The organism is Streptomyces sp. Y20 (assembly GCF_043195475.1).
GTDB lineage: Bacteria > Actinomycetota > Actinomycetes > Streptomycetales > Streptomycetaceae > Streptomyces.
In genome coordinates this window covers 112,761-169,828 of record NZ_JBIDDP010000014.1, presented here as the reverse complement: position 1 = coordinate 169,828, position 57,068 = coordinate 112,761, and the positions used below count along the sequence as shown (strand labels likewise).

The following is a 57,068-nucleotide window of genomic DNA, read 5'->3' as shown; positions in this document are numbered from 1 at the left end:
TGCTCGTGCATCTGACGGCACAGCTCGGGCAGGGTCATCCCGGCGTAGCGGCGGGGGTGGGCGGCGACCGCCTCGGGCAGCACCCGGTCCAGGGGGGCGTCACCGTCGTAGAGGGCTTTGAAGTCCATCAGCGCGTCCAGCAGCGTGCCCCACTTGCCCTTGGTGATGCCCATGGAGAACAGCACCAGCGTGGTGTAGCTGTCGGTCTTCTCCACCACGATGTTCCGGGTGGCCAGGTACGCGGTCAGGACCCGGGCCGGGATGCCCTCCTCGGCCATCTCGCCGGTCGCGGAGATGCCGGGGCAGGTCAGCGTGACCTTCACCGGGTCCAGCATGCAGTGGCCCTCGGTCAGCCCCGGGAACCCGTGCCAGGCGGCGCCGGGCTCCAGGAGCCAGCAGGACTGCTCGGTGCGCAGCAGCTCCGGCGGGGCCGCGTCGAAGGCGAGCCGCTCACCCGTCACCGGGTCGGTGACCTCCTCCGGCTGCCAGACGCCGAAGAACCACGGCGGCCGGTCCCCGGCGGCCTCCACCCGCCGGCGCAGCCGGACCATCTCCTGCCGGAAGCGGATCGCCTCCGTCAACGCCTCGTCGATCAGCCACTCGCCCTGCGGCCCGTCCATCATGGCCGTCGCCACGTCCAGCGAGGCGATCATCGGGTACAGGGGGGAGGTGGTGCCGTGCATCATCAGGGCCTCGTTGAAGCGGTCGTGCTCCACCGGTGCCCGGGGTGCCGGCCGCACGTGCACCATCGCGGACTGCGACAGCGCGGCCAGCAGCTTGTGCGTGGACTGGGTCGCGAAGACCGTCGGCCGGTCGGGGCCGGGGAAGGTGTCCGGGGCCACCGACATGCCGTACCGGCCCGCGTACAGCGGGTGGAACCGGGCGTACGCGAACCAGGCCTCGTCGAAGTGCACCCGGGGCGTGCTGGCCGCGAGCGCCCGCGCCGTCGGGACGGCCGCGTAACTGAGGCCGTCGTACGTGGAGTTGGTGAACACCGCGTACTGAGCCTCCTGGGAGACGGCGCCCTCGGCGAGCGGGTGCGCGGCGATCCGGGCCGCGACGGACTCCGTCGCCAGCTCGGCCGGGGGCAGCGGGCCGGCGAGGCCGTAGCCGTTGCGGGTGGGGATGAGCCAGACGGGCCGGGCACCGGAGACGACCAGGCCCTGGAGGACGGACTTGTGGCAGTTGCGGTCCACCAGGGCCAGTTCGTCGCGGGTGACGCTGAAGTGGCCCACCAGGCGGTTGCAGGTGGAGTCGCCGTGCAGCACGAAGTAGGTCAGCTCGGAGCCGAAGACGCGGGCCGCGTTGCGTTCGGCGTCGCCGATGGGGCCGGTGTGCTCGAACAGCGAGCCGAGCTGCTCCACGGAGATCGACAGGTCGCTGCGCAGCAGCCGTTCGCCGAAGTAGTCGTGGAAGGCGCGCCCGGCGGGCGACTTGAGGAAGGCGACGCCGCCGGAGTGGGCGGGGGTGTGCCAGGAGTACTCGTGGGCGTCGTCGAAGCGGCGCAGCGCCCGGAAGAAGGGCGGCAGCACGTCCTCGCGGTAGGCGCGGGCGGCGGTGGTGATGCGGCCGGCGATGAATCCGGGGGTGTCCTCCAGGGGCCACACGTATCCGACGACCGTCTCCGACACCCACAGCGGCAGGTCCTGGAGGTCGTCGTCGGCCATGACCAGGAACACCGGCAGGTCCCGGAAGCGCCGCCCGATCCGGCGCAGTACGGCCGCCCCGCCCGTGGCCCCGTCGGCGCCTCCGGCCGTGGCCCCGTCCGTCCGGCCCCTCCCGTCGGTGCTCCCGCGGGCGGCGCCGTCCCGCAGGGCCGGCGGGGCGAGCGCGGCCCCGGGGCCGTCACCGCTGATCCGGTGACCGTCGCCGCCGGTCCGCGCCCGCGCCCCTGCCACGGGCAGGTCCCAGGCGACCAGGGCCGCCGCCACTCCCGCCTCGGTGCGCAGTACGGCGTCGGCGTCCTCGGCGGTGACCGCCCAGCGCACCCCGAAGCCGGCCGCCTCCACCGCGTCCCGGATCTTGCGCAGCTGCTCGGCCGCGGCCCCCTCGGCGCGGGGATGCTCGCCCACCGCGACCAGGATCTTGTTGTCGGACATCCGTGTCCTCGTCTCTCCCGGCAGCCGCCCGGCCGCCGCCCCGGGAAGTCTCCGGGGCGGCCCGCCGGGAGTGCGGGAGCCCGGGTCGGGAAGACACCGTGATGGCGGAAAGCCCGGCCGCGGTGTTGACCCGGGGTGCGGCTATCCGAGGTACGCCGGTGACACGGCGGCCGGGCTGATCCGACGCGGCCGTCCCGACCCGTCCGCCGGGACCTCGTACAGGTCGGCGCCGTAGTCCCCGGGCAGCGCGTACACGAGCGTGTGCGTGTCCCGCCACAGGGCCTGGTCGTCCACGCTGCGCGGTTCGCCGAGCGGCGTCTCCCGCATGGTGCGTAGGTCGAGGACGTACAGCCGCCAGGGCGCGTCCTGGGGCAGCCCTGCCACCCGCTTCTTGTACGCGATCCGGGTGCCGTCGGGCGACAGGGACGGGCACTCCACATTCGTGTGCAGGGTGGTGACGGTGCGTTCGCGCAGGTCGCCGCGGACCAGATAGGTCCGGCCCCCGGTGGCGAGGGTGGCGTAGAACGTGCGGTCGTCGGCCGCGAACGTCACGCCCCAGAAGTTGGCGTCCGCCGCCCGGTAGGGCCGCCCGTCCCGGACGATCCGGAAGGACTCCAGCGACGGGATCAGCTTCCCCGTGCGGGTGTCCACGATCGCGGCGCGCGTGGAGAAGTCCGTCCCGGCGTACGAGTCCCCGCCCACGAACGCCGTCCAGGCCGCGAAGTGCCCGGTGGGGGAGACCCGGGCCCGCGACGGGATGCCCGGCACGTCGTAGCGGTCCACGGTGTGCAGGCGGGAGTCCAGGATCAGCGCCCGGTAGGTGTCCGAGACCGGCCCGTGCACGGCCTGGAGGCACACGCCGGTGCCCGAGGCGGCGTGGAAGCGGAGGCACTTGAGGCCGGAGGCGGTGCGCGGCCCGCCCGGGTCCGCGGCCGGGACGGCGGTCAGCTCGTCCCGGTGCGGGCCCCACGCCATGTTGCGGAACACCAGGCGCCCGGACCCGCGCAGCGTCACCGCTCCTGGGGTGACGCGCGGACCGCCCGCCCGGGGGTGGTCACGGCGCTCGGCGCGCGCGGCGGCGTGCAGTACGGCGGCCAGCCCGACCGCCGCGAGTACGGCGGCGGCCGCGACGAGGACGAGGACGCGCGAGCGCAGGGTCATGCGGTCACCGTCCCGGCCGGGCGCAGTGTGAGGGAGAACGCGGCACACGCGGCCAGCGCCGCCGCCGCGCCCGCCAGCGCCGCCCGGTCGCCCCAGGCCGTCCAGGCCGCGCCGAACAGCAGGGAGCAGGCGAACCGGGTCAGGGCCTGCCCGGTCTGCACGACGGCGAGACCGGAGGAACGCAGCCGCTCCGGCACGCTGTCGGAGGCGGCGGCCATCAGCACCCCGTCGGTGGCCGCGTAGAAACCGCCGTGCAGGGCGAGGACGAGATACGGCAGCCCGGTGCCGTGCCAGGAGGTCAGCAGCAGGGCGTAGGCGAGGAGCAGGGCACCGTGCCCGGCGAGGAAGACCGCCCAGGCGCCCACCCGGTCCGCGAGCCGGCCGAGCGGCACCGCCAGCAGCAGGAACGCGGCGGCCGTACCCAGCGGCAGCAGCGCGAACCACCGGTCGGGCACCCCGAGGCGGCGCTGGAGCAGCAGGTAGACGAAGGAGTCGCTGACCGTGGCCAGGCCCAGCAGCAGCGCGCAGACGGCGATCCGGCGCAGGTCGCGGCGGCGCAGCAGCCCGACGGCGGCCCGCAGGCTCGGCCGCTCGCCGGCGGGCGCCGGCTTGCTCCCGCCCGGCACGAAGAGCACCAGCACCAGCAGGCCCAGCGCGGCCACGCAGGCGCTGACGGCGAACACCGCGTCGTAGCCGTCCACGGTGGCCCGCAGGACGAGGAACGCCGCCAGCGGACCGAGCAGGGCCCCGGCGGTGTCCATCGCGCGGTGCACCCCGAAGGCACGCCCGCGCGTCTCCGGTGTGCTCGACAGCGAGATCAGCGCGTCGCGCGGGGCCGTCCGCAGCCCCTTGCCGGTGCGGTCGGCGGCGAGTACGGCCCCGATCGGGGTCAGTGTGTGCGCCACCAGCAACAGGGGCTTGCAGAGGGCCGAGATGCCGTACCCCAGCCCGGCGACCCACTTGTGCCGCCCGCCGCCCCGGTCGGCGAGGTGCCCGCCGACAAGGCGCACGAGCGCCGAGAAGCCGTTGTAGATGCCGTCCAGCAGCCCGAACCCCAGGGGCGACAGGCCGAGCCCGGTGACCAGGTACAGCGGCAGGACCGCCGTCACCATCTCCGACGACACGTCGGTGACCAGGCTCACCGTCCCCAGCGCGAGCACCGTCGGCGCGACCGCGGCGCGGCGCCGCCCGGCGGAGGGCCGGGCGGCGCCGTGAGCGGACGTGGACGCGCGGCTGTCCGCTACGTACACGTCAGGACGCCCAGACGCCGGTGATGTCCGTGGCGCCGGCCGCGTTGCCCGCGTGCGTGCTCAGGCCCTGGGTGTCCTCCAGGGTGCGCAGCAGGTCGTAGTGGTTGTACGTGACCGAGGAGGCCGACCCGGCGGTCACGGGCTGCCCGTAGAGCACGGTCGGGATCCGGTTCCCGCTGAGCCGGTTGTCCTCGTCGAAGGTGACGACGAGCAGGCTGTTGTGGGTCTTGGCCCAGGTCGCGTACGCGCCCAGGTTGTTCTTCAGCCAGGTGTCACCGGTGGACACCGAGCAGTCGTGCATGTCGCTGCACAGGTTCGGCACGACGAAGGACACCTGGGGCAGCGTCGAGTAGTCCGCCGGGAACTGGGCGAACGTCTTCGCGGACGACACCGGCACGTTGCTGAAACCGAACCAGGGGTTGTGCTTGCGCGCGTACGTGCCGCTGCTGCACGTGGTGGAGCCCTGGCTCGGCAGGGTCTCGTTGTAGCTGGCCCAGCTGCGCCCGGCGGCGATCAGCTCGGACGCCAGGTTGGGTGCCGAGGAGAAGCCCGGCGTGTAGCAGCTGTCGTCGGTGACGCCCTGCGTGGAGCCGGAGAACAGCGCGAAGTAGTTCGGCTGGCTCGGGTGGGTCTCGGCGTAGGACTGCGTGAGGTTCGCGCCGCCGCTCTTGAGCGAGTTGATGTACGGCGCGCTGGAGGAACCGATGACCTGGCTGTAGGCGTGGTTCTCGAAGACCACGACGACGACGTGGTCCGGGCTGGGCACGGTGCCCGCGGCGTGCGCGGATCCGCTGCCGAGGCCGGTCCACAGCCCGAACGCGGCCGCGGCGAGGGCCGACGCGGACGCCACGACGGTACGGGCACGGCGGTACACGGAACTGCCGGACACATCAACCTCCGGGTATGGATGGACGGCTGGCGGTGCGGTCAGAGCATGCACACGCCAATATTCCCGTGGCCCACGCGGGCCGGCCCCGGGGGTGAAGAGCCGATGAACGGCGGGTACCCGCGCCCCATGGCGGACATCCTCATCGGTACCTGCGGCTGGACGGACCCTGCACTGCTCGCGAGCGGCTGGTACCCACGGGGCCACCGCGACGCCGAGAAACGGCTGCGCCACTACGCGACCCGCTTCCCCGTGGTCGAGGTCGACTCGCCGTACTACGCCCTGCCGGCCGCGCGCACCACGGCCCTGTGGGCGGAGCGCACACCCCCCGGCTTCCGCTTCGACGTCAAGGCGTTCTCCCTCCTCACCGGCCACCCCACCCGCCCGTCCGCGCTCCCCGCCGACCTGCGCGGCCACGCCCGCGGCGAGGACCTGCGCGCCGAGGTCTGGGCCCGCTACGCCGAAGCCCTCACCCCCCTGCGCGACGCCGGCCGCCTGGGCACCCTCCTCTTCCAGTTCCCGCCCTCCCTCACCCCGGGCCCCGAGGCCGAGGACTTCGTGCGCGCCGCCCGCGAACGCGCCCGCGACTGGCCGTTCGCCGCCGAGTTCCGCGACCCCGCCTGGTGGCGCACCGGCCGTACGGCCGCCCTCCTGAAGGACATCGACGCCACCGCCGTGGCCACGGACACCGTCGAGGGCATGACGCCGGCCGTCGTGACCACCCCCCGCCTGGCCGTGGTCCGCTTCCACGGCCGCAGCCCCCTGTGGGGCACGGGCACGAAGGAGGAGCGCTTCCGCCACACCTACACGGCGGCGGAACTGACCGAATGGCTGCCGCGCGTCCGGGAGCTGTCCCGGCACACCGGGGAACTGCACCTGCTGTTCAACAACTGCTGCGGTGACGCGGCGCCGAGCGCGGCCCAGGCCATGCACGACCTGCTGACGACGGCGTTCCCGCACCAGCAGGACCGCACGAGCCGGGTCACCACCTGACCGGAGACCGCTCGGCCCGCGGGACCCGTGCGTCCCCGCGGGCACGGGCACGCCCCCACCCGACCGCGGGCGGAGCTGCCCGGCCCGCTCCGGTTAGGCTCTGGAGCCAGGACGACCGAAGATCCGAGGGGAGACCACGGAGATGACGCCGGGGCGCAGGAGCAGCACCTTCACCCGTCTGCTGCGGCACGGCTTCACCGACCCCTCCGCCGCCGAGCGCCTCCTGGACGGCCCCGAACTCGCCCCCGTCCGCGACGACCCGGTCCTCCTCGAGGCCCTCGGCGCCACCGCCGACCCCGACCTCGCCCTGGACGGCCTGGTCCGCCTCCTGGAGGCGCAGGACGGCCCCACGGCCCACCGCTCGCTGCTGGACACCCTCATCGCGGCCAAGCCCCTGCGCGACCGCCTCCTCGGCGTTCTCGGCGCCTCCGCCGCCCTCGCCGACCACCTGGCCCGCCACCCCACCGACTGGCAGGTCCTGGTCACCTACGAGCCGCAGGACCTGCACCCGGGCCTCACGGAGTTCGAACGCGGCCTGGCCGAGGCCGACGACCCGGTCACCCTCCGCGTCGCCTACCGCCGCTGCCTGCTCTCCATCGCCGCCCGGGACGTCTGCGGCACCACCGACGTGGCCGAGGCCGCCGCGGAACTCGCCGACCTGGCCACCGCCACCCTCCGCGCGGCCCTGGCCATGGCCCGGCGCGCCGCACCCGAGGACGCCGCCGCCTGCCGCCTCGCGGTGATCGCCATGGGCAAGTGCGGCGGCCACGAACTGAACTACGTCTCCGACGTGGACGTCATCTTCGTGGCCGAGGCGACCGACGGCACACCCGAGACCAAGGCCATCGGCTCCGCCACCCGGCTGGCCTCCCACCTCATGCGGATCTGCTCCGAGACGACCGTCGAGGGATCCATCTGGCCGGTCGACGCCAACCTCCGCCCCGAGGGCCGCAACGGCCCCCTCGTCCGCACCCTCAGCAGCCACCTCGCCTACTACCAGCGCTGGGCGAAGACCTGGGAGTTCCAGGCCCTCCTCAAGGCCCGCCCGGTGGCCGGCGACGCCGACCTCGGCCAGGCCTACCTCGACGCGCTGCACCCCCTCGTGTGGCAGGCGGCGGACCGCGAGAACTTCGTGGCGGACGTGCAGAAGATGCGCCGACGCGTGGTGGAGAACATCCCCGCGGCCGAGATCGACCGGGAACTCAAACTCGGCCCGGGCGGCCTGCGCGACGTCGAGTTCGCCGTGCAGCTCCTCCAGCTGGTGCACGGGCGCACCGACCCGGCCCTGCGCAGCGGCACCACCCTGGACGCCCTCCACGCCCTCGCCGCCGGCGGCTACGTCGGCCGCGAGGACGCCGCCCGCCTGGACGAGGCGTACCGCTTCCTGCGCTCGATGGAGCACCGCATCCAGCTGTACCGCCTGCGCCGCACCCACCTCGTCCCCGAGGCGGAGGCGGACCAGCGCCGTCTCGGCCGCTCCCTGGGCCTGCGCACCGACCCGGTGACCGGCCTGAACCGCGAGTGGCGGCGGCACACCGGCGTCGTACGGCGGCTGCACGAGAAACTCTTCTACCGCCCGCTGCTCGACGCCGTGGCCCAGCTGGCGCCCGGCGAGACCCGGCTGAGCCCCGAGGCGGCCCGCGCTCGTCTGGTCGCCCTCGGCTACGCCGACCCGGCCGCCGCCCTGCGCCACCTGGAGGCCCTGGCCTCCGGGGTGACCCGCAAGGCGGCGATCCAGCGCACCCTGCTCCCGGTCCTGCTCGGCTGGTTCGCCGACTCGGCCGATCCCGACGCCGGCCTGCTCAACTTCCGCAAGGTCTCCGACGCGCTCGGCAAGACGCCCTGGTACCTGCGGCTGCTGCGCGACGAGGGCGCGGCGGCCGAGAACCTGGCCCGCGTCCTGTCGGCGGGCCGCCTCGCCCCCGATCTGCTGATGCGCGCCCCCGAGGCGGTGGCGCTGCTGGGCGACGGGGACGCCGGCGGTCTCGCGCCCCGCGACCGCGTCCCCCTGGAGCAGGAGATCATGGCCGCGGTGGGCCGCGCGGCCGGCGCCGGGCAGGGCGTCACCGCGGCCCGCGGGGTCCGCCGCCGCGAGCTGTTCCGCACCGCCGCCGCCGACATCGTCGGCTCCTACGGCACCGAGGCCAACGCCGCCGAGACCGACCAGGGTGCGCTCGTGGACCGGGTCGGCGCGGCCGTCTCCGACCTCACCGCGGCCACCCTCGCCGGCACCCTGAGCGCGGTCGTCCGCGACGGCTGGGGCGACGCCCTGCCCACCCGGTTCGCGATCATCGGCATGGGCCGCTTCGGCGGCCACGAGCTGGGCTACGGCTCCGACGCGGACGTGCTGTTCGTGCACGAACCCCGCGACGGCGCGGACGAACAGGAAGCGTCCGCCGCCGCGAACAGGATCGTCGCCGAGATGCGCCGCCTGCTCCAGCTGCCCAGCGCCGACCCGCCGCTGCTCATCGACGCGGACCTGCGCCCGGAGGGCAAGTCGGGCCCGCTGGTGCGCACCCTGAAGTCGTACGAGGCGTACTACCGCCGCTGGTCCCTGGTCTGGGAGTCCCAGGCGCTGCTGCGGGCCGAACCGGTCGCCGGCGACGAGGACCTGGGCCGTCGCTTCACCGCCCTGATCGACCCGCTGCGTTACCCGGCCGAGGGCCTCGGCGAGGACGCGGTCCGCGAGATCCGCCGGCTGAAGGCGCGGATGGAGTCCGAGCGGCTGCCCCGGGGCGCCGACCCCAAGCTGCACACCAAGCTCGGCCCCGGCGGTCTGTCCGACGTCGAGTGGACCGTCCAGCTGCTCCAGCTGCGCCACGGCCACCACGAGCCCGGCCTGCGCACCACCCGCACCCGCGGGGCCCTGGCCGCCGCCCGCGACGCCGGGCTGCTGTCCGCCGCGGACGCGGAGATCCTGGACGAGGCGTGGGTGCTGGCCACCCGGGTGCGCAACGCGGTCATGCTGGTCCGCGGCCGGGCCGGGGACACCTTCCCCACCGAGCCCCGCGAGCTGGCCGCCGTCGGCCGCTACCTGGGCTACGGCGCCGGGCACGCCGGGGACATGCTGGACGCCTACCGGCGCACCGCCCGCCGGGCGCGCACGGTCGTGGAGGAGCTGTTCTACGCGGACTGAACCGGCGCCGCGGGTCCGTGTGCGCCGTGCCGCCGTACCGCTACGCGGACGGAACGGCGGGCACGGGCTCACCCGCGGGCGGCGCCGTCACCCGCCGGGGCAGCGCGTACGGCAGGGTGCCGTACCAGAGCCTGGCCACCGCGAACCCGAAGCACAGACAGACCGCGCCGCCCACCGCGTCCAGCCAGAAGTGGTTGGCCGTGGCGACGATCACCAGGAGGGTGAGCGCCGGGTACACCAGCCCCAGCACCCGCGCCCACGGCACCGAGGCCAGCGCGAACACCGTCAGCCCGCACCACAGGGACCAGCCGATGTGCATCGACGGCATCGCCGCGTACTGGTTCGACATGTGCTTGAGGTCGCCGGACGCCATGGAGCCCCAGGTGTGGTGGATCAGCACGGTGTCGACGAAGTGCCCGCCGCGCATGAGCCGGGGCGGCGCGAGGGGGAACAGGTAGTAGCCCACCAGGGCCACGCCCGTGGTCGCGAACAGGGCCAGCCGGGTCGCCGCGTACCGGCCGGGATGCCACCGGTACAGCCACACCAGCACGCCGATCGTGATGACGAAGTGCAGTGTGGCGTAGTAGTAGTTCATGCCGATGATCAGCCAAGACACCGAGTTCGCGGCGTGGTTGACCGATTGCTCGACGGCGACGCCCAGGCCGTGCTCGACGCGCCAGATCCAGCGCGCGTTGCGCAGCGCCTCGGCCCGCTGCTCCGGGACGGCGTTGCGGATCAGCGAGTACGTCCAGTAACTCACCGCGACCAGAAGGATCTCGAACCACAGCCGGGGCCGTCGCGGACGCCGCAGCCGGCCCAGCGGGCCCCGTCCGGTCTCGCCCGGGACGACCCGCGGAACGGCCACCTGCTCGCGACCTTCCGGCTCTGTCACGGTCGAGTCACCCATAGACACAGAGTCTGCCAGAAAAGGCTTCCCCGCCCGATGATCCCCCGGACGGATCGGCGGCGCACCTTCTACGAGGCACGCAGGGCGCGCGGGGCCGAGGCAGTGGACCCCCGCACCACCAGCTCCGGCATGAACACGAACTCGCTGTGCGGCGCCGGGGTCCCGCCGATCTCCTCCAGCAGCGTGCGCACCGCCGCCTGCCCCATCGCCGGGACCGGCTTGCGGACGGTGGTCAGCGGCGGGTCGGTGAACGCGATCAGCGGGGAGTCGTCGAACCCGACCACCGACACGTCCCGGGGCACCTCCAGGCCCCGCTGCCGGGCCGCCCGTATCGCCCCCAGGGCCATCATGTCGCTGGCGCAGACCACCGCCGTACAGCCGCGCTCGATCAGCGCCGCCGCGGCGGCCTGACCGCCCTCCAGCGTGTACAGCGAGTGCTGGACGAGCTCCGTCTCGACGGTCTGCGCGGGGATCCCCAGCTGCTCCTGCACGGTCCGCACGAAGCCCTCGATCTTGCGCTGTACAGGCACGAACCGCTTCGGCCCGAGCGCCAGCCCGATCCGGGTGTGCCCCAGCGACACCAGATGTGTGACCGCCAGCGCCATCGCCGCCCGGTCGTCGGGGGAGATGAACGGCGCCTGCACCTTCGGCGAGAAGCCGTCCACCAGCACGAACGGCACGCCCTGCGCGCGCAGCCGCTCGTAGCGCTGCGTGTCGGCGGTGGTGTCGGCGTGCAGCCCGGAGACGTAGATGATCCCGGCCACCCCGCGGTCCACCAGCATCTCGGTCAGCTCGTCCTCCGTCGACCCGCCCGGGGTCTGCGTGGCGAGCACAGGCGTGTACCCCTGGCGGGTCAGCGCCTGGCCGATGACCTGGGCCAGGGCCGGGAATATCGGGTTCTCCAGCTCCGGCGTGATCAGGCCCACCAGGCCCTCACTGCGCTGGCGCAGCCGCACCGGACGCTCGTAGCCGAGCACGTCCAGCGCGGCCAGCACGGACTCGCGGGTGGTGGCGGCGACGCCCGGCTTCCCGTTGAGGACCCGGCTGACGGTCGCTTCGCTCACCCCCGCCTGCGCAGCGATATCGGCAAGCCGTGTGGTCACGCCACCGGACTGTACCGGTCGTATGTCCCCTTGCACACCGGCCGGACGCCGGGCGCGGGCGGCCGGGGGGCCTGCCGTGGGTTGCTGCTTCATCGCGCTCCCTCGGTGATGTGGCGGCAAGAGCTTGCAGAGTCTTGCACAGGAGCGGTCCTCGCCGCTCAGCCGCTCCCCCCTTGGGTCGCGCCGCGGTCGAGAGCCGGTCACGGGTGGGTAACCATCGTGCTCCCTTGCACTTTTTTTCTGCAAGGTCTTTCGCAACGCTTACATCGCTGTTACGTTCCCAGTCGCCCGGCCGTGGCAACGGCGCAGTCGGCAAGTCGCAGGGGCGGGCGGTACCGCCTCCTGTACCACTCGGGCTTAACCCTCAAGGAGAACTCATGCGGCGTGGCATAGCGGCCTCCGCGCTGGTGGCGTCCCTCGCCCTCACGGCGACGGCGTGCGGCGGGAGCGACAGCGACAGCGGAAAGTCGGACGGCCCGGTCACCATCACCTGGTGGGACACCTCCAACGCCACCAATGAGGCGCCGACGTACAAGACCCTGGTCCAGCAGTTCGAGACCGCCAACAAGAACATCAAGGTCAAGTACGTCAACGTCCCCTTCGACCAGGCGCAGAACAAGTTCGACACCGCCGCAGGCTCCCAGGGCGCCCCGGACGTGCTGCGCTCCGAGGTCGGCTGGACCCCCGCCTTCGCCAAGAAGGGCTTCTTCCTGCCGCTGGACGGCACCGAGGCCCTCGCCGACCGGGCGAAGTTCCAGCCGAGCCTGATCAAGCAGGCCCAGTACCAGGGCAAGACCTACGGCGTCCCGCTGGTCACCGACACCCTCGCCCTGGTCTACAACAAGGCGCTGTTCAAGAAGGCCGGCATCGGCCAGGCGCCCAGGACCTGGGACGAGCTGAAGTCCGACGCCGCCAGGATCCAGGCGAAGACCAAGGCCGACGGCTACTGGGGCTCCACCGCGGGCTACTACGCGCAGACCTTCCTCTACGGCGAGGGCACCGACACGGTCGACGCCGCCGCGAAGAAGATCACCGTCGGCTCCGCCGCCGCCAAGAAGGCCTACGGCACCTGGCTGAGCACGTTCTCCGGCAAGGGCCTGCACAAGGCCGACACCACCGCCGACGCCTACGCCCACATCCAGGACGCGTTCGTCAACGGCAAGGTCGCCGCGATCATCCAGGGCCCCTGGGAGATCACGAACTTCTACCAGGGCGCGGCCTTCAAGGACAAGGCCAACCTCGGCATCGCCACCGTCCCGGCCGGCTCCGCCGGCAAGGCGGGTGCCCCGACCGGCGGCCACAACCTCTCGGTCTACGCCGGCTCGGACAAGGCCCACCAGGCGGCGGCCCTGAAGTTCGTCAAGTTCATGACCTCCGCGAAGTCCCAGGAGGCCGTCGCCCTGAAGAACTCCACCCTGCCGACCCGCTCCGACGCCTACACCGCCCAGGTCAAGGCCGACCCCGGCATCGCCGGCTACCAGGGCGTCCTCGCCTCCGCCCAGCCGCGCCCGGCGCTGCCCGAGTACAGCTCCCTGTGGGGTCCGCTGGACACCGAACTGCCCAAGATCGCCTCGGGCCGGGAGTCCCTCGACAAGGGCCTGGGCAACGTCGAGCTGGCCATCGCCAAGCTGGTGCCCGACTTCAGCAAGTGAGCCGCAGTGGCCGCCGGATCCCCTCGCCAGGAGGGGAGGGATCCGGCGGCCACCGCCCTGTACCCAGCCCGCATCCTTGATCTTTGAAGGTGTCGAACCATGACAGTCGCCATCGACCGCGCGACCGGCAAGCGCCGCGGTGACCGCGCGCCTCGGCCCGGGCTGGGGCAGCGCATCAGGAACGGCTACCAGAAGCACTGGTACGCCTACGCGATGATCGCCCCGGTGGTCGCCGTGCTCGGCGGCATCGTCGCCTACCCGCTGTTCCGCGGCGTCTACCTCACCCTCACCGACGCCAACAGCCTCAACTCGGCTCGCACCATCGGCGTCAACCACATCGCGGCCACCTACCGGTTCATCGGCCTGGACAACTACAAGGACATCCTGTTCGGCCCGACGGCCTACGACCGGTTCTGGTCGCACTTCCTGTGGACCGTCTTCTGGACCGCCGCCTGCGTGGCCCTGCACTACACCATCGGTCTCGGCCTCGCGCTCATGCTCGACCAGAAACTGCGCGGCCGCACCGTCTACCGGCTGCTGCTCGTGCTGCCCTGGGCCGTGCCGACCTTCGTCACCGTCTTCTCCTGGCGGATCATGCTCGCCGACTCCGGCGTGCTCAACCAGATCCTCGGCGCCCTGCACCTGCCCCAGCCGCAATGGCTGGAGGACACGTTCTGGCAGCGGTTCGCCGCCATCATGGTCAACACCTGGTGCGGTGTGCCGTTCATGATGCTCTCCCTGCTCGGCGGCCTCCAGTCCATCGACTCCTCGCTCTACGAGGCCGCGGAGATGGACGGCGCCACCGCCTGGCAGCGCTTCCGCCACGTCACCCTGCCCGGCCTGCGCTCGGTCAGCTCCACCGTCGTCCTGCTCGGCATCATCTGGACGTTCAACCAGTTCGCCATCATCTTCCTGCTCTTCGGCCCGGCCGGCGCGCCCGACGCCCAGATCCTCGTGACCTGGGCCTACTACCTCGGCTTCGGCCAGCAGCCGCGCGACTTCGCCCAGTCCGCCGCGTACGGCGTGCTGCTGCTGTCGATCCTGACCGTCTTCACCTCCTTCTACTTCCGCTGGCTGAAGCGCAATGACCAGCTCGCCGTCTGACGCCGCAGGAGCCGCCGCCATGAGCACCCCGACCCTGGAAAAGACCCGGACCACGCCGGCCTCCGCCGCCGCGCCCCGGCGCCGCACCCGCCGGCGCGGTGAGAGCGGCCCGCTCGGCACCGCCCTGCTGCACGGCGGCCTCACCGCGGCGAGCCTCATCGCCCTGGCCCCGGTGGCCTGGCTGTTCTACCTGTCCCTCGGCCCGGGCAAGGACGACTACCTGCACCCGGGCAAGATCGCGGACAGGCTGACCTTCGGCAACTACCGTTTCGTGCTGGAGCACACCGCATTCTTCGACTGGTTCAGGTCGACGATGATCGTGGCCCTGGGCACCACCCTCATCGGTGTCTTCGTCGCCGCGACCACCGGCTACGCGGTCTCCCGCATGCGCTTCCCCGGCTACAAGCAGCTCATGTGGGTCCTGCTGCTCACCCAGGCCTTCCCGATCGCCATCCTGATCGTGCCGATGTACGAGATCTTCGGCGAACTCGGCCTCATCGACAGCTACTGGTCGCTGATCATCATCAACTGCACCACCGCCGTGCCGTACAGCGCGTGGCTGCTCAAGGGGTACTTCGACACCATCCCCTTCGAGATCGACGAGGCCGGACGCGTGGACGGGCTCACCCCGTTCGGGACCTTCTTCCGGCTGATCCTGCCGCTGGCCCGTCCGGGCCTTGCCGTCGCCGCGTTCTACAACTTCATCACCGCCGTCGGGGAGGTCGCCTTCGCGACCACCTTCATGCTGGACGACTCCAAGTACACCTTCGCCGTCGGCCTGCAGACCTTCGTCAGCCAGCACGACGCCCAGTGGAACTACATGGCCGCCACCGCGGTGCTGATCGCGATACCCGTGACCGTGTTCTTCTACCTCGTGCAGAAGAACCTCGTCACCGGTCTCACCGCCGGCGGCACCAAGGGCTGACGCCCGCCGGAGACCCCCGCGCGGCCCGGCCGCGCGGGTGGGCGGGCCGCGCGGGCCTTCCCCCCGCCGCTCCGGGGGGGGGACGACCGGACCCCGCCGGCCCCGCGGCCCGCCTCGCAACCCTCCGACCGCCGCCGTATCCACGCCCACCATGCCCCTGTCACGTATCAAGGACGCCATGAGCCAGCAGCACTCCGCCGCACCGGCCCGCCACCTCGCCGCCACCGTCGCCGACCGCCGCGACTGGTGGCGGGACGCGGTCATCTACCAGGTCTATCCGCGCAGCTTCGCCGACAGCAACGGCGACGGCATGGGCGACCTGGAAGGCGTACGCTCCCGCCTCCCGTACCTGCGCGACCTCGGCGTCGACGCCGTGTGGCTGAGCCCCTTCTACGCCTCCCCGCAGGCCGACGCCGGCTACGACGTCGCCGACTACCGCGCCGTCGACCCCATGTTCGGCAGCCTCCTCGACGCCGACGCGCTCATCCGCGACGCGCACGGACTGGGTCTGCGGATCATCGTCGACCTGGTCCCCAACCACTCCTCGGACCAGCACGAGTGGTTCAAGCGGGCCCTCGCCGAGGGCCCCGGCTCACCGCTGCGGGAGCGCTACCACTTCCGTCCCGGCAAGGGGAAGAACGGCGAACTGCCGCCCAACGACTGGGAATCCATCTTCGGCGGCCCGGCCTGGACCCGGGTGACCGAGCCGGACGGCACCCCCGGCGAGTGGTACCTGCACCTCTTCGCCCCCGAGCAGCCCGACTTCAACTGGAACCACCCGGCGGTCGGCGACGAGTTCCGCTCCATCCTGCGGTTCTGGCTGGACATGGGCGTCGACGGCTTCCGGATCGACGTCGCCCACGGCCTGGTCAAGGCGGAGGGCCTGCCCGATCTCGGGTCGCACGAGCAGCTGAAGCTGCTGGGCAACGATGTCATGCCGTTCTTCGACCAGGACGGCGTGCACGACATCTACCGCCAGTGGCGCGGCATCCTCGACGAGTACGCGGGTGAGCGGATCTTCGTCGCCGAGGCCTGGACCCCGACCGTCGAGCGCACCGCCCACTATGTCCGCCCCGACGAACTGCACCAGGCATTCAACTTCCAGTACCTGGGCACGGCGTGGGACGCGGGCGAACTGCGCGCGGTCATCGACCGCACCCTGGAGGCCATGCGCCCGGTCGGCGCCCCCGCGACCTGGGTGCTGTCCAACCACGACGTCACCCGGCACGCCACCCGCTTCGCCAACCCGCCCGGCCTCGGCACCCAGATCCGCACCGCGGGCGACCGCGGACTGGGGCTCCGGCGGGCCCGGGCGGCCACCCTGCTGATGCTGGCCCTGCCCGGCTCGGCCTACGTCTACCAGGGCGAGGAGCTGGGCCTCCCGGACGTCGTCGACCTGCCCGACGAGGTGCGCCAGGACCCGGCCTACTTCCGCGGCGCCGGCCAGGACGGCTTCCGCGACGGCTGCCGGGTGCCGATCCCGTGGACCCGAGAGGGGTCCTCGTACGGCTTCGGCGACGGCGGGAGCTGGCTCCCGCAGCCGGCTCAGTGGGGCGAGCTGAGCGTTCAGGCGCAGACCGGCGCGCCGGACTCCACCCTGGAGCTGTACCGCACCGCGCTGCGGCTGCGCCGGTCGCGGCCGGACCTCGGCGCGGGCGACGCGGTGGAGTGGCTGCGGGCGCCCGAGGGCGTACTGGCCTTCCGGCGCGGCGACTTCGTCTGCGTCGCGAACACCACGGGCGAGACGGTGCGGACCCCGGCGTACGGCCGGGTGCTGCTCAGCAGCGGCGAGGTCGCGGAGACCGGCGGCGGCGAGGCGCAGGTCCCCGCCGACACGACCGTGTGGTGGTCCGCCGCGGTCTGACGGATCGTTGGAAACTTCTTGCATCAACTTCACACCGGCCCGCTGCCTTTTCCGGCAGCGGGCCTTTAACATCTGCGTCACTGCAATTTTCAGACATTGCAGCAAGAACCTTCAGCGTCGAAGGAACCCCACATGGCACGCAGGATCCTCCCCGCGGGGCTCGCCCTCGCAGCCGCCCTCATGGTTGGCATGAACCCGACGAGCGCCGAGGCCTCCCCGCCCGGCACCAAGGACGTCACCGCCGTCCTCTTCGAGTGGAACTTCGCCTCGGTCGCCAAGGAGTGCACCACCACCCTCGGCCCCGCCGGATACGGCTACGTCCAGGTCTCCCCGCCCGCAGAGCACATACAGGGCTCGCAGTGGTGGACGTCCTACCAGCCGGTGTCCTACAGGATCGCCGGCCGTCTCGGCGACCGGGCCGCCTTCCAGAACATGGTGAACACCTGCCACGCCGCGGGCGTCAAGGTCGTCGCCGACACGGTCATCAACCACATGTCGGCCGGCAGCGGCACCGGCACCGGCGGCACGGCGTACACGAAGTACAGCTACCCCGGCCTGTACTCCTCGTACGACTTCGACGACTGCACCTCCCGGGTGTCGAACTACGCCGACCGCTGGAACGTCCAGCACTGCGAACTCGTCGGCCTGGCCGACCTGGACACCGGCGAGGAGTACGTCCGCAAGACGATCGCCGGTTACCTCAACGACCTGCTCTCCCTCGGTGTCGACGGCTTCCGCATCGACGCCGCCAAGCACATCGACAGCGCCGACCTGGCCGACATCAAGAGCCGGCTGGCCAACCCCGGCGTCTACTGGAAGCAGGAGGTGATCTACGGCGCCGGCGAGGCCGTCCAGCCCACCGAGTACACCGGCAACGGAGACGTCCAGGAGTTCCGCTACGCCTACGACCTCAAACGCGTCTTCACCGGCGAGAAGCTGGCCTACCTGAGCAACTACGGCGAGGGCTGGGGCTATCTGAACGGCTCGGTGGCCGGCGTCTTCGTGGACAACCACGACACCGAACGCAACGGCAGCACCCTGAACTACAAGGCCGGCGCCGACTACACCCTGGCCAACGTCTTCATGCTCGCCTGGCCCTACGGCGCCCCCGACATCAACTCCGGCTACGAGTGGACCGACGCCGACGCCGGGCCGCCCAACGGGGGCAAGGTCAACGCCTGCTGGCAGGACGGCTGGAAGTGCCAGCACGCCTGGCCGGAGATCAGGTCCATGGTGGCCTTCCGCAACCTCACCCGCGGACAGGCGGTCTCCAACTGGTGGGACAACGGCAACAACGCCATCGCCTTCGGGCGCGGCACCAAGGGGTACGTGGCGATCAACCACGAGTCCTCGTCGCTGACCCGCACCTACCAGACGTCGCTCGCGGCCGGCACGTACTGCAACGTCCAGAACAACACCACGGTGACCGTGGACTCCGGCGGTCGGTTCACCGCCACCCTGGGCCCCGACACGGCCCTGGCGCTCTACGCGGGCAAGCCGAGCTGCTGACCCGCCTCCGCCCCGTCCCTGAAATCTCTTGCCAATGGTTTCAGGGCTCTTGCTGAAACCTTTTTGCCGGCGGTACGGTCGCGCGGTCGCCCGGCGCCGCAGTGTGCCGCCGGCGTCGGGGCCGTCCCCAAGAGAGCCGCAACCGCAAGGAGTTACCGCCTGTGATACCGAGATGGCCGGCGCCCCGCACGCGCGGTACCCCGCATCGCAGAAGGGCGGCGGCCGTCACCGTCGTCGCCCTGGCCGCAGCCCTGGTCCAGCCACTGGCCGCCCGGGCCGCCACCCCGCCCGCACCCCCCTCGGACGCGAAGCTCGCCGCCCAGCCCGCCCGGCACGACGACACGCGCGAACAGTTCTACTTCGTCATGCCCGACCGCTTCGCCAACGGCGACACGTCCAACGACCGCGGCGGACTCACCGGTTCCCGCCTCAGTACCGGCTACGACCCCACCGGCAAGGGCTTCTACCAGGGCGGTGACCTCAAGGGCCTGGCCGGCAAGCTCGACTACATCAAGGGCCTGGGCACCACCGCCATCTGGCTGGCGCCCATCTTCAAGAACCGCCCCGTGCAGGGCACCGGCGCCGACGCCTCCGCCGGCTACCACGGCTACTGGATCACCGACTTCACCCAGGTCGACCCGCACTTCGGCACCAACCAGGACCTGAGGAACCTCATCTCCAAGGCCCACGCCAAGGGCATGAAGGTCTTCTTCGACGTCATCACCAACCACACGGCCGACCTCGTGGACTACCGGGAGAAGTCCTACGGCTACCTGTCCAAGGGCGCCTTCCCGTACCTGACCGAGGACGGCAGGCCCTTCGACGACGCCGACCGCGCGGCCGGCGGCAAGGGGTTCCCGGCCGTCGACGCCGCCTCCTTCCCGCGCACCCCCGAGGTCCCGGCCAAGGCCAAGGTCCCGGCCTGGCTCAACGACCCGACGATGTACCACAACCGCGGCGACTCCACGTACGCCGGAGAGTCGGCCACCTACGGCGACTTCGCCGGCCTGGACGACCTGTGGACCGAGCGTCCCGAGGTCGTCCACGGCATGGAGCGGATCTACGAACGCTGGGTCAGGGACTTCGCCGTCGACGGATTCCGGATCGACACCGTCAAGCACGTGGACCTGCCGTTCTGGACCCAGTGGGCGACCGCGCTCGACCGGTACGCCGCCGCTCACGGCCGGAAGAACTTCTTCATGTTCGGCGAGGTGTACTCCGCCGACACCTCCGTCACCGCCCCGTACGTCACCCAGGGCCGCCTCGACGCCACCCTCGACTTCCCCTTCCAGGACGCCGCCCGCGCCTACGCCTCCCGGGGCGGCAGCGCCCAGCGGCTCGCCGGCGTCTTCGGTGACGACTACGCGTACACGACCGACAAGGCCAACGCCTACGAGCAGGTCACCTTCCTCGGCAACCACGACATGGGCCGCTTCGGCTACTTCCTGAAGCAGGACGACCCCGGGGCGACCGACGCCGAGATCCTGAAGAAGGACGAACTCGCCAACGAGCTGATGTTCCTCAGCCGCGGCAACCCGGTCGTCTACTACGGCGACGAGCAGGGCTTCACCGGTTCCGGCGGTGACGAGGACGCCCGCCAGACAATGTTCGCCTCCAAGGTCGCCGACTACCTGGACGACGACGAGATCGGCACCGACCGCACCCACGCGAGCGCCTCCTACGACACCCACGCCCCGCTCTACCGGCAGATCGCCGGCCTCGCCCGCCTCCGCAAGGCCAACCCGGCCCTGACCGACGGCGTGCAGACCGAGCGGTACGCGGCCGACGGCGCCGGGATCTACGCCTTCACCCGGACGGACGCCGCAACCGGCCAGGAGTACGTCGTCGCCCTCAACAACGCCGGCACGGCGAAGACGGCCACCTTCCCGACCGGTTCGGCCGGCATGACCTACCGGGGCATCCACGGAGCCGGCGGTACGTTGCGATCCGACGCCGACCGCAGACTCACCGTGACCGTCCCGGCCGGCTCCGCCGTCGTCTACAAGGCGTCCGGCACCCTCGCCGCGCCCACCACCGGACCCACGATCACCCTGAAGGCCCCCGCCGCCGGAGCCACCGGCACCGTGAGGATCAGCGCCGGCACCGGCGGCGGCCCGCTCGACCGGGTCGTCTTCGCCGCACAGACCGGCAACGGCCCCTGGCGGATCCTCGGTTCCGCCGACCACGCCCCGTACCAGGTCACCCAGACCCTCGGCACCGACGTGCCCGCGGGAACCGCCCTGCGCTACAAGGCCGTCGTCGTCGACGCGGCAGGGCACACCGCGAGCGCCACCGCGGACAGCAGCACGGGCACCCCGCCCGCACCCGAGGTGCCCACGGCCACCTCCCGGGACTACGCGGTCGTCCACTACAAGCGCACCGACGGCGACTACACCGACTGGGGCCTGTACGCCTGGGGCGATCTCGCCGACGGCGAGGCCACGACCTGGCCGGCCGGCCACCCCTTCACCGGCCGGGACGCCTACGGCGCCTTCGCCTACGTCCGGCTCAAGCCGGGTGCCTCGAACGTCAGCTTCCTGGTCGTCGACAAGAACGGCGACAAGGACGTCTCCGCCGACCGGTCGATCGACGTCACCAGGACGGGCGAGGTGTGGATCGAGCAGGGCAAGGCCGACGTCCGCACCCAGCGGCCCGGCTACCCGGCCCAGGACACGACCAAGGCCGTCCTCCACTACCACCGGAGCGACGGGAACTACGACGGCTGGGGCCTGCACGTCTGGACGGGCGCCGCTCACCCCACCGACTGGTCCCAACCCCTGGAGCCGGTGAAGACCGACACCTACGGCGCGGTCTTCGAGGTGCCCCTCACCGAGGGCGCGGGCAGCCTCAGCTACATCATCCACAAGGGCGACGAGAAAGACCTCCCGACCGACCGGTCCCTGGACCTCACCGCCGACGGACACGAGGCGTGGCTGGTGAGCGGCCAGGAGCAGAACCTGCTGCCGCAGCCCGCGGGCAGCGCCGCCGCCCTCGACCTGACCACCTCCAAGGCGGTCTGGATCGACCGGGACACGGTGGCCTGGGACGGCACCGGCGGCGCCGCCTCCACCCAGCTGCTGTACTCCCGCGACGGCTCGATCACCGTCAAGAACGGGACACTGACCAGCGACGACGAGCGCTGGCTGCGGCTGACCAAGACCGCGCTCACCGACGCGCAGAAGGCGAGGTTCCCGCACCTGAAGGGCTACACGGCCTGGTCCGTGGACCCGCGCGACCGGGACCGGGTGCGCGCGGCGCTCACCGGGCAGCTCGTCGCCTCGCAGCGGGCCGCCAACGGTGCCGTGCTGGCCGCGACCGGCGTGCAGACCGCCGGTGTGCTGGACGACCTCTACCCGGGCGCCACCAAGGCCCGACTGGGCCCGGTCTTCCACGCCGGCAGGCCGACGCTCTCCGTCTGGGCGCCCACGGCCCGGTCCGTCCGTCTCGACCTGGACGGCCGCGGCGTCGCGATGCACCGCGACCCCGCCACCGGCGTCTGGTCCGTCACCGGCCCCGCGTCCTGGAAGGGCAAGCCCTACCGGTACGCCGTCGAGGTGTGGGCGCCCAGCGTCCGCAAGCTGGTCACCAACAAGGTCACCGACCCGTACTCCGTGGCTCTCACGGCCGACTCGGAGCGCAGCCTCGTCGTCGACCTGAACGACAGATCCCTCGCCCCGGCCGGCTGGTCGGCGCTGCGCAAGCCCAGGGCCGTACCGCTGAGGGACGCGCAGATCCAGGAACTGCACATCCGGGACTTCTCCGTCGCCGACAGCACCGTCCCGGCCAAGGACCAGGGCACCTACCTGGCCTTCACCGACAAGAACAGCGACGGCTCCCGGCACCTGAAGGCGCTGGCGAAGTCCGGCACGTCCTACGTCCACCTCCTGCCCGCGTTCGACATCGCCACGATCCCCGAGAAGAAGGCCGGCCGGGCGACGCCGGACTGCGATCTCGCCGCCTATCCGGCCGACTCCGACCAGCAGCAGGCGTGCGTGGCGAAGACCGCCGCGAAGGACGCCTACAACTGGGGCTACGACCCGTACCACTACACGGTCCCCGAGGGCTCCTACGCCACCGACCCCGGCGGCACCGCCCGCACGGTGCAGTTCCGTCAGATGGTCAAGGCGCTGAACCAGGACGGCCTGCGGGTCGTCATGGACGTCGTCTACAACCACACCGCGGCCGCCGGCCAGGCCGACACCTCCGTCCTGGACCGGATCGTGCCCGGCTACTACCAGCGGCTCCTGGCCGACGGCTCGGTCGCCGACAGCACCTGCTGCGCCAATACCGCGCCCGAGAACGCCATGATGGGCAAGCTGGTCGTGGACTCGATCGTCACCTGGGCCGAGCAGTACAAGGTCGACGGGTTCCGCTTCGACCTCATGGGCCACCACCCCAAGGCCAACATCCTCGCGGTCAGGAAGGCCCTCGACGCGCTGACACCCCAGAAGGACGGCGTCGACGGGAAGAAGATCATCCTCTACGGCGAGGGCTGGAACTTCGGCGAGGTCGCCGACGACGCCCGCTTCGTGCAGGCCACCCAGAAGAACATGGCCGGCACCGGCATCGCCACCTTCTCCGACCGCGCCCGCGACGCCGTGCGCGGCGGCAGCCCCTTCGACGCCGACCCCGGCGTCCAGGGCTTCGCCTCCGGCCTCTACACCGACCCCAACGCCTCCACCGCCAACGGCTCCACGGCGGAACAGAAGGCCCGGCTGCTGCACTACCAGGACCTGATCAAGATCGGCCTGACGGGCAACCTGAAGTCCTTCACCTTCACCGGCAGCGACGGCAAGGAGGTCACCGGAGCCGGTGTCGACTACAACGGCTCGCCCGCCGGATACGCGGACGCGCCCGGCGACGCCCTGGCCTACGCCGACGCCCACGACAACGAGTCCCTCTTCGACACACTGACCTACAAGCTGCCCGCCTCGACGAGCGCCGCCGACCGGGCCCGGATGCAGGTCCTCGCCATGGCGACGGCCACCCTCTCCCAGGGCCCGTCCCTGTCCCAGGCGGGCACCGACCTGCTGCGCTCCAAGTCCCTGGACCGCAACTCGCACGACAGCGGGGACTGGTTCAACGCCATCCACTGGAACTGCGCCGACGGCAACGGCTTCGGCCGTGGACTGCCCATGGCCGCCGACAACCGGTCCAAGTGGACGTACGCCAAGCCACTGCTCACCTCGGTGAGAGTCGGCTGCCCGCAGATCACCGGGGCCTTTGCCGCCTACCGGGACCTGCTGCGGATCCGGACGAGCGAGAAGGCCTTCTCCCTCGGCACCGCCGCCCAGGTGCAGGAGCACCTCTCCTTCCCGCTGTCCGGCAAGGACGAGACACCCGGCGTGATCACCATGCGCCTCGGCGACCTGGTCGTCGTCCTCAACGCCACGCCCCGGCAGCAGGAGCAGCGGATCAGCGCCCTCACCGGCCGGCACTACCGGCTGCACCCGGTGCAGGCCGCCGGCGCCGACCCGGTCGTGAAGAGCGCCTCCTACGCGACCGGCTCGGGTACCTTCACCGTGCCGGCCCGGACCGTGGCGGTGTTCACCCGGACCGGGAACTAGGCTGAGGCCATTGCCGTGGAACAGGAGTGCGCATGCCGCAGATCACCGTCGACTACTCCGACACCGTCGCGGACGCCTTCGACCGCGAGGGGTTCGCGCGGGCGCTGCACCAGGCGACCGTGGAGATCGCGGCGGCGAAGCCGGAGGCCTGCAAGACGCAGTTCCGGCCGAGCGCGCTCACGGTGTTCGGGTACGAGGACCCCGGGGCGCGCGGGCACGCCGTCGTGCACGTGACGATCGGGCTCCTCGCCGGCCGCAGCGACGAGACGAGGACGAGGCTCACCGAGGCGGTCCTGGAACTGCTCCGGGAGCACGTGGCGGAGGCGGCGGTCACCCTGCACGCCTCCGCCGAGGTCCGTGACCTCGACGCGTCGTACCGGAAGTTCGACCGGTAGCCGGCGCTCAGGACGCCAGGGACATGAGCCGGCCGGCCAGCTCCGCGAAGGGGCCGTCGGCCGGCTCGTCCCGCATCATCGTGCGCACCAGCGCCGCCATGTCCGGGTCGTGAGCGGCGCTCACGGCGGTCAGCGCGGCGAAGTCGTGCACGAGCTGCGTCTCCAGTTCGGCGCGCGGGATGCGGCGGCCGTCCAGCCAGAGCAGGGCCGTGGACTCGGCCAGCGAGATCCAGGAGCGGACGACCAGTTCCAGCCGCGCGGGCGCCTCGGTCACGCCCAGGTGCGACAGCATCTGGTCGTACGCGGCCTGCCGTACGGAGTCGATGAGCGCGTGGGTCGCCGACGCGTGCTCCCGGGAGCCGATGCCGTCCGCGGGCACGGCCGGGCCGCCGCGCATCAGCGCCGAGAAACCGGGTCCGTGCTCGTCCACGAAGTCGAAGTAGCGGCGCATCACGCGCAGCAGCCGGGCACCGAGCGGACCCTCGTGCGGCTCGTCGAAACGGCTCGCGAGATCCTCCGCGGCCCGCTTCAGCGCGGCCTCGTACAGGCTGAGTTTGCCGGGGAAGTAGTGGTAGACGAGCGGACGCGAGATGCCCGCCGCCGTCGCTATCTCGTCGATGGAGACCTCGTCGGGCGAGCGCCGGCTGAAGAGGTCGAGGGCGACACCGATCAGCTGCTGCCGCCGCTCCTCGACGCCCATCCTGCGGCGAACCCCGGTACTCATGCGAACACCTTACCGATCGGATTCGGCCGCCGGTGTTCACATGTCGAGCACCAGGCGGTCGCCCCGGGTCCGTGAGACGCAGATCAGCAGGGAGTCGGTCCGTTCCGCGTCCGTCAGCAGCCCGTCCCGGTGATCGGCCTCGCCCTCCAGCACCCGCTGCCGGCAGGTCCCGCAGAACCCCTGCTCGCAGGAGTAGGCGGTGTCGGGCAGCGCGCGCCGCACGGCGGCCAGGACCGAGGAGCCGGCCGGCACGGTCAGGGTCCGCCCGCCGCGGCGCAGTTCGAGCTGGAACTCCGCGTCGCCGGCGCCCCGCCGGGCACCCGGTGCGGCGGTGTGTCCACCCACGAGAAGGACACGTCGCGGGCCCTGAGAGCGACCCGCTGACTCCACCGGCCGGGTCTGCTCATGAGACATGGCGTCCATGTACGGGCGGGTGCGGCGCCTGAGAACCCCCGCGCTACGCCTTGTTGACGTCGGTGTCACCGAGGGGCGATCACCGCAGCCCGGTGATCTGCCGCCCGTCCGCCAGTGTGCCGGCCAGATCGGCCCGGACGCCCTGTGTGGCCCTGGCGGTCAGCAGCGGGCCCCGCGCCGACGCGGTCACCCCGCCCGTCGCCGAGACCGACGACGTCCCCGCGCTGCCCGCGGCCAGCAGGTACCAGTGCCCGCCTCCCGACTTCCACAGCACCCCGGCCAGCACATGCGGATCCCGGGGCCCGCAGGCCGGCACGTCCGTGCCCCTGGCGACGACCGCCCCGACCGCCCCACCCGGCGTACGGAACTGGGCCAGCACGGACGTGCCGTCACCGCGCCAGGTCTCGGCCCGGGTGCACACCCACGAACCGTCCCCGCTGCCGTCGGGCAGCGGCTGCTCGGAGTAGGCCCAGGCGTTGACGCTCCGGACGCCCGCCGAGCGTTCGGCCGCCAGCGAGCAGGCGAACGGCGCCCAGGTGCGCAGCCGTTCGCCACCGGTCACCTCCCGGGGCGAGCCGGGGCGGCCGGCCGTGAGATGGGCCGGCACCAGTTCGCCGAGGTCGCTGGCCACCTCGGTGCCGGACCGTCCGGTCAGCTGGAGCACGGTCCACGAGGTGCAGGAACCGGACCGCGGGGCGGGGCCGGCCACCGGCGCGGTCACCCCGTCGGTCACGGTCAGCGGCACCGCGGCCGTATCCGGCTTCGCCAGGTCACGCTGGGCCGCCCTGCGCACCCAAGGGGCGGTCAGATAGCGGACGTTGCCGTCGGAGCGGCCCAGCACCAGCGCGCTCGCCTCGGCACCCGTCGCGCCGTCGACCCGGGCGAAGTCGAGGGCCGCGCCCGCGGTGCCTACCCTCGGCTCGGCGTACCGGGCGATGCGCAGCCCGTCGTACAGGATCACCACGCGGGCGTTGTCCACCTCACCCGCGTACAGCAGCTGCGGCGGGCCGGCCGGGCCGCCGGTCGCGGTGCCCGGGGGGGCCAGGACGTGGACCGTCTCCCCGGGGCGGGCCCAGACCGCGAGGGCGCGGCGCAGCAGAGCCTGGTCCCCGGTGAGCGGTCCGCGCGCGGGCCACGCCGAGAAGTCCGTGCGGGCCGACGTCCGCCAGGCGGTGGGGGAGACCCGGGTGAGCCTGCCGGGGTCCAGGGCGGCCTCGGCGGCCGGGTTCTCGGCGTAGACGGGCGCGGCGGCGCCGTCCGGGCCCCAGCCGCCGCCCGGCAGGGCCAGCAGGGCGCCGCACACCGCGAGCGCGGCGGCGGCGGCGAGTGCGGCTCTGGTGTGCTGGTGGCGGCGCGTCAGGTCGGTGGGCCGGGCCTGGAGGGCGCACGGGTCGAACTCGGGGGAGGAGAGCAGCCCCGGGTGCGCGGGCACACTGTTCGCCGAGGTGAGCGCGCCGCCCGGGTCGTCCACGCCGGCGGCCTCGAGGAGTTCGCGGACGTCCGGGTCGGACAGCTTCTCCAGGCCGCGCAGCACGTAGGCGGCGCGGGCCGGGGCGGACAGGGCGGACAGCCGCTGGTCCAGCGCGAGGGCGTCCGCTCCGCCCGAGCGCGGCATCAGCCGCAGGCCCCACACCAGGGGCAGCGGCGGCGGCAGCTGGGAGAGCCTGGGCAGGCCCGTGCGCGGGCGGGCCGCCTCCAGGGCCGCCCGCAGGACCCGGCCGCGCAGATAGGCGTACCCCGGGTCGCCCTCCCGGCCCGGCGACTGGGCCGGGATCACGGCCGGTCGCTTGCGGCCGCGGGGCAGGGCGCGCTGGGCGAGGGCGTGTGCGGTCAGCACGCGGCGGCTGCGGCCGGGGCCCGGCGGCAGCACGAGGTAGGCCAGCCGTACCAGTCGGGCGTAGTGCTCGACGAGCGCGGCCTCGGCCTGCTCGACGCCGACGGGACCGGCGGAGGCGGGTGCGTGACGCGGGGCTACATCCTGTGACTGCACGTCCGGAAGAACGAGCGAGCCGTGGGTTGGTCACCGCCGGACGACCGGTTCACGCCTCCGGTTCGACGAGGGCGCGCGCGTAGGCGGCCATCGATCGCTGGTAGCGCGGCAGACGCGGGGCCAGAGCGCCCAGCACGAGGGCGAGCCCCTCGCGGTCGCGGCCGAGGGAGGACAGGCACAGGGCGAGCACGGCGCGCACCGCGTCGTCCAGCTCGTCCGACGGCGCGTCCAGTTCGGGGGTGAGGAGCCGGACCCCCTCCGCCGCCTGCCCGGTGTTGCGCAGGGAACTCGCCAGCTGGATCCGGGCACGGCGGCCCTTGTATCCCGTCAGTCCACGGTCCAGCGCCAGCCGGTACAGCGGCACCGCCCGGTCCGAGCGGCCGGTCGAGTCCCAGGCGCACGCCGACTCGAAGGGGCCGAGCGGGCTGCCGGGCGGCAGTTCGGCCACGAGGCCCTCGATCACCGCGCGGAACTCGTCCGCCCGCTCCTGCGGGTACCCGTCGAAGGACGCCCAGGCGGCGGCCACGCGGTCTTCCCAGTCCTGGTTCACCGGGTCACCCTCGCACACGTGTGCGCGCCGCGGCGAGGGATTTGAGCGGACCGCCCCCGGGAGCCGTATCCGAGGGCGCTGGGGCATGCTCGGCTCACCAGGACCGGAGGAACAGATGAGGTTGACAAGGCTGCTGCTCGGCGCCGCGGCCGTGACGGCGCTGGCGGGCTGCGCCCCGGGCGCCCGCACCGAGGCGGTGCCGCCCACCGCGACCGGCAGCCTGGAGCGCCTGGCCGCCGAGGTGCGCTGCAAGCCGGACATGCAGACCGACGCCGACGAGATCCGCCAGGCGATCTGCCGCAACGGCGACGGGCGGTTCGTCCTCGCCACCTTCGCCACCGACCGCGGCCAGCGCGAGTGGATCAACGAGGCGAAGGACTACGGCGGCCACTACCTGGTCGGCCGCAAGTGGGTGGCCGTCGGCGACGACGGCACGGTCAAGGCGCTGCGCGGCACGCTCGGCGGCGACCTGGAGGCCGGCACCGACCACCACGCGCACAGCGGCTGACACGGCGGCGGCGCGGGCACGGCGAAGGCCGGCGACGGGAGGGGGACCCGTCACCGGCCTTCTGTCATGCGGCCCTCACCGGGATCAGGAGCAGTTCTGGCCCCGGTTGAGGCAGTTGGCGATCCTGTTGGCCAGTCCGTTCTTCGTGATGCTGATGAAGTCGTCGTGGTCCGTGGCCGCCTTGTGCAGCTGCTCCGGGAAGCCGTCCACCGCGTAGGCGTTCTTCACCTGGCCGTTCTGCACGGTCGGCGGGGTGATGTCGTACACCAGGCGCATCGTCAGCTGCGGGATCGCCTTGAAGCCGTTCGGGCAGACCCCGCTCGCCGGGTCGGGGAAGGCGACGTGCGTGCGGTGGTTGGCGCTGTCGGTGTTCTGCCCGTCCCAGCAGCTCTGGAAGGCGAACGTGCGCACCACCTTGCTGCCCTGCGGGCAGATCGGGTACTGCTGCGTCAGCTGGACCTTGTTCTCGAAGCCGGTGCAGCTCCAGTGCGCGTTGGCGTTCGCCAGGCCGTTGGTGGTGGTCTTGGCGTCACCGGTGATGATGCGCAGGAACTGCGGCATCGCGACCACCTTGGCCGCAGGGCTGCCCACGTACTTGATCTGGGCCTGGACCGGGGTGAGGATCTTGCCGACGTTGCCTTCCTTGCCGCCGCCGTCCTTGTTCTGGTCGAAGTCCTGCGAACCGTCCTGCACGCGCACGACGGGCCAGTAGTACGACGACAGGTCGCTCCTGTTCTGGCAGCTGGTGCCGCCCTGGAGGAACGTGTTGTTGCTGGCGAACGCGTCGATCTTCTGGTTGCCGACGTAGTCGTGCAGGTGGTGCGCGCCGTTGGTCACGCCGGGCGCCACGATCACGTTGTCGGTGTTGTGGTTCTTGTTGGCGTTGACGCCGCAGCGTGTGGTGAACGTACCGGTCGAGGCGTTGCCGCTCCTGCGCGGCTTGCCCTGGACGTTCGGCGCCACCTTGGTGATGTCGACGAAGTCGGCCGCCGCGGGGCCGTTGCCGGCCTGCCCGCCGACGTTGCCCTGCTGGCCGTTGTTGCCCTGCTGCTGCCCGTTCTGTCCCTGCTGCTGACCGCCGTTCTGCTGCTGACCGCCGGTGTTGTTCTGCTGACCGCCGTTCTGCTGCTGGCCGCCGGTGTTGTTCTGCTGGCCACCGCTTTGCTGGCCGCCGGCGTTGGTCTGGTTGGCGGCCTGCGTCGTACAGGCGGCGAGCTGCCGGAGCGTGTCGTCGAAGGAACCGCCGACCCGCTGGATGTCGATCCGGATCCGGTCGATCGTCGCCGCCCGCTTCTCCTTGAGAGGGCCGACGATCGCGTTCTGTACGAAGCTCGTGTCCCTTGTCTGGGCGTTGCGGGTGGAGGCGAGCCTGGCGTAGGCCTCGGTGATCTGCTTGTCGAGGTCCGCCAGCTCCGTCGCCACGCCCTGACGCGCCGCGTTCGGCACGTTCGTCAGCTTCTGGCCGACGTCCGGGCAGGAGATGGTCGCGACCTGCGCCGTCGCGGCCTTCGTCTGGTTGCCTCCCCACGTCTGGTGGTCCGGCTCGTGCGCCGAGGCGTAGAAATTCGCCCAGATCAGCCCGCCCCCGCCGAGCGCTAGGGCCGCCGATGCGGCTATGGCCTTGGTGGCCAACGGCGTACGGCGTTTGCGTGTGTTGCGTCCCATGGAACTCCTCTGACTTCCTTGCGGGGCAGCATCGAGGCGCCCGACAGGAGTGAAGCGGCGCCCTTCCATACGCACGCCGTCGCAGAGGTGTTCAGCCGTCCCGTGAATTCTTCCCGGGACCACCGCGTCACACACGCCTCAACAGCCTTTTGAGCAGCGGATGTTCGAGACAGATCAACGGTCGCGGTCGAGGTGGGCGAGCACGGCCAGAACGCGCCGGTTGTCATCGTCCGACACCTCCAGGCCCAGTTTGCCGAAGATGTTGGAGGTGTGTTTGGCAATGGCCCGTTCCGTCACCACCAGCTGTGCCGCGATGCCCGCGTTGGACCGGCCCTGCGCCATCAGCTCCAGCACCTCCCGCTCGCGCGGGGTGAGGCGGGCCAGCGCCCGGTCGGCGGCCGACCGCCGCGACAGCAGTTGCCGGATCACCTGCGGGTCCATCGCCGTACCGCCCGCCGCCACCCGTCGTACCGCGTCCACGAACTGGTCCGTGTCGAACACCCGGTCCTTCAGCAGATAGCCGATGCCGCCGTCGCCGTCGGCGAGCAGCTCGCGCGCGTACAGCTGCTCGACGTGCTGGGAGAGGACCAGCACCGGAAGCCCGGGCCGCTCCCGTCGGGCCGCGAGCGCGCACTGGAGACCCTCGTCGGTGAGCGTCGGCGGCAGGCGTACGTCGACCACCGCCACGTCCGGCGCCGACTCGGCCAGCGCGCGGGCGAGTTCGGGACCGGTCCCGACGGCGGCGGCGATCTCGAAGCCGTAGGCCTCCAGCATCCGCACCAGTCCGTCGCGCAGCAGGAACAGGTCTTCCGCTAGGACAACACGCACGGGATCTCCATGGTCACCATGGTGGGACCGCCGGCGGGGCTGCTGACGGCCAGGACTCCGTCGAATGTACCGAGCCGCCGCTCGATCCCGGTGAGCCCGGAGCCGGGCCCGACCGCCGCGCCGCCCTGCCCGTTGTCCGTGACCGTGATGCGCAGCCGGCCGTCGTCGTGGTGCACGTCGATCCAGATCCGGTCGGCCCCGGAGTGCTTGACCGCGTTGGTGAGCACCTCGCTGACCGCGAAGTAGGCGGCCGACTCGACCGGCGCCTCCGCGCGGCCCGGCAGTTCCACGGACACCTCCGTGGCCGACGGCAGCCTGAGCGCCAACGCCCGTACCGCGTCGCCGAGTCCGCGTTCGGCGAGGACCGGCGGGTGGATGCCGCGCACCAGGTCGCGCAGTTCCTCCAGCGCCTCCGCGGAGTTCCGCCGGGCCTGGGCGATCAGCCGCTTCGCCTGCGCCGGGTCCCGTTCGACCAGCATCTCGATGGTGCCCAGGTCCATGCCCATGGCGACCAGCCGCGCCTGGGCGCCGTCGTGCAGGTCCCGCTCGATGCGGCGCAGCTCCACGGCCGAGGTGTCGACCGCGTGCTGCCGGGTCTCGGTCAGCACCCGCACCCGCTCCACGAGTTCGCCCTGGTCGCCGCCGAGGACGGCCCGGGTGAGCCGGAAGTGCGCGGTGAGCAGCCGCGGGGCGAAGCGGTGGCCGAACACCAGCAGCGCGGCGGCGAGCGCGGCGGCGAGGACGGCGGTGGCCTCACCGGTGACCGGCACGAAGGCGTACCAGTAGGTGTCGGCCGGACCGGACACGTACGCGCGCCACAGCCCGGCCGGCAGCAGCAGCCCCTGGAACGGGAAGAACACCACCAGGGCCGGGAGCACGGCGGTGACGAAACCGGCCGTCATGTCGGCCAGCAGCCAGCGCACGTCCCGCCAGGTCTGCGGGTCACGGAGCATGGTGACGGTCCGCGTCCAGGGGCCGGCGGCCGCCGGGACGGGCCGGTACGTCACCGGGATCCGCACCCCGCACCACTCCTCGGCCAGCCGGCGCCGGGTGTTCGCGTAGTCCCGCAGCCCGCCGAGGATCCAGGGAACCAGCAGGAACCCGACGCCGACCGGGAGGAGTTCCAGCGAGACGAGGGTCAGGGTGAGGCACAGCAGCGTCACCGGCATCATCACCAGGGCGAGGACGAGCCCCCGTACCGCGGCCAGCACCGCCTGCCGGGCGTGGCTGCGGAAGTCGTCCTCGTGCGTGTCCGTGTCCATGGCGCCAGTCTGTCGGGCCCGGCCCGCCCGGTCACTGGGCGGAGCCCCACGTCAGGGGGTGGTGCCAGGTACACCCCCGGCGCCGGCCAGGAGCCTCGCCTCCACCCGCGGGTCAAGCCCCGTGGGGGGCAGGTCCGGCCGCAGCGGGGCCGTGCCCCCCGACTCGGTCAGCCACCGCCAGGTGTCCGCGACCGTCTCGGCGGCCGGCCGGCACATGAGGCCCGTCGCCAGCGCCCGCGAGACGTCGGCGCCGTACACCGCGGTGTGCAGTTCGCCGTCCGGCGGCACCCACACCGGCAGCTCCGTCCACGGCGCGATCCCGGCGCCGAGGATCACGTCGGGATCGGTCCAGCGCAGCTCCGCGTCCGAGCCGGTGACGCGCACGCAGGCCCGCAGCAGCTCGTCCGTCGTGGTGTGGCCGAGCGGGCTCGCCAGGTTGTACGGCCCGCTCAACCCCCTCTCCACACCGCCCAGCAGCCAGTCGGCGAGGTCGCGCGCGTCGACGTACTGGAGGGGCAGCCCGCGCGGGCCGGGCGCGAGGACGGGGCCGCCGCGGGCGATACGGGTCAGCCACCAGGGCAGCCGGCCGATGTTCTCGTACGGGCCGAGGATCAGCCCGGCCCGGACCAGGAGGGAACCGGCGGCGCCGAAGGCCCCGACGGCGGCCAGCTCGCCGCCCCGCTTGTCCCGGGCGTAGTCCGTCGCCTCCAGACCGGCGGCCGCGCCCTCGACCAGCGGCGCGTCCTCCGTGCCGCCGCTGGGCCGGGGCGAGGCGTACACCGACCGGCTGGAGACGTACGCGTACCGCCCGGCCCGGTCGCGCAGCAGCCGGGCCGCCGCGTCCACGGCACGCGGAGCGCCCGACCAGGTGTCGACCACGGCGTCCCAGTCGCCGCCGTCCGCCGTGAGCGCGGCGAGGCCGTCGGCGGCGGTGCGGTCACCGTGCAACGCCCGCACGCCCGGCGGAGGCCGGTGCCGTCCCCGGTGGAAGACGGTCACCTCCCAGCCGCGTCCGAGCGCGGCCTCCACGACGGCCCGCCCCACGAACTCCGTACCGCCCAGCACCAGAAGTCTCATGCCGGGATGGTGCCCCGTCCGGGGGCGGCCCGGAACCCGGCTCTGCCGAGGGCAGAGCCGGGGAGGGTCAGCGGCCCGCCGGCGGGGTGTACTTGTAGCCGACGCGGCGCACGGTCTGGATGGTCTGACGGTGCTGGGCGCCCAGCTTGCGGCGCAGCCGGGCGATGTGGACGTCGACGGTGCGTCCGTCACCGACGTGGCCGTACCCCCACACCGTGGTGACCAGCTGGTCGCGGGTGTGCACCCGGTGCGGGTGCGCCACCAGGTGCGCGAGCAGCTCGTACTCCAGGTAGGTCAGGTCGAGTTCACGGCCGTCCACGCTGGCGGTGCGCTGCACGGGGTCGATCCGCACCAGCGGCTCGGTGTCACCGCCGTCCTGCCCGGCCTCCGGCTGGTCCGGGACCGCGACCGGCAGGAACGGGGGCCGCTGGTCGGCCGGGACCAGCACCAGGTAGCCGACCATCGGCGGCCGGCCGGGCAGGGCGGGCAGGGCGTGCTGCGGCGCGGGCAGCCAGGTGGCGCCGGGCGGCAGGAAGTCCGCCACGTCCACCACCTCGTCCCGGTCGACGGCGCGCAGCCGGTGCCGGGAGCCGTTCTGGGCGGGGGAGTCGACGGCGGCGGTGGAGAGGGAACGGGTGGTCGCCATGAGAGGTCAGCTCTTTCGCGCGAGAGGTTCGTCGGGCAGGACGGCGGCCACGATTCGTGGTCGGGCGCGCCGGGGACGTACGTCGTTTCGCGCTGGGCCGAAGGCCGGGGGTGTACGGCTTTAGAGGGCCCGCGCGTTCATCGCGCGGCAACACACACGATCGAAGTCATGGTGCTGACGGGAAGGCCAGAACGGCTCGAGGTCGTGACGACCCGTCGAGGTGATCATCTGGAAGCCGGCCATGGGCCCATTGAAGCAGAGGCGCACGGCGGGCAGGAGTCTCCTCTCACTACTTGGACGCTTCCTTGGCATCAAATTGACATGGCGCGCGGCCACGGGACCGGCCTGCTGGCCCGGTCAGGGGCCTGGCGACCGGTCGACGTGTCCGGGATTCCGTCTCACCCATCGGACGGCACCGCTGCGGCGGGGGACACGGCGGCATGCGCGAGGGGCGCCAGCCATGACGGCGGGCGCCCCTCGGAAGCGGCGGCGGATCAGACCTGCCCGGCCTTCTCCGGTGCGGCGCAGCAGGTGTCCACCAGCGGGCGGGTCACCACGTACGGGTCGACGTTGGCGTTCGGGCGGCGGTCCTCGAGGTGGCCCTTGCGTCCTTCTCCACCTGCCACGGGATAGGCCCGAGGCGCCGTGCTCGGAGACGCCGTACGAGAACTCGTCCCGCCGAGCCCTCTCGTGCCGGCCCGTCAGCCGCTCGTCGAGGCCGGCTCGCCCGCGCGTGAACCCCGTGCCACCCGGATGTCCCGTGCCGCGGTTCACCTGGTCAGGCGCGGCCGGCCGCGGTAGGGGGCGCGGGTGTCCTGCCGCCCCTGGCGGTGCACGGCAGGACACCCGCGTCACCGGACCGGTTCCCGGTCCGGGCCTCACCCCACCTTCTCGATCACCGCCCGCCGGATGAGGAACTTGCCGGGCTCGCGGACCTGCTCGAACGCGGCGTTGTTCAGCAGGACGCAGCTGCCGGAGACGGACGTCACCTTCACCGTGGTGGACTTGTTGTTGTCCAGGTTGGTGACCTTGAGGGTCGTCCCCGCCGGGAACTGGCTGCTGGACGCGGCCGGGGCCCCGCCCTCACCGGAGAGCGTCACGGTGGAGCCCTTGCACACCTGCTGACCGGAGGCCTGCTGGGCGCCCCCTGCCTGCTGCTGGGCGCCCCCGGCCTGCTGGCCCCCGCCCTGCTGGCCCCCGCCCTGCTGGCCCCCGCCCTGCTGGGCGTTGCCGCTCGGCGCCGCCTGGGAGCCCTGCGCCGTCTGAGAGCCCTGAGCCGACTCCCCAACGGTGCAACCGGACGCCTTCTGCTGGACCTTGATCTGGTCGATGACCGCCTGCCGGTTGGCGATCCGGGCCGCCGACTGCGCGTCCGGGTTCGCCTTCTGGCCGTCGATGAACTTCTGGTTGTTGCCGAGGGCGGTGGCGAGCCCCTGGCAGACCGTCGAATCACCGGCGGACAGCGTCTTCGCCTGCTGCGGCTGCGCGGCGCCGGACGTGCCGGCCAGTGCGAAGGCCCCGCCGCCCGCCACCGCCGCGGCGCTGACGAGCAGCGCGATCTTCTTCTTCGTACCGAGACTTCGCCTGCGCGACATGCGCGCCTCCTGAAGAGAGAGGGGAGCGTACGGCGCTATGTACGAGATACCGAACGGAGTGACTCAACCCTCACGGCACTGTCTCAAGTAACGTGGGTCACAGCCGAGTTGAGAAGTGCTCAGCTCTCCCTGCCGCGGGAGACGGCCTCCCGCACGGCCTCCTCGGTGCGCGCGACCAGGGCCGTGCCGTCGTCGGCGGTGATGATGGGCCGCTGGATCAGCCGGGGATGCTCGGCGAGAGCCGTGATCCACCGCCCCCGCGACGCCTCGTCCCGGGCCCAGTCCCCGATCCCCAGCTCCTTGGCGACCGCCTCCTGGGTGCGGGTGATGTCCCACGGCTCCAGGCCCAGCCGCTCCAGAACGGCCCTGATCTCGTCCTCGCCCGGCACGTCCTCCAGATAGCGGCGGACGGTGTAATCGGCTTTCTCGGCGTCCAGCAGGCTGAGGGCGCTACGGCACTTGGAACAGGCCGGGTTGATCCAGATTTCCATGCGGCACACGGTACCCGGCCCCGTTCCTGTTCGAATTCATGCGACCTCGGCGACCTCACCGGTATCAGCTGTGACGGAGCACCAATTTCCGTCCCCACCTGCTGGTTTGCTGACTCCCGCGCACCCCCGGTTGTCAGTGCCCGGCAGTAGAATGGAGGCAGTGTTCGAGGGCAGGCGCCGGACGGCCGGCGGCTGCCCCGACCGCGACAGGAGGATGCCCGTGCCCGCTGCCGCCCTGAAGCCGAAACCGTTGCCGACCCAGTCCACCGCCAAGCGATCCGTGCTGTTCGACTCGCCCTACGAGCCCGTGGCGAAGCGCCCGCTGCCCGCCGGACGGCCCCGCGAGTGGTACGTCGCGCACAACCGGCGCCTGAAGGCCATGCGCCTGGCCATAGCCCTGCTGGACTCCGGGGTCCATCTGCCGGGCGAGGCCCGTGACGAGACCATCCGCACCACGGCCGAGCGGATCGGGATGCGTCCGCCGTCCGACACGACGTGCCGCATGGTGCGGGCGCTGATGCGTTACTCCCGCTGAGCCGGCCGGCTCGCCGGGTGCCCCGCCGGTGCGGGGCACCCGGCACCGTCACGCCGTCGGCTCCCGCTCCGCCACGGCCTCCACCAGCGCCTCCACCAGCGCCGTCCGGTCCGCCGCGTGGTCGCGCAGCCACAGCCCCAGCCAGTGGTCGGCGTCCGGCAGCACCAGGCGTGAGAACCGCGCGCGGGCCGACAGCGCCTCCTGCACCGCCCGGGTCACCACCGCCGGGATGACCGTGTCGGTGCCCGGGACCACCAGGACCGCCCGGCCCTCGTAGGACGAGAAGGCCGCCAGGGCGGGGGAGGTCCGCCAGCTGTCCGGGGTGCGGATGATCTCCGAGAAGCGGCCGTCACCGTCGCCGAACGGCACTTCCCAGGCCTCGGGGGCGTAGACGGCGGGCGCGCACAGGCCGACGGCGGCGACCCGGCGTCCGTAGTGCCGCGTCAGATCCGCGACCGTCTGGCCGCTCATGCTGAAACCGACCAGGATCAGCGGCTCGTCCGCCGGGGCGTGCGCGTCGAGCACCGCCACCGCCTGCTCGTAGCGCCGGCGCAGGCTCAGCTCCGCGAGCGCGCCCGTGCTGTCGCCGTGTCCGGAGAAGTCGAACGCCAGGGCGCGGCATCCGCGGGCGGCGAAGTCGGCGAGCAGCGGCGACAGCCGGTCCTTGCTGCCGTTGCCGGCACCGTGCAGCAGGACCGCCGTGGCCCGGCCGGCCGGACCGGCGCTCACCCCGCTGAGCCGTTCGCCGTCGTACGCGTAGCTGAAACCGGTGAGATCGTCCATGCGGGTCATTCACTCACGGCGGTCGCGCGCCCGGAAAACCTGATGCACCCACCGTGACACACTCCCTACGCTGAGCGAACGGAGGTGGCGACCGACGCCCTCCGCCCCTCGCGCCGCCCCAGGGAGGACCGTCATGCGTGGCACCCTCGCGACCGGCACCGTCGTCCTGGTGCTCCTCGGATGCGGCAACCACCTCTGGTGGCTCGCCGCCGTGGCACTGCTGTACCTGTACGCGACGCACGGGCGCGGCTCGCCCGGTGCGGCCCCGCCGGCCGGACCGGCCACCCCGCCCGACAGCTACCGGACCTACCGTGAGCACCGGGACCGCCAGGCCGGATGGGAACGGCGCTACCGCCGGGAACGGCCCGCCGAGGCGCGGCGGCAGGAACAGGAGAAGGGCCGGCCGTGAGCAGGGGCCGCCGCCGGACGTCACAGGCCGGGGGCGCCCCAGACCGGGAACCAGCGGCCCAGGTCCGGCTCGATCCGCAGGTCGTCGCCGAGCGCCGCCCGCACCTGGAGCTCCAGCGCTCCGTCCCGCCGCCCGCCGCCACCGGACAGCGGGGCGAACGGGTAGAACGTTCCGCGCTTGTACAGGTAGACGAGCGCCAGCTTCCGGCCGGTGTCGTCCGTGAAACCGGCCAGGGAGCACAGCAGTTGCGGACCGAATCCGTTGGCCTCCATCGACGTGTTCACCGCGTGCAGGTCGCCCACGAGCTGCGGCAGCCGGTCGGGGGAGCGGCGGGACACCAGCCAGGAGTAGCCGTAATCGTCCCGGCACAGCTCGACCGGCGGGCCGGTGCGGTCGCTGTCCGCGTCCAGCAGCGCCCGCACCTCACGATGGGTCTGCTCGAAGGCCGCCCCCTCCACGGTGGCGAAGCACACCGCCCCGTCCCCGGTCGCCGTGAAACCGGCCGCCGCCTCGAGGGTCACGGCGGCGGAGGGCAGCGCGAACAGCCGGTCGAGATCCGGCGCGACCGGTCTCGTACGGCCCAGCAGGATGTCCAGCAGGCCCACCGGCTCACCCCGCCCCGCCCGGGCGGGCGGCCTCGCCCAGCTCCGCCGAGATCCGGCCGAGCTGCTCCAGCCGCTGCTCCAGGGCCGGGTGGGTGGAGAAGAACCGCTCCAGACCGGCCTTCCCGCCGGTCGCCGGGGTGAAGTAGAAGGCGTTGAACGCCTGCACCGTGCGCAGGTCCTCGGCCGGGATCCGGGCGATCTCCCCGGACACCTTGGTGAGCGCCGACGCCAGTGCCGAGGGCCGCCCGGTGAGGAGGGCCGCCGCACGGTCGGCCGCCAGCTCCCGGTAGCGCGACAGCGCCCGGATCAGCAGGAAGCTCAGCGCGTACACGGCCAGGGAGACGCCCAGTACGGCGGCGAGCACGGCGGCCGTGTTCTGGTCCCGCCGGCCCCCGCCCAGGATCTGCGAGTAGAGGGCGAACCGTACGACCAGACCGGCGAGCACCCCGAGGAACGACGCGATCGTGATCACGGCGACGTCCTTGTGCCGCACGTGCGACAGCTCGTGCGCCAGCACACCCTCCAGCTCCCCGGGATCCAGCCGGCGCAGCAGCCCGGTGGTCACGCAGACCACCGCGTGCTCGGGGCTGCGCCCGGTCGCGAACGCGTTCGGCATGTCCATCCGGGACACGGCGACCGCCGGCTTGGACAGGTCGGCCATCGCGCACAGCCGGTCCACCACCGCGTGCAGCTCCGGATACTCCTCCCGCTCCACGACCCGCCCGCGCATCGCGAACATGGCGATCCGGTCGGAGAACCAGAACTGCGCGACGAACATCGCCCCGATCAGGACGGCGACCAGCACCCAGGACCGCAGCAGCACGATCAGCGCGGCGACGAACCCCACGTACAGCAGCCCGAGCAGGAACAGCGTCAGCCCCATGCGCACGGTCAGGCGCCGGTCGCTCCGAAAACGGCTCTGCATGCTGCACCACCCCGCAGTCAGGCACTCGTCCCGCATCCAGTGTGCACCCGCCGGTCCCCATGAAGCGGTCGGGAACGGCCCCAGGAGCGGCAAAAGGGCAGCGGGCCGCGCCGGCGCGCCTCAGTAGGAGGAGCGCATCTGCGCGTAACCCAGCAGGACGATCACTACGGCCACGCAGCCGAGCACCACGGCCGTCGACACCCACGACGAGCGGCGCGGCGCCGGACCGGGGTCGGCGCGGAACGGCGCCGGGTCCGGCGGGTTCTCCTTCCAGCGGGCGGCGAGCATCCGGGCCCGCGCGGAGGGCTCCTTGTGCTCGGCCGAGTTCGCCCACCTGTGATCGAACTCGCGCTCCCAGTCGTCCTGTTCCGCCATCCCCGTTCAACCTCTCTCGTCCGGCAGAGCCCGGAAGGATGATCCCCCGACAATAGGAAGTTCGGGAAGCGCGAAAGGTTGCGCAGGGGAGCGGATCGGTCGTCCGGCCCGACGACGAGGCCCCGCCGCTCTCCGTGCGGAGAGGAGCGGGGCCCGGTCAGCGCTCGGGGGGGGACTGTCACACGTCGAAGTACAGCTCGAACTCGTGCGGGTGCGGGCGCAGCTGGAGCGGGGCGATCTCGTTGGTGCGCTTGAAGTCGATCCACGTCTCGATCAGGTCGGGCGTGAAGACGTCGCCCTGGAGGAGGAACTCGTGGTCGGCCTCGAGGCGGTCCAGGACCGCGCCGAGGGAGGTCGGGACCTGGGCCACGTTCGCGTGCTCCTCGGGAGCCAGCTCGTAGAGGTCCTTGTCGATCGGCTCGGCCGGCTCGATCTTGTTCTTGATGCCGTCCAGACCGGCCAGCAGCAGCGCGGAGAAGGCCAGGTACGGGTTGCCGGAGGAGTCCGGGGCGCGGAACTCGACGCGCTTGGCCTTCGGGTTGGAACCCGTGATCGGGATACGCATCGCGGCGGAGCGGTTGCGCTGCGAGTACACCAGGTTGATCGGCGCCTCGAAGCCCGGCACCAGGCGGTGGTAGGAGTTCACCGTCGGGTTGGTGAAGGCCAGCAGCGACGGCGCGTGCTTGAGGATGCCGCCGATGTAGTAGCGGGCGGTGTCCGACAGGCCCGCGTAACCGGCCTCGTCGTAGAACAGCGGGTCGCCGTTGCTCCACAGCGACTGGTGCACGTGCATGCCCGAGCCGTTGTCACCGAAGATGGGCTTCGGCATGAAGGTCGCGGTCTTGCCGTTGCGCCAGGCGATGTTCTTCACGATGTACTTGAAGAGCTGGAGGTCGTCTGCGGCGGCGAGCAGCGTGTTGAACTTGTAGTTGATCTCCGCCTGGCCGGCGGTGCCCACCTCGTGGTGCTGGCGCTCGACCTTCAGGCCGGACCGCTCCAGCTCCAGGGAGATCTCGGCGCGCAGGTCGGCGAAGTGGTCGACCGGCGGGACCGGGAAGTAACCACCCTTGTAGCGGACCTTGTACCCGCGGTTGTCCTCCAGCGCGCCGGTGTTCCAGGCGCCCGCCTCGGAGTCGATGTGGTAGAAGGACTCGTTCTCGGCGGTCCGGAAGCGCACGGAGTCGAAGACGTAGAACTCGGCCTCGGGACCGAAGTACGCGGTGTCCGCGATACCGGTCGAGGCGAGGTAGGCCTCCGCCTTCTTCGCCACGTTGCGCGGGTCACGGGAGTACTGCTCGCCCGTGATCGGGTCGTGGATGAAGAAGTTGATGTTGAGGGTCTTGTCCCGGCGGAACGGGTCGACTCGCGCGGTGGACAGGTCGGGCCGCAGGGCCATGTCCGACTCGTGGATGGCCTGGAAACCGCGGATCGAGGACCCGTCGAACGCCTGCTCGGCGTCAGGGTCGAACGCCTCGGCGGGCAACGTGAAGTGCTGCATGACGCCCGGCAGGTCGCAGAATCGGACGTCGACGAACTTGACGTCCTCGTCCGCGATGTACTTCTTGGCCTCGTCGGCGTTCTGGAACATCCAGCTCCTCCTACTCCCGACCGTCGACGCCGGGGTGGTAGATCGTTCGTGCGGCCAGTGCGGTGGCACACGCTGGTCTCGACCCTAGGGACGGGTGATTTCTCGGGCGTGACTCGTTTGTTTCACAGAAGTTAACCAGCCACATGTCCACCGTAGCGCCGGCCACACCCCTGGGCGTAGTGCCGGAATCGGGCACAGTACCGTGGAAGGGTGGACAACAGGCAGGCACTCGGATCGTGGCTCTCCGGCCCCCGCGCGGCCATGGAGGACGCGGGCGCCGACTTCGGATACCGGGGCGAGCAGCTCGGCCTCCCGGAGGACGGGCCGAACTCGATCGCACGGCCCGGACGGCGGCTCGGCGCCATCGCCGTGGACTGGGCGCTGTGTGTGCTGATCGCATACGGCCTGATCACCCACGGCTACGGCCCCGCCACCAGCAACTGGGCACTCGGCGTCTTCTTCCTCCTGAGCGCCCTGACCGTCGGCACGGTCGGCTTCACCCCGGGCAAGCGCCTGTTCGGCATCCGGGTCGTGGCCCTGGAGACCGGCACCGTCAGCCCGGGACGCTCGCTGCTGCGCACGGCCCTGCTGTGCCTCGCGATCCCCGCCCTGGTCTGGGACCGGGACGGCCGCGGCCTGCACGACCGGCTCGCCAGGACGGTCGAGGTCCGCATCTGACGCCCGCCCCGGCCGGCACCTGACGCCCGGCGCCCCGGCCCGCCCCGGACGGCGCCGACACCCCCGGCGCCGCCCGCACGCCGGAGCCGACACCGCTGCCGGACGCCGCCCGCAGGCCAGGGGCAGCACGCCTGCCGCACCCCGCCCGCATCCCGGACGGCGCCGGCATCCCGCCCGCACGGCGCTCACGCACAGCGCCGGGATGCCGCCCGCACCCCCGTGCGGGTGACTTCCGCCGCGTACGGGCGTGTCTCAGCCGCGGCGCAGAACCTCCGCCAGCGCCTCCCGCAGCCCGCTCTCCTGATCGCGGACCGTGCCGGAGGCGCGCCAGGCCACGAATCCGTCCGGCCGCACCAGTACCGCCCCGTCGGCCGTGACGCCGTGGGCCGCCGCCCAGTCGTCACCCTCCGTGTCGTACGTCAGCCCGGCGTCCGTGCCCGCACCGATCCGGTACGCCTCCAGCGGCACGCCGTCCGTGCCGGCGACGCGGCGGGCGGCGGCGTGCCAGCCGGCGCCGGCGGCCGACCCGGCGTCGCAGAGCAGCACCGGTGACCGCTCGTACAGGTCGAGCGTGGAGATCCGCTCGCCCGCGCGGCGCAGCCACAGGTGCGGGGCCCGGCTGCCGGGCTCCCCGGTCAGCCGCAGCCCGTCGGGTACGACCGGCTGGTCCGGGTCGGCGCCCACGACGGCGCCCTCGGGGTAGCGGTAGCCGAGGACCACGTTGAGGATGCCGCCGCGCTTGCCGCCGCCGATGCCGGGGGCGGGCGCGAAACCGGGGTGGCTGTGCTCCACCGAGCGGACCGAGGCCCGGGCGCTGGTCGCCGAGGCCACCGGCCGGCGCTCGGTGTCGTACGTCGCGAGCAGGCCGGGCCCGGCCCAGCCGCCGAGCACGGCGGCCAGCTTCCAGGCCAGGTTGTGGGCGTCCTGGATGCCGGTGTTGGAGCCGAACGCGCCGGTCGGCGACATCTCGTGGGCGGAGTCGCCCGCCAGGAACACCCGGTCGGCCGCATACCGTTCGGCCACCCGTTCGGCGGCCCGCCAGGACGCCTTTCCGGTGATCTCGACATCGAGGTCCGGGGCGCCGACCGCGTGGCGGATGTGTCGCTGGAGCCGCTCCTCGGTGAACTCCTCCAGCGTCTCGCCGTGCTCCGGGTGCCAGGGGGCGTGGAAGACCCAGTTCTCCTTGTTGTCGACCGGCAGCAGCGCCCCGTCGCCCCCCGGGTCGGTGAGGTAGCAGCAGATGAAGCGCCGGTCGCCGACGATGTCGGCGAGCAGCTTGGAGCGGAAGGTGACGCTCACGTTGGCGAAGAGGTCGCCGGGGCCGTCCTGCCCGATGCCGAGCCGGCCCCGGACGGGGCTGCGCGGACCGTCGGCCGCGACCAGGTAGTCCGCGCGGACGGTGTACATCCGGTCGCTGTCGCGGTCCCGGACGTACGCCGTCACTCCTTCGGGGTCCTGTGCGAACGACTCCAGCTCGTGGAAGTACCGCAGGTCGCCGCCGAGCGCGCGGGCGCCCTTCACGAGGACGGGCTCCAGGTCGTTCTGGCTGCACAGGCACCACCCCGTGGGGCTGAGTCTCGCGATCCCGCCGCCCGGATCGATCTCCCTGAACAGCCACTCCCCGGCGTCACCGGTCAGGCTCGGGGTCTGGAGGATGCCGTGGTTGTCCGCGAGGAGCGAGGCCGCCTCCTTGATGCCCGGCTCGACGCCGGCCCCCCGGAACAGCTCCATCGTCCGCACGTTGTTGCCGCGTCCGCGCGGGTGGACCGAGGTTCCGGAGTGCCGCTCGACCAGCATGTGCCGTACGCCGAGACGGCCCAGGAACAGGGACATGGACAGGCCCACCAGAGAGCCGCCCACGACGAGGACGGGAACCTGGTGATCGGCTTTCTGCTGCATCGAGGCTCCTGAGGCAGAGGTGGGGTGTGGGGCGTGTCGGAGTGTCCATGCCCGGTGCGAGGGGTTCCGCGTGCGCAATCACCCGCGTGGTTCACGCGAGTCGCGCGCATCGGGGGAGCGGCACAGGATCAGAAAGCGCTGACGTCGCGTCATCGGCGGCCGGCGTTCGGCCCTGCCCCCCGTGAAGGAGATGTGCGCAGTATGACCACCACATCGGAAAAGGTTTCGGAACAGCTGACGCGACACGCGTCGAAGCGGGTCTCCCAGTCCGTGTTCGACGGCTCCCGCCTCCGGGTCGTCCTGCTGGTGGACGTACACGACGGCGCCCAGCAGCAGTTCCTGGAGGCCTACGAACAACTGTGCAGCCAGGTCGCGTCCGTGCCCGGGCACGTCAGCGACCAGCTGTGCCAGTCGATCGAGAACCCCTCCCAGTGGCTCATCACCAGCGAGTGGGAGAGCGCCCCGCCGTTCCTCGCCTGGGTGAACAGCGAGGAGCACGTGCGGATGGTGGAGCCGCTCCACAGCTGCGTACGGGACACCCGCTCGCTGCGCTTCCACGTCGTCCGCGAGACGGGCGGCGACGCCGCGGCCAGCGCGGCCCAGCGCCGGCTCCAGACGTCCCCGCGGATCGGCGACGGCGTGATCCGGCACGCGCTCACCTTCACGGTGAAGCCGGGCAGCGAGCCGGAGGTCGAGAAGATCCTCGCGGACTACGCCTCGCCCGAGGCGCGGGTCGACGAGACCACCCGTCTGATGCGCACCTCCCTGTTCATGCACGGCAACCGGGTCGTGCGGGCCATCGAGGTCCGCGGCGACCTGCTCGCCGCCCTGCGCCACGTCGCCCGGCAGCCCGAGGTACGGGCCGTCGAGGAGGCCATCAACCCGTACCTGGAGCAGCAGCGGGACCTCGACGACCAGGAGTCCGCGCGGGTGTTCTTCACCCGGGCGGCGCTGCCGGCCGTCCACCACGTCAGCGCGGACGAACTGCCCGAGGGCGAGCGGCACGCGCTGTACTACCCCGCCCGGCCGGGCAGCGGGATGCAGCTGGCCGAGCTGCTCGCCCGGCACGACGAGGAGGCGGCGGAGGACCCGAACAGCCCGGTCCTGCGCAGCACGATCTTCCAGCGCGACGACGTCGTCGTCCGGCTGATCGACGTGCGCCCCGGCCCGGGCGCCGACGCGGTCCTGCCGCGAGGCGCGGCACAGGCCCCGCTGGACGCCCTGCTGGACGGCGACGCCGTCCGCATGGAACTCATCACCGACCGCCGCTCGCCGGTCGCCTGACTGTCAGGCGCAGCACACCCCACGGAGGAACGTCGTGATCAAACCCCTTCCGAAGATCGTGGACCTCAGCGAGGTCGAGCACAACACCCGGCGCGGCGGCGATCTGCGCGCCATGCTCACCCCGGCCACGGTGGGTTCCACCAGCGGTTTCATGGGCGTGGCCCTCATCCAGCCCGGCGAGCGCATCGGTGAGCACTACCACCCGTACTCCGAGGAGTTCGTGTACGTCGTCTGCGGGGATCTGGAGGTGGACCTCGACGGCGAGCCGCACCCGCTCCGGCCGGAGCAGGGGCTGATGATCCCCCTCAACATGCGCCACCGCTTCCGCAACGTGGGCGACGTGGAGGCGCGGATGGTCTTCCACCTGGGCCCGCTGGCCCCGCGCCCCAGCCTGGGACACGTCGACACGGAGGAGACGGAGGTCATCGGGGCCGCCGCGGTGGTCACGGAGCCCGCTGCGGCGGGTGCCGCCCCCGCCCGGGGTCAGGTCCGGTCATGACCCGGCGCGTGGCGGTCACTGGCATAGGCATCGTCGCCCCGGGCGGCATCGGCGTACCGGCATTCTGGGACCTGCTCGCCAACGGCCGGACCGCGACGCGGGGCATCACCTTCTTCGATCCCTCGGGACTGCGCTCGCGCATAGCGGCGGAGTGCGACTTCGATCCGGCGGCGCACGGCCTGGACGAGGAGCAGGCCGCCCGCGCGGACCGGTACATCCAGTTCGCGCTGGTCGCCGGGGCGGAGGCGGTCCGTGACTCGGGCCTCGACCTGGCCCGGGAGGACCCGTGGCGGGTCGGGGTGTCCCTGGGCACCGCGGTCGGCGGCACCACCCGGCTGGAGCACGACTACGTCCTGGTCAGCAACCGCGGGGAGCACTGGGACGTCGACCACCGGCAGGCGGAGCCGTACCTGCACCGGGCGTTCTCGCCCAGCACGGTCGCCTCCGCGGTGGCGGAGCGATTCGGCGCCCAGGGCCCGGTGCAGACCGTCTCCACCGGCTGCACCTCCGGCCTCGACGCGGTCGGGTACGCCTTCCACACCGTCGAGGAGGGCCGGGCGGACATCTGCATAGCGGGTGCCTCCGACTCCCCGATCTCCCCGATCACCATGGCCTGCTTCGACGCGATCAAGGCCACGTCCCCCAACAACGACGACCCCGCCCACGCCTCCCGGCCCTTCGACAACAACCGTGACGGCTTCGTCATGGGCGAGGGCGGCGCGGTGCTCGTCCTGGAGGAACTGGAACACGCCCGGGCCCGCGGCGCCCACGTGTACTGCGAACTGGGCGGCTACGCCACCTTCGGCAACGCCTACCACATGACCGGCCTGACCAGCGAGGGCCTGGAGATGGCGCGAGCCATCGAACTGGCCCTCGACCACGCCCGGCTGGACCCGACGGCGATCGACTACGTCAACGCCCACGGCTCCGGCACCCGGCAGAACGACCGCCACGAGACGGCGGCCGTGAAGCGGGCGCTCGGCCCGCACGCCTACGACACCCCGATGAGCTCCATCAAGTCGATGGTGGGCCACTCCCTCGGCGCGATCGGGGCGATCGAGGTCGTCGCCTGTGTGCTGGCCCTGGCCGAGCAGGTCGTACCGCCGACCGCCAACTACGACACCCCCGACCCCGAGTGCGACCTGGACTACGTCCCGCGTGTCGCCCGCGAACGGAAGCTCTCCGGCGTCCTGTCCGTGGGCAGCGGGTTCGGGGGCTTCCAGTCCGCCGTGGTCCTGACCCGGACGAGGGAGAGGACACCATGAGCGAACCGCACGACCGGCGCGCGGTCATCACCGGCATCGGGGTGGTCGCGCCGAACGGCACCAGCACCGACACCTTCTGGAAGGCCACCCAGGAAGGCCTCAGCGTCCTCGGCCCGGTCACCCGCGAGGGCTGCGAGCACCTTCCGCTGAAGGTGGCCGGCGAGGTCCGCGGCTTCGATCCGGCGGCGACGATCGAGGAGCGCTTCCTCGTCCAGACCGACCGGTTCACGCACTTCGCCATGGCCGCGGCCGACTTCGCCCTGGACGACGCACGGCTCGGGCAGGCCGACGCCGCCGAGGCGCCCTACTCCATCGGCGTGGTGACGGCGGCCGGTTCCGGGGGTGGCGCGTTCGGCCAGCGCGAACTGCAGCAGCTGTGGAGCAAGGGCAGCCGGTTCGTCGGCCCCTACCAGTCCATCGCCTGGTTCTACGCCGCCAGCACCGGCCAGATCTCCATCCGCCGCGGGTTGAAGGGCCCCTGTTCGGTCGTCGCCTCCGACGAGGCCGGCGGACTGGACGCCCTGGCGCACGCGGCACGGGCGGTACGGCGCGGCACCGACGTGATCGTGGCCGGTTCCACCGAGGCGCCGCTGGCGCCGTACTCGGTGGTGTGCCAGCTCGGTTACGAGGAGCTGAGCACCGTCGCCGACCCGTCCCGCGCCTACCGGCCGTTCACCGAGGACGCCTGCGGGTTCGTGCCGGCCGAGGGCGGGGCGATGCTCGTGGTGGAGGCGGAGACGGCGGCCCGGGAACGCGGTGCGGACATCCGTGCCCACCTCGCGGGACACGCGGCGACCTTCACCGGCGCCTCCCGCTGGGCGGAGTCCCGCGAAGGGCTCGCCCAGGCGATCCGCGGCGCCCTGGCCGACGCGGACCGCGCCCCGGAGGAGATCGACGTCGTCTTCGCCGACGCCCTCGGGGTACCGGAGGCCGACCGCGCCGAGGCGCTGGCCATCGCCGACGTCCTCGGCGCGCACGGCCGGCGCGTGCCCGTCACGGCGCCCAAGACCGGGACGGGCCGCGGCTACTGCGCGGCACCGGTGCTGGACACCGCGGCCGCCGTGCTCGCACTGGAGCACGGCCTGATCCCGCCCACCCCGGGTGTCGTCGCCGCCTGCTACGACCTCGACCTCGTGACCGGCCGCGCCCGCCCCGCCGAGTTGCGTACGGCGCTGGTCCTCAGCCGGGGCCTCATGGGGTCCAACTCGGCACTCGTCGTCCGCCACGGCGCCGGCGGGTGAGCCGCACCCCCGCCCTCCCAGCAGCACACCAGCAGCAAAGGAGAAGGAATCGCCATGAGTGACCGCATCACCGTGGAAGAGCTGTCCGAACTCATGAAGAAGGCCGCCGGAGTCACCGTCTCCGCGGAGGAGCTCCAGCAGCGGTACGACTCCGGCTTCGACGCCCTCGGCGTCGACTCGCTCGGCCTGCTCGGCATCGTCGGCGAGCTGGAGAACCGGCACGGGGCCCCCATGCCCACCGACGCGGAGCGTTCCAGGACGCCCCGCCAGTTCCTCGACCTCGTCAACAGCGCACTGCCCGCGGGAGCCTGACATGACCGGACACACCCAGAACGAGATCACCATCGCGGCACCCGTCGACCTGGTCTGGGACATGACCAACGACGTCGCGAACTGGCCGCGGCTGTTCAGCGAGTACGCCCGGGCCGACATCCTCTCCCAGGAGGGGAACAAGGTCACCTTCCGTCTCACCATGCACCCCGACGAGAACGGCACGGTGTGGAGCTGGGTCTCGGAACGGGAGACCGACCGTGACCGGCTGAGCGTCACGGCCCGCCGCATCGAGACCGGCCCCTTCGCCCACATGGACATCCGCTGGGAGTACGAGGAGGTCCCGGAAGGCACCCGGATGATCTGGACGCAGGACTTCGCGATGAAGCCCGACGCGCCCGTCGACGACGCCTGGATGACCGACAACATCAACAAGAACTCCAAGGTCCAGCTGGCCCTGATCCGGGACCGGATCGAGAAGGCGGCCGCCGGCCACCGGCCCGCCCCGGCCCTGGCCGACTGAGCCGCAGGACAGGAGAAGACCGTGCACCAGGCCCTGATCGTCGCCCGCATGGCCCCGGGCTCCGCCTCCGACATCGCCAAGGTGTTCGCGGAGTCCGACCGGGGAGAGCTGCCGCACCTCGTCGGCGTCGTCCGGCGCAGCCTCTTCCAGTTCGGCGATGTGTACATGCACCTCGTCGAGTCCGAGCGCGAGCCGGGACCCGCCATCGCCAAGGTCACCTCGCACCCCGACTTCGTCGAGGTCAGCGAGCGCCTCTCGGCGTACGTCAGCGCGTACGACCCTCAGACCTGGCGGTCCCCGAAGGACGCGATGGCGCAGCGCTTCTACCTCTGGGAGCGCGACGCCGGAGCGTGAGACCCCCGTCCGGCCACCGGTGCCGGGCCCGCGTCACGACGCGGGCCCGGCACCGGTGTTGCGCGCGGGTGTCCGCTCACGCGGAGACCGTGCAGTCGAACGCGTGCAGATAGGGGTTGACGGGCCGGATGCCACCGACGGTCAGGCCCGCGCCCTCCAGCCGCGCGACCATGCTGGCGGTGGTGTGCTTGGCCCCGCCGACGTTGAGCAGCAGCAGCAGGTCCATGGCGGTGCTGAACCGCATCGACGGGGTGTCGTCGACGAGGTTCTCGATGACCACGACCCGGGTGCCGGGTCCGCCCGCCTCCACCACGTTGCGCAACAGCCTGGTCGTGGACTCGTCGTCCCACTCCAGGATGTTCTTGATGATGTAGACGTCGGCCTCGACCGGGACGGACACACGGACGTCGCCGGGCACGATGCGCGCCCGGCCGGAGAGGTCGCCGCCCTCGCGCAGCCGCGGCACGGCGTTCTCCACCACCCGGGGCAGGTCGAGCAGGTAGCCCCGCATCTCCGGGTACTTGTCCAGCAGGCTCGCCACCACATGGCCCTGACCGCCGCCGAGGTCCGCGACGGACGAGGCGCCGGACAGGTCCAGCAGCGCGGCGACGTCGCGCGCCGACTGCTCGCTGGAGGTGGTCATCGCCCGGTTGAAGACGTCCGCCGACTCGGGGGCGTCCTCGTTCAGGTAGACGAAGAACTCCTTGCCGTAGAGGTCCTCGACGACGTTGCGGCCGGAGCGGACCGCCTCGTCCAGCCTCGGCCAGGCGTCCCAGGTCCACGGCTCGGTGCACCACAGGGAGATGTAGCGCAGGCTGTTCGGGTCGTCCTCGCGCAGCAGCCGGGACATGTCGGTGTGGGCGAAGGTCCCGTCCGGCCGCTCGGTGAAGACGCCGTAGCAGGACAGGGCGCGCAGCAGCCGGCGCAGCGGCTCGGGCTCGGCCCGCACCGCCGCCGCGAGGTGCTCCACGGTCAGGGGTGCGTCGCCGAGCACGTCGGCGACGCCCAGCCGGGCGGCGGCGCGGACGGCGGCGGCACACGCCGCCCCGAACACGAGCTCTCTCAACCGCATCGACGGCGGAGGGGGAGGGGCCGCCCCCTGCCCGGCCGGTGCCGACAGCTCGGGGGATGGTGCGGTCATGTGCCGCCTTCCTTCCTTGTGAGGGTGGGTTCCGGCCGTCCGGTCAGCACAGTCCCGCGGGCTTGGAGGCCCGGCAGGAGTTGCCGTCGAAGGCGTTCCGGCGCTTGGCGGCCTCCTGGTTCACCAGGTCCGCCGGGGCGTTGTTCTCCAGGTGGTTGCCGATGATCCGGTTCCCCTCGCTCGGGGCGCCCACGAAGCTCTTGAACAGGACGATGCCTCCCGACAGCGGGGATCTGCCCGAGTGGCCGATGACGGTGTTCCCGGTCACCAGTGTCTTCTCGGTGCCGGTCAGCACGATGCCGGAGCCCTTCAGGTAGGGCAGCCGGGCGGTCTTCGGGCAGTACTTGTTGTTCCACTCCAGGCGGTTGTCCCGCACCGTCAGGGCGCCCGCCCGCGGTTTGTTCTCGTCGCCGACGACGAACACGCCGGCGCAGTTGGCGGTGAGGTAGTTGTCGCTGACGGTGAGGTTGCGCAGCCGGCGGACGGTGATGCCGATGCGGTTGTCCTCGAGGTGGTTGTGCTGGACCAGCGTGCCCTTGCTGTCGGCAGCGCCCTGCTCGGCCTTGACGTTGTTGGCGAGGAACAGGCCCGCGTCACCGTTGCCCCGGGCGGTGTCCTCCCGGAAGACGCCGCGGGTGGAGTGCTCCTGGGCGATGCCCCACTGCCCGTTGTCGTCGGCGGTCACTCCGCGCACGGTCAGGTGGTCGGTGCCCATGGCCCACAGGCCGGTCCGGGCGAAGCCGGCCACCTTCAGGTCGGCGACGGTGACGTCCCGCAGGGCCTTGTTCTTGCCGCCGACGACACAGATGCCGTTGCCGTTGCCGCGACAGGTGACGGATGCCTTCTTCGATTTCTTGGAGGTCGTGGCGGGTTTCTTCCCGGCCGGCCGGATCACCGTGCGGCGACCGGCGCCGCGCAGGGTCAGTCCCGGTGTCCGCACCGTGACGCTCTCGCGGTAGGTGCCGGCGAGCACGAGCACGGTGTCCCCGGACCGGGCGGCGTTCACCGCCTTCTGGATCGATTCACCCGGATGCACCACGAGGGTCCGGTGTGCGGCCGACGCCGGGGTGGTGCCGGCGAACGTGCCGAGGATGGCCGCGGTGCACGCGAGGTACGAGATATGGCTTTTCTTCACATTCCGAAGGCTAAGAGCGCATGACCCGATCACCTGGTGGATGCTCCGTTCGGCGGCGTGTCCCCCGGAGGCGGGGCAGCGCCCCGCCCGGCGTCCGGGCAACGGCCGTGCGGGCTGCTAGCTTCGCGAGCGGTCCGAGGGCCCCGTCCCGTCCCGTCCCGCCCCGGGGCGGGACGGGGCCATGGCCGCGAGCGGAGGCAACGGTGACCGGTACCCCGGAAGACGCGCACGGTTCGGCAGCCCACCCCCTCCGGCGCCGGGGTTTCCTGGCATCGGCGGCCCTGGTGGCCGCCGCCCAGGTCCCGGCCGCGGATCCGGTGCGGGCCGCCGATCCCGATCCGGCCGGGGGTCCCGATGCGGCCGGGGGTCCCGATGCGGCCGGGGGGCCGGGGCAGCCGGGCGCGCTGCCGGAGTGCGGGCCGCCCGCCGGGTCCGGCTGCCGGTCCGTGGCGGGACTGCTCGCCGTCCCGGAGGCGGACCGCGGGGCCGGCTGGCTCAGGCAGGCCCTGGAGGCGGCCGTGGCACTGGAACTCGCCACGCTCCCGCCCTACCTGTGCGCCTGGTGGTCCGTCCGGGACCGCCGCGGCGAGGCCGCCCGGCTGATCCGGCGCATCATCGGCGACGAGATGTACCACCTGGGCGTGGTCTGCAACCTGCTCGTGGCCGTGGGCGGCCGGCCCCGGATCAGGGAGTCGGCGCCCAGCTATCCCGGCCCGCTGCCCGGCGGTGTGCGCAGCGGGCTGAAGGTGTACCTGTCCGGGCTCACCCGGTCCTTCGTGCACGACGTGATGATGGCGATCGAGGCCCCCGACACACCCCTCACCCGGGCGGCGGACCGCTCGCCCAGCATCGGCGACTTCTACGGCGACGTGCTGAAGGCGTTCCGCGCGGCGGCACCGGAGCTGTCGGCGCGCGGACAGCTGTCCAGCCGTATCGGCTCCGACGAGCTGACGCCGGTCCGCACCCTCGACGACGCCGAGCGCTCCCTCTCGATCGTCAAGGAGCAGGGCGAGGGCACCGCGAGTTCCCCGGCCGACTCCTTCCAGGACGACCATCCGGCGCACTACTACGCCTTCGCCGAGATCTACCACGGCCGGCAGTTGCGCCGCACCGACCACGGCTGGCACTTCACCGGCGCGCCCGTGCCCTTCCCCGACGCCCGCCCCATGGCGCGGGTCCCGGCCGGCGGCTGGCCGCATCCGCCCGAGCGGGCCCGGCAGCTCCTGGACCGTTTCGACGGCACCTACGCCACCGTGCTGGACAAGCTCGACGCGGCCTGGTCCGGGGGCGGTCCGAGCGCCATGGGCGCTGCCGTCCACGCCATGCGCGCGATGGAGGAGCCCGCCGTGGAGCTGATGGAGATCACGATCCCCGGCGCCCCCGGCAACTACGGCCCCCAGTTCCGCCTGCCCTAGAAGGCGCCGGCCCTGGACGACGCAGGCCCCGACAACGCCGGAGGGCGTGCGGGGCCTGACTGTCGTGCGGACCGCCGGTGGCGGTCCGCGGTGGTACGTCGGAGTGCTCAGCGCCCCCGCGATCCGCCCTTGGGCAGCTTCATGCCCTTGGGCATGGGGCCCTTGGGCAGCGGCATGTTGCTCATCAGGTCGCCCAGGGCGCGCAGCCGGTCGTTGGTGGCCGTGACCTGGGGGCCGGTGAGCACGCGCGGCAGCTTCAGCATCGTCGTGCGGAGCTTCTTCAGCTCCACCTGGCCCTCGCCGGTGCCGACGATCAGGTCGTGCACCGGGACGTCCGCGACGATGCGGTTCATCTTCTTCTTCTCGGCGGCCAGCAGGCTCTTCACCCGGTTCGGGTTGCCCTCGGCGACCAGCACGATGCCGGCCTTGCCGACCGCCCGGTGCACCACGTCCTGGCTGCGGTTCATCGCCACCGCCGGAGTGGTCGTCCAGCCGCGGCCGACGTTGTCCAGCACGGCCGCGGCGGCACCCGGCTGGCCCTCCATCTGGCCGAAGGCGGCCCGCTCGGCACGGCGGCCGAACACGACGGCCGTCGCCAGCAGGGCGATCAGCAGACCGAAGACACCCAGGTAGACCGGGTGGCCGATCAGGAAGCCGATCGCGAGGAAGACACCGAGCGTGCCGATGCCGACGGCCGCGAGCACCAGGCCGATCGTCTTGTCGGCCTTGCGGGTCATCTTGTACGTCAGGGCGATCTGCTTCAGTCGCCCGGCATTCGCGGCGTCCGCCGCGGGTTCCTTCCTCGCCATGCCACGAAGTCTACGTGCCCCCGGGAGCGCGGACGACGGCAGTGCCCGGCGCGGGCCGGCGCGGGCGTCAGGAGCGGGTGGCGGCCTGCTCCAGGAACCGCTGCGCCTCGACCCGGTCCTTGGCGCGGCGGCGGTCCTCCAGGACGGAGGTCCAGGCGTTGCGGCGGGCGGTGCGCTGACCGCCGCTCATCAGCAGCGACTCGACGGCCCGCAGGGCGTCGGTGAAGGACGGGATCGCGGTGGCGTGTACCGGCGCGGCCTGCATGGGCGGGGTCCCCCCTGGAAGCGGATGGTGTACGGGGCGTGATACCAGAGTCACTGTTCGGTGTTACCAGGGCGTGTCCGACCGGTCAAACGCCCATGAACCCGAATGCGCCGCCCCGTGAACGGCGACGCGGCCCTGACGTACGCCCTCATCAGCGAGGACGGTCAGGACCGCGTCGGTTCGGCCATTACCGGCCGGTAAGTGCTTGTGCGTGAATTCACACGGCCGCCGGGCGACCTGTCGGACGGCCTGTCAGATGGCCTGTCAGACGGCCTGGGCCGCGCTGTAGGAGCCGCGCTTCTCCACGGCCATCTGGTAGAGGCGGCCGGCGCGGTAGGAGGACCGCACCAGCGGGCCGGACATCACGCCGGAGAAGCCGATCTGCTCGGCCTCCTCCTTCAGCTCCACGAACTCGTGCGGCTTGACCCAGCGTTCCACCGGGTGGTGGCGCACGGACGGACGCAGGTACTGGGTGATGGTGATCAGCTCGCAGCCCGCCTCGTGCAGCTGCTTCAGCGCCTCGCTGACCTCCTCGCGGGTCTCGCCCATGCCGAGGATCAGGTTGGACTTGGTGACCAGGCCGACGTCGCGGGCCTCGGTGATCACCTTGAGGGAGCGCTCGTAGCGGAAACCGGGGCGGATCCGCTTGAAGATGCGCGGGACCGTCTCGACGTTGTGCGCGAAGACCTCGGGCCGGGCGGAGAAGACCTCCGCGAGCTGCTCGGGGACCGCGTTGAAGTCGGGCGCCAGCAGTTCGACCTTGGTCCGGCCGCCCTCCCGGTCCGCCGTCTGGAGGTGGATCTGGCGCACGGTCTCGGCGTACAGCCAGGCGCCGCCGTCCGCCAGGTCATCGCGGGCGACGCCGGTGATGGTGGCGTAGTTCAGGTCCATGGTGACCACGGACTCGCCGACGCGGCGCGGCTCGTCCCGGTCCAGCGCCTCGGGCTTGCCGGTGTCGATCTGGCAGAAGTCGCAGCGCCGGGTGCACTGGTCGCCGCCGATGAGGAAGGTCGCCTCGCGGTCCTCCCAGCACTCGTAGATGTTCGGGCAGCCGGCTTCCTGGCAGACCGTGTGCAGGCCCTCGCTCTTCACGAGGCTCTGCATCTTCGTGTACTCGGGGCCCATTTTCGCCCGGGTCTTGATCCACTCGGGCTTGCGCTCGATGGGGGTCTGGCTGTTGCGGACCTCCAGGCGCAGCATCTTGCGTCCGTCGGGTGCGACTGCGGACACGACCGGCTCCCTAGCGATTGATTCTTCGGCGTTCCCCAGGGTACGCCCGTTGATTTCATGGCCCGGTGCGGGCGCCGTCCTCGGCGGCGGGCCGGCGCTACGCGGGTGCCCTCTCGATGTCCCGCGGCTTGAGGTCCGCGTTCTCCAGGATGTCCCTCAGGTGCTCCTCGACCACCGGCAGGACTTCCTCGACCGTGACCTCGCGGCCCAGCTCGGCCGCGAGCGAGGTGACGCCCGCGTCGCGGATGCCGCACGGGATGATCCGGTCGAACCAGACGTTGTCCGGGTTCACGTTGAAGGAGAAGCCGTGCATCGTGACGCCCTTGGCGACGCGGATGCCGATCGCGGCGATCTTGCGGTCCTCGCGCCGCTGGCCGGCGTTGGAAGGGGCGTACTCCGGGCCGTCGAGGCGGGGGTCGAACTCCTCGTCGGTCAGCCGCGGGTCGAAGTCGAGGGAGAGGCCGCCGAGGGCGGGGCGCCGTTCGACCGGGTCACCGAGCACCCACACGCCGCTGCGGCCCTCCACCCGGGTGGTCTCCAGGCCGAAGTCGGCGCAGGTGCGGATGAGGGCCTCCTCCAGGCGCCGCACGTGCGCGACGACGTCCACCGGGCGGGGCAGTTTCTGGATCGGGTACCCCACCAGCTGGCCCGGTCCGTGCCAGGTGATCTTGCCGCCGCGGTCCACGTCGATGACCGGGGTGCCGTCCAGCGGGCGCTCGTTGTCCTGCGTGCGGCGGCCCGCCGTGTACACCGGGGGGTGTTCCAGGAGGAGCACGGTGTCCGGGACCTCGTCGGCGAACCGGGCCGAGTGCACCCGGCGCTGCTCGTCCCAGGCCTCCTGGTACTCGACGGCATCCGCACCGAACCCCATACGGACGAACCGCAACTCACTCACGGCAAGCGCCTCCCTCAGCGACCGGTGTGTCAGGCGCGTGAAGCGCCCACGCCACTGTACGTCCGACCGGAGTACGTCAGCCCTGCGGGCGTTCCTCACACGATCGGATGAATGCCGGGCGAAAGGTGCGACCGTCCGCTCACTCTCCGCTACATTCGCGCCGTTCGTGAGGCCATATGGGCTGCTCAAAGGCAATCCGGGCACTTCAGAGGCCCGGAAGGCAGGAGACCGCACCACAGATGACGGACCGACCCGCGCAGCGCACCCCCAACCGCCAGCTCGCCGCGCTCATCGCAGAGGCGGGGTTCTCCAACGCGGGTCTGGCTCGTCGGGTCGACCAGCTCGGCCTGGAGCACGGGCTGGACCTCAGATACGACAAGACCTCGGTCACCCGCTGGCTGCGCGGACAGCAGCCGCGCGGCACGACGCCCGCCCTCATCGCCGAGGTGTTCACCCGCCGGCTCGGGCGCCGGCTCAGCGCCCAGGACCTGGGCCTGGACGCGTGCGCGCCGGTATACGCCGGGCTGGAGTTCGCGGCCGGCCCCGAGGAGGCCGTCGACATCGTCAGCGGACTGTGGCGCAAGGACTCCGGCAGCCACGCCGAGCTGCGCAAGATCGCCTTCACCCCGGCCGGGTTGGTCGTG

The 57,068-nt window shown here is 72.3% G+C and carries 50 protein-coding genes and 2 pseudogenes (2 of these 52 cut by a window edge); 22 read left to right on the top strand and 30 right to left on the bottom strand.

Annotation, left to right across the window (positions count from 1 at the left end):
- The 4 genes from ACGFT1_RS29335 to ACGFT1_RS29320 all read right to left on the bottom strand — a co-directional run.
- A protein-coding gene (locus ACGFT1_RS29335) for an Orn/Lys/Arg decarboxylase N-terminal domain-containing protein (protein ID WP_373911997.1) crosses the window boundary here: on the bottom strand, nt 1–2,099 show its 5' portion. 355 nt of this gene lie to the left of the window's left edge; only the first 2,099 of its 2,454 coding nucleotides appear in the window; its start codon is at nt 2,097–2,099; the stop codon falls past the left edge of the window.
- Between the two features lie 141 nt (nt 2,100–2,240).
- Nucleotides 2,241–3,260: a TolB family protein gene (locus ACGFT1_RS29330; RefSeq protein ID WP_373911996.1), complete on the bottom strand. Its 1,020-nt coding sequence runs from the start codon at nt 3,258–3,260 to the stop codon at nt 2,241–2,243.
- Nucleotides 3,257–4,510, bottom strand: a complete 1,254-nt coding sequence (locus ACGFT1_RS29325) for an MFS transporter (protein WP_373911995.1) — start codon at nt 4,508–4,510, stop codon at nt 3,257–3,259. Before ACGFT1_RS29325 ends, ACGFT1_RS29330 begins: the two co-directional genes overlap by 4 nt.
- A gap of 1 nt (nt 4,511) precedes the next feature.
- Nucleotides 4,512–5,399 carry an alkaline phosphatase family protein gene (locus ACGFT1_RS29320; RefSeq protein WP_373911994.1) on the bottom strand — a complete coding sequence of 296 codons (888 nt, stop codon included), beginning with the start codon at nt 5,397–5,399 and terminating at the stop codon, nt 4,512–4,514.
- Nucleotides 5,400–5,525: 126 nt separating this feature from the next.
- Between ACGFT1_RS29320 and ACGFT1_RS29315 the strand changes: the two genes are divergently transcribed.
- Together ACGFT1_RS29315 and ACGFT1_RS29310 are read left to right on the top strand one after the other, a co-directional pair.
- Nucleotides 5,526–6,389, top strand: coding sequence for a DUF72 domain-containing protein (locus tag ACGFT1_RS29315; protein WP_373911993.1), 864 nt, complete (start codon nt 5,526–5,528; stop codon nt 6,387–6,389).
- Nucleotides 6,390–6,531: 142 nt separating this feature from the next.
- Nucleotides 6,532–9,525 carry a bifunctional [glutamine synthetase] adenylyltransferase/[glutamine synthetase]-adenylyl-L-tyrosine phosphorylase gene (locus tag ACGFT1_RS29310; protein ID WP_373911992.1) on the top strand — a complete coding sequence of 998 codons (2,994 nt, stop codon included), beginning with the start codon at nt 6,532–6,534 and terminating at the stop codon, nt 9,523–9,525.
- Nucleotides 9,526–9,565: 40 nt separating this feature from the next.
- Here ACGFT1_RS29310 and ACGFT1_RS29305 read toward each other — a convergent pair whose 3' ends face one another.
- Together ACGFT1_RS29305 and ACGFT1_RS29300 are read right to left on the bottom strand one after the other, a co-directional pair.
- Nucleotides 9,566–10,432: a phosphatase PAP2 family protein gene (locus ACGFT1_RS29305; protein WP_373911991.1), complete on the bottom strand. Its 867-nt coding sequence runs from the start codon at nt 10,430–10,432 to the stop codon at nt 9,566–9,568.
- 68 nt (nt 10,433–10,500) lie between these two features.
- Complete coding sequence (locus ACGFT1_RS29300) at nt 10,501–11,535, bottom strand: LacI family DNA-binding transcriptional regulator (protein ID WP_373911990.1); 1,035 nt, start codon at nt 11,533–11,535, stop codon at nt 10,501–10,503.
- Nucleotides 11,536–11,912: 377 nt separating this feature from the next.
- Here ACGFT1_RS29300 and ACGFT1_RS29295 point away from each other — a divergent pair, with 377 nt between their 5' ends.
- The 7 genes from ACGFT1_RS29295 to ACGFT1_RS29265 all read left to right on the top strand — a co-directional run bounded on the left by ACGFT1_RS29295 (nt 11,913) and on the right by ACGFT1_RS29265 (nt 24,551).
- A complete protein-coding gene (locus ACGFT1_RS29295; protein ID WP_373911989.1) occupies nt 11,913–13,187 on the top strand; it encodes an extracellular solute-binding protein in 1,275 nt (424 codons plus the stop codon).
- Between the two features lie 99 nt (nt 13,188–13,286).
- A complete protein-coding gene (locus ACGFT1_RS29290; RefSeq protein ID WP_373911988.1) occupies nt 13,287–14,291 on the top strand; it encodes a carbohydrate ABC transporter permease in 1,005 nt (334 codons plus the stop codon).
- A 19-nt stretch (nt 14,292–14,310) separates the two neighbouring features.
- Nucleotides 14,311–15,216, top strand: a complete 906-nt coding sequence (locus ACGFT1_RS29285) for a sugar ABC transporter permease (RefSeq protein ID WP_373911987.1) — start codon at nt 14,311–14,313, stop codon at nt 15,214–15,216.
- Nucleotides 15,217–15,394: 178 nt separating this feature from the next.
- Entirely contained in the window at nt 15,395–17,080 is a 1,686-nt protein-coding gene (locus ACGFT1_RS29280; RefSeq protein WP_373912067.1) for a glycoside hydrolase family 13 protein, read from the top strand.
- 132 nt (nt 17,081–17,212) lie between these two features.
- Nucleotides 17,213–18,589, top strand: coding sequence for an alpha-amylase family protein (locus tag ACGFT1_RS29275; protein WP_373911986.1), 1,377 nt, complete (start codon nt 17,213–17,215; stop codon nt 18,587–18,589).
- Between the two features lie 161 nt (nt 18,590–18,750).
- Complete coding sequence (gene pulA / locus ACGFT1_RS29270; protein WP_373911985.1) at nt 18,751–24,156, top strand: pullulanase-type alpha-1,6-glucosidase; 5,406 nt, start codon at nt 18,751–18,753, stop codon at nt 24,154–24,156.
- 32 nt (nt 24,157–24,188) lie between these two features.
- Complete coding sequence (locus ACGFT1_RS29265) at nt 24,189–24,551, top strand: 5-carboxymethyl-2-hydroxymuconate Delta-isomerase (protein WP_373911984.1); 363 nt, start codon at nt 24,189–24,191, stop codon at nt 24,549–24,551.
- Between the two features lie 7 nt (nt 24,552–24,558).
- Here ACGFT1_RS29265 and ACGFT1_RS29260 read toward each other — a convergent pair whose 3' ends face one another.
- From ACGFT1_RS29260 to ACGFT1_RS29245, 4 genes and pseudogenes are all read right to left on the bottom strand, one after another.
- Nucleotides 24,559–25,275: a TetR/AcrR family transcriptional regulator gene (locus tag ACGFT1_RS29260; RefSeq protein ID WP_373911983.1), complete on the bottom strand. Its 717-nt coding sequence runs from the start codon at nt 25,273–25,275 to the stop codon at nt 24,559–24,561.
- Nucleotides 25,276–25,311: 36 nt separating this feature from the next.
- Nucleotides 25,312–25,566: pseudogene (locus tag ACGFT1_RS29255) on the bottom strand (2Fe-2S iron-sulfur cluster-binding protein); the annotation flags it as partial.
- Nucleotides 25,567–25,768: 202 nt separating this feature from the next.
- Entirely contained in the window at nt 25,769–27,679 is a 1,911-nt protein-coding gene (locus ACGFT1_RS29250) for a hypothetical protein (protein ID WP_373911982.1), read from the bottom strand.
- Nucleotides 27,680–27,728: 49 nt separating this feature from the next.
- On the bottom strand, nt 27,729–28,247 hold the full coding sequence (locus ACGFT1_RS29245) for a tetratricopeptide repeat protein (RefSeq protein ID WP_373911981.1): 519 nt from the start codon (nt 28,245–28,247) through the stop codon (nt 27,729–27,731).
- Nucleotides 28,248–28,344: 97 nt separating this feature from the next.
- Here ACGFT1_RS29245 and ACGFT1_RS29240 point away from each other — a divergent pair, with 97 nt between their 5' ends.
- On the top strand, nt 28,345–28,737 hold the full coding sequence (locus ACGFT1_RS29240; RefSeq protein WP_356825254.1) for a hypothetical protein: 393 nt from the start codon (nt 28,345–28,347) through the stop codon (nt 28,735–28,737).
- A gap of 84 nt (nt 28,738–28,821) precedes the next feature.
- Here the strand turns inward: ACGFT1_RS29240 and ACGFT1_RS29235 are convergent, their stop codons facing one another.
- From ACGFT1_RS29235 to ACGFT1_RS29200, 8 genes and pseudogenes are all read right to left on the bottom strand, one after another.
- Nucleotides 28,822–30,402 carry a DUF1996 domain-containing protein gene (locus ACGFT1_RS29235; protein ID WP_373911980.1) on the bottom strand — a complete coding sequence of 527 codons (1,581 nt, stop codon included), beginning with the start codon at nt 30,400–30,402 and terminating at the stop codon, nt 28,822–28,824.
- A gap of 174 nt (nt 30,403–30,576) precedes the next feature.
- Nucleotides 30,577–31,230 carry a LuxR C-terminal-related transcriptional regulator gene (locus ACGFT1_RS29230; protein WP_373911979.1) on the bottom strand — a complete coding sequence of 218 codons (654 nt, stop codon included), beginning with the start codon at nt 31,228–31,230 and terminating at the stop codon, nt 30,577–30,579.
- Entirely contained in the window at nt 31,215–32,492 is a 1,278-nt protein-coding gene (locus tag ACGFT1_RS29225) for a sensor histidine kinase (RefSeq protein WP_373911978.1), read from the bottom strand. Before ACGFT1_RS29225 ends, ACGFT1_RS29230 begins: the two co-directional genes overlap by 16 nt.
- A gap of 51 nt (nt 32,493–32,543) precedes the next feature.
- Nucleotides 32,544–33,569: an NAD-dependent epimerase/dehydratase family protein gene (locus ACGFT1_RS29220; RefSeq protein WP_373911977.1), complete on the bottom strand. Its 1,026-nt coding sequence runs from the start codon at nt 33,567–33,569 to the stop codon at nt 32,544–32,546.
- Nucleotides 33,570–33,636: 67 nt separating this feature from the next.
- Nucleotides 33,637–34,215, bottom strand: a complete 579-nt coding sequence (locus ACGFT1_RS29215) for a winged helix-turn-helix domain-containing protein (RefSeq protein ID WP_373911976.1) — start codon at nt 34,213–34,215, stop codon at nt 33,637–33,639.
- Nucleotides 34,216–34,709: 494 nt separating this feature from the next.
- Nucleotides 34,710–34,938, bottom strand: a pseudogene (locus ACGFT1_RS29210) (glutamine synthetase); the annotation flags it as partial.
- A gap of 155 nt (nt 34,939–35,093) precedes the next feature.
- Nucleotides 35,094–35,810: a hypothetical protein gene (locus tag ACGFT1_RS29205; RefSeq protein WP_373911975.1), complete on the bottom strand. Its 717-nt coding sequence runs from the start codon at nt 35,808–35,810 to the stop codon at nt 35,094–35,096.
- 119 nt (nt 35,811–35,929) lie between these two features.
- On the bottom strand, nt 35,930–36,301 hold the full coding sequence (locus tag ACGFT1_RS29200; protein ID WP_373911974.1) for an arsenate reductase family protein: 372 nt from the start codon (nt 36,299–36,301) through the stop codon (nt 35,930–35,932).
- Between the two features lie 220 nt (nt 36,302–36,521).
- Here ACGFT1_RS29200 and ACGFT1_RS29195 point away from each other — a divergent pair, with 220 nt between their 5' ends.
- Nucleotides 36,522–36,836, top strand: coding sequence for a hypothetical protein (locus ACGFT1_RS29195; RefSeq protein ID WP_373911973.1), 315 nt, complete (start codon nt 36,522–36,524; stop codon nt 36,834–36,836).
- Between the two features lie 48 nt (nt 36,837–36,884).
- Here ACGFT1_RS29195 and ACGFT1_RS29190 read toward each other — a convergent pair whose 3' ends face one another.
- A complete protein-coding gene (locus ACGFT1_RS29190) occupies nt 36,885–37,619 on the bottom strand; it encodes an alpha/beta hydrolase (RefSeq protein WP_373911972.1) in 735 nt (244 codons plus the stop codon).
- A 133-nt stretch (nt 37,620–37,752) separates the two neighbouring features.
- On the opposite strand from ACGFT1_RS29190, the gene ACGFT1_RS29185 reads away from it, so the two are divergent.
- Nucleotides 37,753–38,028 carry a hypothetical protein gene (locus tag ACGFT1_RS29185; protein ID WP_373911971.1) on the top strand — a complete coding sequence of 92 codons (276 nt, stop codon included), beginning with the start codon at nt 37,753–37,755 and terminating at the stop codon, nt 38,026–38,028.
- A 20-nt stretch (nt 38,029–38,048) separates the two neighbouring features.
- Here ACGFT1_RS29185 and ACGFT1_RS29180 read toward each other — a convergent pair whose 3' ends face one another.
- The 4 genes from ACGFT1_RS29180 to glnA form a co-directional block, all read right to left on the bottom strand.
- Nucleotides 38,049–38,633, bottom strand: coding sequence for a hypothetical protein (locus ACGFT1_RS29180; RefSeq protein ID WP_373911970.1), 585 nt, complete (start codon nt 38,631–38,633; stop codon nt 38,049–38,051).
- 4 nt (nt 38,634–38,637) lie between these two features.
- Complete coding sequence (gene htpX, locus ACGFT1_RS29175; RefSeq protein ID WP_373911969.1) at nt 38,638–39,558, bottom strand: zinc metalloprotease HtpX; 921 nt, start codon at nt 39,556–39,558, stop codon at nt 38,638–38,640.
- Nucleotides 39,559–39,678: 120 nt separating this feature from the next.
- A complete protein-coding gene (locus tag ACGFT1_RS29170; RefSeq protein WP_373911968.1) occupies nt 39,679–39,933 on the bottom strand; it encodes a hypothetical protein in 255 nt (84 codons plus the stop codon).
- Nucleotides 39,934–40,111: 178 nt separating this feature from the next.
- Nucleotides 40,112–41,521: a type I glutamate--ammonia ligase gene (gene glnA / locus ACGFT1_RS29165; RefSeq protein ID WP_373911967.1), complete on the bottom strand. Its 1,410-nt coding sequence runs from the start codon at nt 41,519–41,521 to the stop codon at nt 40,112–40,114.
- A 210-nt stretch (nt 41,522–41,731) separates the two neighbouring features.
- Here glnA and ACGFT1_RS29160 point away from each other — a divergent pair, with 210 nt between their 5' ends.
- Nucleotides 41,732–42,199 (top strand): RDD family protein, encoded by a 468-nt coding sequence (locus tag ACGFT1_RS29160; RefSeq protein WP_373911966.1) that lies wholly within the window; start codon nt 41,732–41,734, stop codon nt 42,197–42,199.
- Nucleotides 42,200–42,451: 252 nt separating this feature from the next.
- Here the strand turns inward: ACGFT1_RS29160 and ACGFT1_RS29155 are convergent, their stop codons facing one another.
- Nucleotides 42,452–44,098 carry an FAD-dependent oxidoreductase gene (locus ACGFT1_RS29155; protein ID WP_373911965.1) on the bottom strand — a complete coding sequence of 549 codons (1,647 nt, stop codon included), beginning with the start codon at nt 44,096–44,098 and terminating at the stop codon, nt 42,452–42,454.
- Nucleotides 44,099–44,299: 201 nt separating this feature from the next.
- Between ACGFT1_RS29155 and ACGFT1_RS29150 the strand changes: the two genes are divergently transcribed.
- The 7 genes from ACGFT1_RS29150 to ACGFT1_RS29120 are packed head-to-tail and all read left to right on the top strand — an operon-like array spanning nt 44,300 to nt 49,534.
- The gene (locus ACGFT1_RS29150; RefSeq protein WP_373911964.1) at nt 44,300–45,382 is read left to right on the top strand and encodes a SchA/CurD-like domain-containing protein; all 1,083 of its coding nucleotides are present in this window, start codon (nt 44,300–44,302) and stop codon (nt 45,380–45,382) included.
- Nucleotides 45,383–45,416: 34 nt separating this feature from the next.
- On the top strand, nt 45,417–45,881 hold the full coding sequence (locus ACGFT1_RS29145; protein WP_373911963.1) for a cupin domain-containing protein: 465 nt from the start codon (nt 45,417–45,419) through the stop codon (nt 45,879–45,881).
- Nucleotides 45,878–47,146, top strand: a complete 1,269-nt coding sequence (locus ACGFT1_RS29140) for a beta-ketoacyl synthase (RefSeq protein WP_373911962.1) — start codon at nt 45,878–45,880, stop codon at nt 47,144–47,146. Before ACGFT1_RS29145 ends, ACGFT1_RS29140 begins: the two co-directional genes overlap by 4 nt.
- Nucleotides 47,143–48,387, top strand: a complete 1,245-nt coding sequence (locus ACGFT1_RS29135) for a beta-ketoacyl synthase N-terminal-like domain-containing protein (RefSeq protein ID WP_373911961.1) — start codon at nt 47,143–47,145, stop codon at nt 48,385–48,387. The genes ACGFT1_RS29140 and ACGFT1_RS29135 overlap by 4 nt, the downstream gene beginning before the upstream one ends.
- A gap of 54 nt (nt 48,388–48,441) precedes the next feature.
- The gene (locus ACGFT1_RS29130) at nt 48,442–48,699 is read left to right on the top strand and encodes an acyl carrier protein (protein WP_121789137.1); all 258 of its coding nucleotides are present in this window, start codon (nt 48,442–48,444) and stop codon (nt 48,697–48,699) included.
- 1 nt (nt 48,700) lies between these two features.
- A complete protein-coding gene (locus tag ACGFT1_RS29125) occupies nt 48,701–49,180 on the top strand; it encodes an SRPBCC family protein (protein ID WP_373911960.1) in 480 nt (159 codons plus the stop codon).
- A gap of 21 nt (nt 49,181–49,201) precedes the next feature.
- Complete coding sequence (locus ACGFT1_RS29120) at nt 49,202–49,534, top strand: TcmI family type II polyketide cyclase (RefSeq protein ID WP_373911959.1); 333 nt, start codon at nt 49,202–49,204, stop codon at nt 49,532–49,534.
- Between the two features lie 76 nt (nt 49,535–49,610).
- Here ACGFT1_RS29120 and ACGFT1_RS29115 read toward each other — a convergent pair whose 3' ends face one another.
- Both ACGFT1_RS29115 and ACGFT1_RS29110 read right to left on the bottom strand, forming a co-directional pair.
- Entirely contained in the window at nt 49,611–50,675 is a 1,065-nt protein-coding gene (locus ACGFT1_RS29115) for a methyltransferase (protein ID WP_373911958.1), read from the bottom strand.
- Between the two features lie 43 nt (nt 50,676–50,718).
- Nucleotides 50,719–51,810, bottom strand: coding sequence for a nitrous oxide reductase family maturation protein NosD (locus tag ACGFT1_RS29110; protein ID WP_373911957.1), 1,092 nt, complete (start codon nt 51,808–51,810; stop codon nt 50,719–50,721).
- A 203-nt stretch (nt 51,811–52,013) separates the two neighbouring features.
- On the opposite strand from ACGFT1_RS29110, the gene ACGFT1_RS29105 reads away from it, so the two are divergent.
- Nucleotides 52,014–53,225, top strand: coding sequence for a ferritin-like protein (locus tag ACGFT1_RS29105; protein ID WP_373911956.1), 1,212 nt, complete (start codon nt 52,014–52,016; stop codon nt 53,223–53,225).
- A 107-nt stretch (nt 53,226–53,332) separates the two neighbouring features.
- On the opposite strand, the gene ACGFT1_RS29100 is transcribed toward ACGFT1_RS29105, so the two are convergent.
- The 4 genes from ACGFT1_RS29100 to lipB all read right to left on the bottom strand — a co-directional run bounded on the left by ACGFT1_RS29100 (nt 53,333) and on the right by lipB (nt 56,424).
- Entirely contained in the window at nt 53,333–54,034 is a 702-nt protein-coding gene (locus ACGFT1_RS29100) for a DUF4191 domain-containing protein (protein ID WP_373911955.1), read from the bottom strand.
- A 67-nt stretch (nt 54,035–54,101) separates the two neighbouring features.
- Complete coding sequence (locus tag ACGFT1_RS29095) at nt 54,102–54,299, bottom strand: hypothetical protein (protein ID WP_356825203.1); 198 nt, start codon at nt 54,297–54,299, stop codon at nt 54,102–54,104.
- Between the two features lie 264 nt (nt 54,300–54,563).
- Nucleotides 54,564–55,529, bottom strand: coding sequence for a lipoyl synthase (gene lipA, locus ACGFT1_RS29090; RefSeq protein ID WP_356825201.1), 966 nt, complete (start codon nt 55,527–55,529; stop codon nt 54,564–54,566).
- Nucleotides 55,530–55,626: 97 nt separating this feature from the next.
- Nucleotides 55,627–56,424, bottom strand: coding sequence for a lipoyl(octanoyl) transferase LipB (gene lipB, locus ACGFT1_RS29085; RefSeq protein ID WP_373911954.1), 798 nt, complete (start codon nt 56,422–56,424; stop codon nt 55,627–55,629).
- Between the two features lie 239 nt (nt 56,425–56,663).
- Between lipB and ACGFT1_RS29080 the strand changes: the two genes are divergently transcribed.
- Nucleotides 56,664–57,068: the 5' portion of a regulator gene (locus ACGFT1_RS29080; protein ID WP_373911953.1), read on the top strand. Its footprint extends 1,065 nt past the window's final position; 405 of the gene's 1,470 nt are visible here — the first part of the coding sequence; its start codon is at nt 56,664–56,666; the stop codon falls past the right edge of the window.

Bases quoted from the DNA above. Each gene is read 5' to 3' on its own strand.
- ACGFT1_RS29330 (WP_373911996.1), bottom strand. From the start codon at position 3,260: ATGACCCTGCGCTCGCGCGTCCTCGTCCTCGTCGCGGCCGCCGCCGTA.
- ACGFT1_RS29295 (WP_373911989.1), top strand. From the start codon at position 11,913: ATGCGGCGTGGCATAGCGGCCTCCGCGCTGGTGGCGTCCCTCGCCCTC.
- ACGFT1_RS29305 (WP_373911991.1), bottom strand. From the start codon at position 10,432: ATGGGTGACTCGACCGTGACAGAGCCGGAAGGTCGCGAGCAGGTGGCC.
- ACGFT1_RS29235 (WP_373911980.1), bottom strand. From the start codon at position 30,402: ATGGGACGCAACACACGCAAACGCCGTACGCCGTTGGCCACCAAGGCC.
- ACGFT1_RS29095 (WP_356825203.1), bottom strand. From the start codon at position 54,299: ATGCAGGCCGCGCCGGTACACGCCACCGCGATCCCGTCCTTCACCGAC.
- ACGFT1_RS29205 (WP_373911975.1), bottom strand. From the start codon at position 35,810: ATGTCGCGCAGGCGAAGTCTCGGTACGAAGAAGAAGATCGCGCTGCTC.
- ACGFT1_RS29115 (WP_373911958.1), bottom strand. From the start codon at position 50,675: ATGACCGCACCATCCCCCGAGCTGTCGGCACCGGCCGGGCAGGGGGCG.
- htpX (WP_373911969.1), bottom strand. From the start codon at position 39,558: ATGCAGAGCCGTTTTCGGAGCGACCGGCGCCTGACCGTGCGCATGGGG.
- ACGFT1_RS29290 (WP_373911988.1), top strand. From the start codon at position 13,287: ATGACAGTCGCCATCGACCGCGCGACCGGCAAGCGCCGCGGTGACCGC.
- ACGFT1_RS29125 (WP_373911960.1), top strand. From the start codon at position 48,701: ATGACCGGACACACCCAGAACGAGATCACCATCGCGGCACCCGTCGAC.
- ACGFT1_RS29100 (WP_373911955.1), bottom strand. From the start codon at position 54,034: ATGGCGAGGAAGGAACCCGCGGCGGACGCCGCGAATGCCGGGCGACTG.
- ACGFT1_RS29190 (WP_373911972.1), bottom strand. From the start codon at position 37,619: ATGGACGATCTCACCGGTTTCAGCTACGCGTACGACGGCGAACGGCTC.
- ACGFT1_RS29185 (WP_373911971.1), top strand. From the start codon at position 37,753: ATGCGTGGCACCCTCGCGACCGGCACCGTCGTCCTGGTGCTCCTCGGA.
- ACGFT1_RS29135 (WP_373911961.1), top strand. From the start codon at position 47,143: ATGAGCGAACCGCACGACCGGCGCGCGGTCATCACCGGCATCGGGGTG.
- ACGFT1_RS29225 (WP_373911978.1), bottom strand. From the start codon at position 32,492: ATGGACACGGACACGCACGAGGACGACTTCCGCAGCCACGCCCGGCAG.
- ACGFT1_RS29280 (WP_373912067.1), top strand. From the start codon at position 15,395: ATGAGCCAGCAGCACTCCGCCGCACCGGCCCGCCACCTCGCCGCCACC.
- ACGFT1_RS29265 (WP_373911984.1), top strand. From the start codon at position 24,189: ATGCCGCAGATCACCGTCGACTACTCCGACACCGTCGCGGACGCCTTC.
- ACGFT1_RS29170 (WP_373911968.1), bottom strand. From the start codon at position 39,933: ATGGCGGAACAGGACGACTGGGAGCGCGAGTTCGATCACAGGTGGGCG.
- ACGFT1_RS29275 (WP_373911986.1), top strand. From the start codon at position 17,213: ATGGCACGCAGGATCCTCCCCGCGGGGCTCGCCCTCGCAGCCGCCCTC.
- ACGFT1_RS29140 (WP_373911962.1), top strand. From the start codon at position 45,878: ATGACCCGGCGCGTGGCGGTCACTGGCATAGGCATCGTCGCCCCGGGC.
- ACGFT1_RS29310 (WP_373911992.1), top strand. From the start codon at position 6,532: ATGACGCCGGGGCGCAGGAGCAGCACCTTCACCCGTCTGCTGCGGCAC.
- ACGFT1_RS29315 (WP_373911993.1), top strand. From the start codon at position 5,526: ATGGCGGACATCCTCATCGGTACCTGCGGCTGGACGGACCCTGCACTG.
- ACGFT1_RS29150 (WP_373911964.1), top strand. From the start codon at position 44,300: ATGACCACCACATCGGAAAAGGTTTCGGAACAGCTGACGCGACACGCG.
- ACGFT1_RS29260 (WP_373911983.1), bottom strand. From the start codon at position 25,275: ATGAGTACCGGGGTTCGCCGCAGGATGGGCGTCGAGGAGCGGCGGCAG.
- ACGFT1_RS29220 (WP_373911977.1), bottom strand. From the start codon at position 33,569: ATGAGACTTCTGGTGCTGGGCGGTACGGAGTTCGTGGGGCGGGCCGTC.
- ACGFT1_RS29130 (WP_121789137.1), top strand. From the start codon at position 48,442: ATGAGTGACCGCATCACCGTGGAAGAGCTGTCCGAACTCATGAAGAAG.
- ACGFT1_RS29155 (WP_373911965.1), bottom strand. From the start codon at position 44,098: ATGCAGCAGAAAGCCGATCACCAGGTTCCCGTCCTCGTCGTGGGCGGC.
- ACGFT1_RS29285 (WP_373911987.1), top strand. From the start codon at position 14,311: ATGAGCACCCCGACCCTGGAAAAGACCCGGACCACGCCGGCCTCCGCC.
- ACGFT1_RS29215 (WP_373911976.1), bottom strand. From the start codon at position 34,215: ATGGCGACCACCCGTTCCCTCTCCACCGCCGCCGTCGACTCCCCCGCC.
- ACGFT1_RS29240 (WP_356825254.1), top strand. From the start codon at position 28,345: ATGAGGTTGACAAGGCTGCTGCTCGGCGCCGCGGCCGTGACGGCGCTG.
- glnA (WP_373911967.1), bottom strand. From the start codon at position 41,521: ATGTTCCAGAACGCCGACGAGGCCAAGAAGTACATCGCGGACGAGGAC.
- ACGFT1_RS29200 (WP_373911974.1), bottom strand. From the start codon at position 36,301: ATGGAAATCTGGATCAACCCGGCCTGTTCCAAGTGCCGTAGCGCCCTC.